47 protein-coding genes (2 of these 47 running past the window's edge) are annotated in these 57671 nt (G+C 64.8%); 19 read left to right on the top strand and 28 right to left on the bottom strand.

What is annotated here, in order from left to right; genetic code table 11:
• The 4 genes from tssM to tssJ form a co-directional block, all read right to left on the bottom strand.
• A protein-coding gene (gene tssM, locus QCE49_RS17755; RefSeq protein ID WP_250457048.1) for a type VI secretion system membrane subunit TssM crosses the window boundary here: on the bottom strand, positions 1–456 show its 5' portion. Its footprint begins 3174 nt before the window's first position; 456 of the gene's 3630 nt are visible here — the first part of the coding sequence; the start codon lies at positions 454–456; the stop codon falls past the left edge of the window.
• 1 nt (position 457) lies between these two features.
• Positions 458–1774: a DotU family type VI secretion system protein gene (locus QCE49_RS17750; protein WP_008346439.1), complete on the bottom strand. Its 1317-nt coding sequence runs from the start codon at positions 1772–1774 to the stop codon at positions 458–460.
• 18 nt (positions 1775–1792) lie between these two features.
• Positions 1793–3133 (bottom strand): type VI secretion system baseplate subunit TssK, encoded by a 1341-nt coding sequence (gene tssK, locus QCE49_RS17745; RefSeq protein ID WP_250437620.1) that lies wholly within the window; start codon positions 3131–3133, stop codon positions 1793–1795.
• A gap of 75 nt (positions 3134–3208) precedes the next feature.
• The gene (gene tssJ / locus QCE49_RS17740; protein WP_008346442.1) at positions 3209–3709 is read right to left on the bottom strand and encodes a type VI secretion system lipoprotein TssJ; all 501 of its coding nucleotides are present in this window, start codon (positions 3707–3709) and stop codon (positions 3209–3211) included.
• A gap of 163 nt (positions 3710–3872) precedes the next feature.
• Between tssJ and QCE49_RS17735 the strand changes: the two genes are divergently transcribed.
• From QCE49_RS17735 to tssC, 6 genes are all read left to right on the top strand, one after another.
• A complete protein-coding gene (locus QCE49_RS17735; RefSeq protein WP_250457047.1) occupies positions 3873–6005 on the top strand; it encodes a CHAT domain-containing protein in 2133 nt (710 codons plus the stop codon).
• A gap of 35 nt (positions 6006–6040) precedes the next feature.
• Positions 6041–7774, top strand: a complete 1734-nt coding sequence (locus QCE49_RS17730; protein WP_250457046.1) for a ShlB/FhaC/HecB family hemolysin secretion/activation protein — start codon at positions 6041–6043, stop codon at positions 7772–7774.
• Between the two features lie 28 nt (positions 7775–7802).
• Complete coding sequence (locus QCE49_RS17725) at positions 7803–13139, top strand: S-layer family protein (RefSeq protein ID WP_250457045.1); 5337 nt, start codon at positions 7803–7805, stop codon at positions 13137–13139.
• A gap of 9 nt (positions 13140–13148) precedes the next feature.
• Entirely contained in the window at positions 13149–14171 is a 1023-nt protein-coding gene (gene tssA, locus QCE49_RS17720) for a type VI secretion system protein TssA (RefSeq protein ID WP_250457044.1), read from the top strand.
• An 85-nt stretch (positions 14172–14256) separates the two neighbouring features.
• Entirely contained in the window at positions 14257–14766 is a 510-nt protein-coding gene (gene tssB, locus QCE49_RS17715) for a type VI secretion system contractile sheath small subunit (protein WP_008346450.1), read from the top strand.
• 28 nt (positions 14767–14794) lie between these two features.
• Positions 14795–16312: a type VI secretion system contractile sheath large subunit gene (gene tssC, locus QCE49_RS17710; RefSeq protein ID WP_008346451.1), complete on the top strand. Its 1518-nt coding sequence runs from the start codon at positions 14795–14797 to the stop codon at positions 16310–16312.
• Between the two features lie 31 nt (positions 16313–16343).
• On the opposite strand, the gene QCE49_RS17705 is transcribed toward tssC, so the two are convergent.
• From QCE49_RS17705 to QCE49_RS17675, 7 genes are all read right to left on the bottom strand, one after another.
• Complete coding sequence (locus tag QCE49_RS17705) at positions 16344–17129, bottom strand: PP2C family serine/threonine-protein phosphatase (RefSeq protein WP_008346453.1); 786 nt, start codon at positions 17127–17129, stop codon at positions 16344–16346.
• Between the two features lie 13 nt (positions 17130–17142).
• Positions 17143–18477, bottom strand: coding sequence for a type VI secretion system-associated FHA domain protein TagH (gene tagH, locus QCE49_RS17700; protein ID WP_250457043.1), 1335 nt, complete (start codon positions 18475–18477; stop codon positions 17143–17145).
• A gap of 3 nt (positions 18478–18480) precedes the next feature.
• On the bottom strand, positions 18481–21108 hold the full coding sequence (tssH, locus tag QCE49_RS17695; RefSeq protein ID WP_250457042.1) for a type VI secretion system ATPase TssH: 2628 nt from the start codon (positions 21106–21108) through the stop codon (positions 18481–18483).
• 95 nt (positions 21109–21203) lie between these two features.
• Positions 21204–22286, bottom strand: a complete 1083-nt coding sequence (gene tssG, locus QCE49_RS17690; RefSeq protein ID WP_250457041.1) for a type VI secretion system baseplate subunit TssG — start codon at positions 22284–22286, stop codon at positions 21204–21206.
• Entirely contained in the window at positions 22262–24148 is a 1887-nt protein-coding gene (tssF, locus tag QCE49_RS17685) for a type VI secretion system baseplate subunit TssF (RefSeq protein WP_250457040.1), read from the bottom strand. Before tssF ends, tssG begins: the two co-directional genes overlap by 25 nt.
• A 17-nt stretch (positions 24149–24165) precedes the next feature.
• Positions 24166–24672, bottom strand: a complete 507-nt coding sequence (gene tssE, locus QCE49_RS17680) for a type VI secretion system baseplate subunit TssE (protein WP_250437628.1) — start codon at positions 24670–24672, stop codon at positions 24166–24168.
• A gap of 16 nt (positions 24673–24688) precedes the next feature.
• Positions 24689–25279: a type VI secretion system tube protein Hcp gene (locus tag QCE49_RS17675; RefSeq protein WP_008346463.1), complete on the bottom strand. Its 591-nt coding sequence runs from the start codon at positions 25277–25279 to the stop codon at positions 24689–24691.
• Between the two features lie 144 nt (positions 25280–25423).
• On the opposite strand from QCE49_RS17675, the gene QCE49_RS17670 reads away from it, so the two are divergent.
• Positions 25424–25906 (top strand): type VI secretion system tube protein Hcp, encoded by a 483-nt coding sequence (locus tag QCE49_RS17670; RefSeq protein ID WP_008346465.1) that lies wholly within the window; start codon positions 25424–25426, stop codon positions 25904–25906.
• 4 nt (positions 25907–25910) lie between these two features.
• On the opposite strand, the gene QCE49_RS17665 is transcribed toward QCE49_RS17670, so the two are convergent.
• The 11 genes from QCE49_RS17665 to QCE49_RS17615 form a co-directional block, all read right to left on the bottom strand.
• Positions 25911–26519 carry a chemotaxis protein CheB gene (locus tag QCE49_RS17665; RefSeq protein ID WP_008346467.1) on the bottom strand — a complete coding sequence of 203 codons (609 nt, stop codon included), beginning with the start codon at positions 26517–26519 and terminating at the stop codon, positions 25911–25913.
• Positions 26520–26609: 90 nt separating this feature from the next.
• The gene (gene gcvA / locus QCE49_RS17660) at positions 26610–27524 is read right to left on the bottom strand and encodes a transcriptional regulator GcvA (RefSeq protein ID WP_175980192.1); all 915 of its coding nucleotides are present in this window, start codon (positions 27522–27524) and stop codon (positions 26610–26612) included.
• 40 nt (positions 27525–27564) lie between these two features.
• Positions 27565–27963: an SDR family oxidoreductase gene (locus QCE49_RS17655; protein ID WP_250457039.1), complete on the bottom strand. Its 399-nt coding sequence runs from the start codon at positions 27961–27963 to the stop codon at positions 27565–27567.
• A 289-nt stretch (positions 27964–28252) separates the two neighbouring features.
• The gene (locus tag QCE49_RS17650) at positions 28253–29422 is read right to left on the bottom strand and encodes a dihydrodipicolinate synthase family protein (RefSeq protein WP_250457038.1); all 1170 of its coding nucleotides are present in this window, start codon (positions 29420–29422) and stop codon (positions 28253–28255) included.
• A 6-nt stretch (positions 29423–29428) separates the two neighbouring features.
• Positions 29429–30208: a 3-ketoacyl-ACP reductase gene (locus QCE49_RS17645; protein ID WP_250457037.1), complete on the bottom strand. Its 780-nt coding sequence runs from the start codon at positions 30206–30208 to the stop codon at positions 29429–29431.
• A complete protein-coding gene (locus QCE49_RS17640) occupies positions 30205–31350 on the bottom strand; it encodes an acyl-CoA dehydrogenase family protein (RefSeq protein WP_250441399.1) in 1146 nt (381 codons plus the stop codon). Before QCE49_RS17640 ends, QCE49_RS17645 begins: the two co-directional genes overlap by 4 nt.
• Before the next feature lie 411 nt (positions 31351–31761).
• Positions 31762–32454 carry a TetR/AcrR family transcriptional regulator gene (locus QCE49_RS17635; protein WP_175980357.1) on the bottom strand — a complete coding sequence of 231 codons (693 nt, stop codon included), beginning with the start codon at positions 32452–32454 and terminating at the stop codon, positions 31762–31764.
• Positions 32455–32765: 311 nt separating this feature from the next.
• Entirely contained in the window at positions 32766–34430 is a 1665-nt protein-coding gene (locus QCE49_RS17630; protein WP_250457036.1) for an alpha-amylase family protein, read from the bottom strand.
• 67 nt (positions 34431–34497) lie between these two features.
• Positions 34498–34986 (bottom strand): hypothetical protein, encoded by a 489-nt coding sequence (locus tag QCE49_RS17625; protein WP_008346481.1) that lies wholly within the window; start codon positions 34984–34986, stop codon positions 34498–34500.
• Positions 34987–35070: 84 nt separating this feature from the next.
• Positions 35071–35529, bottom strand: a complete 459-nt coding sequence (locus tag QCE49_RS17620; RefSeq protein ID WP_008346482.1) for a PRC-barrel domain-containing protein — start codon at positions 35527–35529, stop codon at positions 35071–35073.
• A 161-nt stretch (positions 35530–35690) separates the two neighbouring features.
• Positions 35691–36785, bottom strand: coding sequence for a transglutaminase-like domain-containing protein (locus QCE49_RS17615; RefSeq protein WP_250457035.1), 1095 nt, complete (start codon positions 36783–36785; stop codon positions 35691–35693).
• Between the two features lie 592 nt (positions 36786–37377).
• On the opposite strand from QCE49_RS17615, the gene oxlT reads away from it, so the two are divergent.
• The 7 genes from oxlT to QCE49_RS17580 all read left to right on the top strand — a co-directional run bounded on the left by oxlT (position 37378) and on the right by QCE49_RS17580 (position 46875).
• On the top strand, positions 37378–38730 hold the full coding sequence (oxlT, locus tag QCE49_RS17610; protein ID WP_250457034.1) for an oxalate/formate MFS antiporter: 1353 nt from the start codon (positions 37378–37380) through the stop codon (positions 38728–38730).
• A gap of 285 nt (positions 38731–39015) precedes the next feature.
• Positions 39016–40758 (top strand): oxalyl-CoA decarboxylase, encoded by a 1743-nt coding sequence (oxc, locus tag QCE49_RS17605; protein WP_175980183.1) that lies wholly within the window; start codon positions 39016–39018, stop codon positions 40756–40758.
• Positions 40759–40785: 27 nt separating this feature from the next.
• Positions 40786–42039: a formyl-CoA transferase gene (gene frc / locus QCE49_RS17600; protein WP_008346490.1), complete on the top strand. Its 1254-nt coding sequence runs from the start codon at positions 40786–40788 to the stop codon at positions 42037–42039.
• A 98-nt stretch (positions 42040–42137) separates the two neighbouring features.
• Positions 42138–42569: a PAS domain-containing protein gene (locus QCE49_RS17595; RefSeq protein WP_250457033.1), complete on the top strand. Its 432-nt coding sequence runs from the start codon at positions 42138–42140 to the stop codon at positions 42567–42569.
• Between the two features lie 272 nt (positions 42570–42841).
• Positions 42842–44401 (top strand): Re/Si-specific NAD(P)(+) transhydrogenase subunit alpha, encoded by a 1560-nt coding sequence (locus QCE49_RS17590; protein ID WP_250437636.1) that lies wholly within the window; start codon positions 42842–42844, stop codon positions 44399–44401.
• 10 nt (positions 44402–44411) lie between these two features.
• Positions 44412–45809, top strand: a complete 1398-nt coding sequence (pntB, locus tag QCE49_RS17585; RefSeq protein ID WP_008346496.1) for a Re/Si-specific NAD(P)(+) transhydrogenase subunit beta — start codon at positions 44412–44414, stop codon at positions 45807–45809.
• A 16-nt stretch (positions 45810–45825) separates the two neighbouring features.
• Positions 45826–46875 (top strand): 2-dehydropantoate 2-reductase, encoded by a 1050-nt coding sequence (locus QCE49_RS17580; RefSeq protein WP_250457032.1) that lies wholly within the window; start codon positions 45826–45828, stop codon positions 46873–46875.
• 40 nt (positions 46876–46915) lie between these two features.
• On the opposite strand, the gene QCE49_RS17575 is transcribed toward QCE49_RS17580, so the two are convergent.
• Positions 46916–48292, bottom strand: coding sequence for a PLP-dependent aminotransferase family protein (locus tag QCE49_RS17575; RefSeq protein WP_175980356.1), 1377 nt, complete (start codon positions 48290–48292; stop codon positions 46916–46918).
• 176 nt (positions 48293–48468) lie between these two features.
• Between QCE49_RS17575 and QCE49_RS17570 the strand changes: the two genes are divergently transcribed.
• From QCE49_RS17570 to QCE49_RS17555, 4 genes are read left to right on the top strand one after another with little or no spacing between them, the layout of a single operon-like run.
• Positions 48469–49752 (top strand): hydroxymethylglutaryl-CoA reductase, degradative, encoded by a 1284-nt coding sequence (locus QCE49_RS17570; RefSeq protein WP_008346501.1) that lies wholly within the window; start codon positions 48469–48471, stop codon positions 49750–49752.
• Positions 49745–50683, top strand: a complete 939-nt coding sequence (locus QCE49_RS17565; protein WP_309806235.1) for a hydroxymethylglutaryl-CoA lyase — start codon at positions 49745–49747, stop codon at positions 50681–50683. The genes QCE49_RS17570 and QCE49_RS17565 overlap by 8 nt, the downstream gene beginning before the upstream one ends.
• A 22-nt stretch (positions 50684–50705) precedes the next feature.
• Positions 50706–51188, top strand: coding sequence for a hypothetical protein (locus QCE49_RS17560; RefSeq protein ID WP_250437640.1), 483 nt, complete (start codon positions 50706–50708; stop codon positions 51186–51188).
• The gene (locus QCE49_RS17555) at positions 51188–52573 is read left to right on the top strand and encodes a tripartite tricarboxylate transporter permease (protein ID WP_061133369.1); all 1386 of its coding nucleotides are present in this window, start codon (positions 51188–51190) and stop codon (positions 52571–52573) included. The genes QCE49_RS17560 and QCE49_RS17555 overlap by 1 nt, the downstream gene beginning before the upstream one ends.
• Positions 52574–52652: 79 nt before the next feature.
• On the opposite strand, the gene QCE49_RS17550 is transcribed toward QCE49_RS17555, so the two are convergent.
• The 3 genes from QCE49_RS17550 to QCE49_RS17540 form a co-directional block, all read right to left on the bottom strand.
• Positions 52653–53756, bottom strand: coding sequence for a PHB depolymerase family esterase (locus QCE49_RS17550; protein ID WP_008346510.1), 1104 nt, complete (start codon positions 53754–53756; stop codon positions 52653–52655).
• Between the two features lie 33 nt (positions 53757–53789).
• Positions 53790–54206 carry a CopG family transcriptional regulator gene (locus tag QCE49_RS17545; RefSeq protein WP_008346513.1) on the bottom strand — a complete coding sequence of 139 codons (417 nt, stop codon included), beginning with the start codon at positions 54204–54206 and terminating at the stop codon, positions 53790–53792.
• Between the two features lie 103 nt (positions 54207–54309).
• A complete protein-coding gene (locus QCE49_RS17540; RefSeq protein WP_250457030.1) occupies positions 54310–55011 on the bottom strand; it encodes a hypothetical protein in 702 nt (233 codons plus the stop codon).
• Positions 55012–55019: 8 nt separating this feature from the next.
• Between QCE49_RS17540 and QCE49_RS17535 the strand changes: the two genes are divergently transcribed.
• Entirely contained in the window at positions 55020–56306 is a 1287-nt protein-coding gene (locus QCE49_RS17535) for a GAF domain-containing sensor histidine kinase (protein ID WP_309806231.1), read from the top strand.
• A gap of 40 nt (positions 56307–56346) precedes the next feature.
• On the opposite strand, the gene QCE49_RS17530 is transcribed toward QCE49_RS17535, so the two are convergent.
• Both QCE49_RS17530 and QCE49_RS17525 read right to left on the bottom strand, forming a co-directional pair.
• On the bottom strand, positions 56347–57117 hold the full coding sequence (locus tag QCE49_RS17530) for an ABC transporter substrate-binding protein (RefSeq protein WP_175980174.1): 771 nt from the start codon (positions 57115–57117) through the stop codon (positions 56347–56349).
• A gap of 50 nt (positions 57118–57167) precedes the next feature.
• Positions 57168–57671, bottom strand: partial view of an ABC transporter ATP-binding protein gene (locus tag QCE49_RS17525; protein WP_250457029.1) — the 3' portion only. 294 nt of this gene lie beyond the right edge of the window; the window shows 504 of its 798 coding nt (coding positions 295–798); its start codon lies beyond the right edge, outside the window; its stop codon occupies positions 57168–57170.

Genomic DNA, 57671 nt, shown 5'->3' with positions numbered 1-57671 from the left:
CGCGCCGATGAACATGTACCACGGCAATTGATACAGATATTGCCGGCCCGACAGCGTGACCCAGTCGCGCCAGCCGGGTTTTCCGCCGGACGCGGTAATGCGCGCCTCGCGCAGCACGGCGAGCGCTTCGTCGAAACGCTTGCCGAGCGTCGCGACTTCCGCTTCGCCGGCGCTCGGTGCGGCAGCCTCGCGGCGCGGACTTTCGCTCTGCGCGGCGAGTCCCGCCGACAGCGCCGCCTGCGTGCGCCGCGCGCGCCACGCGGCCCAGAGCCGCCGCAGCACGAAGAGCAGCACGACGCAGCCGATCGCGATGTAACGCGACATCGCCGATTCGAGCGGATAGCTGTGCGCGAACGACAGGAGCGGCCCGGCGATCCAGATCGCAGCCGCAACGAGCAGCAGCCCGACGGTCAGCAGCAGCACCGGATGAAACAGGATCGAGAGGATTTTTTTCATGTCAGGACCCGGGCTTCGCGAACAGCGTCACTTCGACGCGCCGGTTGCGCGCGCGGCCGGCGGGCGAATCGTTCGGCGCGACGGGATCGGCGTCGCCCTTGCCTTCCGCTTTGAGACGCGAAGGCGCGATTGTCGCCGCGAGCAGGTCGCGCACGTTCGCCGCGCGTTCCTGCGACAGCTCCCAGTTCGAAGGAAAGCGCGCCGAGCGGATCGGCCGGTCGTCGGTGTGGCCCGTCACGAGCACGTTGCCGGGCACCGCCTTCAGCGCCGCCGCGATCCGTTCGATGAGCGGCCGCGTCTGCCCCGACACTTCGGCGCTGCCGGGTTTGAAGACGTTGTCGCCGTGCAGCGTGACGACTGAACGGTCGACGCGGTCATCGACGGCGACGAGGCCATCGCGGATTTCCTGCGCGAGGAATTCCGCGAGACGGGGTTTCGCCGCCTGCGTCACGACGAGAGGACGCTGCGCACCCGCGCGGATCGAGGCGAGCGTGCCGAACGCGGGATCGGAGAGGCGTCCGAGCTGGAAGCTCATCGCGAGCCACGCCAGCGCGAGCACGAGCAGCGCGAACGCGCCGACGACCCAAACCGGCAGCACGTCGGTCGTGCGCCGCCGCGCCGTCGGCACGCCTTGCCAGTGCGGCGACAGCGCGCGCTCCGGTTCGCCGCGCTCCTTGCGGATCAGTTGATACAGCCGCGCGCGGATCGCGTCGAGCGTCTGCCGGCCTTGCGCCGCCACGCGGTAACGTCCCTCGAAGCCGAGCGCGAGCACCATGCTCGCCAGTTCCAGCAGATGCAGATGTTGCGCGGGCTTCTGCGCGAGCCGCGCGAGCAGTTGAAAGACCTTCTCGCCGCCCCACGCCTCGTTGTGAAACGTCACGAGCAGGCTTTGCCGCGCCCAGACGCCCGCGCCCCACGGCGTGCCCGACGCGGCTTCGTCGAGCATCGTGCAGACGATGTAGCGCGCCGCCGTCACCTGTTCCGCCGGGATGCCATTGGTGCGCGCCTCGTCCTCGAAGCGGCGCACGCCCGCGGCGAGCGCGTCGCGCAGCGCGGCGGGATCGGCGCACGCGCTCATCGTGCGGATGCGCGCGGCGAGCTGCAACAGCGGCGCGCACGCGGCGACCAGCGGATTCACCGCGCCGCCCGTCGCGAAGGCGGCGTCGAACGCGCGCTGCCCGGAGGCCGCCGCGCCGCTCGCCGAGAACGGTCCCTGCGTGCTTCCGCCGCCCGCGCGGCGCCGCCGCGCGCCGGGGTTGGGCTTGATCATCGTCTGATCGGATTCGAATCCGGCGAAGGGATCGTCGTCGTTCGTCATGTTCGTCGATGACCTCGCTCAATGACGGATCGCCCAGAATTCGAGTTCGAGCGCCGGAAACTCGCCAGCGATGTACATCGCCAGGTTGCCGGTCTGCTCCAGCTCCTTCCACAGCTCGCCGCCGCGATCCAGCTCGAAATAGGAAAAGCCCGCGTGAAACGGAATCTGCCGCGGCGCGACCGGCATCGCGCGCAGGCCGATGCCCGGCAGCGCGAGATTGACGAGATCGCGCAGCTTTTCAGCGGGCGCGATCTTCACCTGCGTCGGAAAGCGCGTGCGCAGCGCTTCGCCCGGCATCTGCGCGTTCGCGGCGAGCACGAAGCCGGCGCTCTTCACGAGCTCCAGATCGTTGATGAGCGCGACGCGCACGCCGGGCTTGCGGCTTTGCAGCTCGATCGCGACGGCGTCGGGTTCGCGCACGATGCCGATCAGTTGCCGCACGTCGCGCATGAGCGGCTCGAACGACGTCGCGACATCGTCATGGCAATACGGCGGATACGCGAGCACGCGGCGGCGCTCGTCGAACGCGGCGAGATCGCCGGCGAGCGCGAGCGTCGTCTGATACAGGCGTTCGGGATGCAGTAGCGGCACTTGCAACAGATGCGCGTACTGCGGCTCGAAGCGATTGAGCGTTTGCAGCAGCAGAAAATCGGCGATCTCCGCGACGCCGCCGCGCCCCGGATTCGCGAGGCGGCTCGCCAGGCGGTCCGCATGTTGATGCACGAGGCCGGCGAGTTCCTGCGCATAGCCGAAGAGACGCGGGTCGGCGTGCGCGTGGAGCATCGGCGGGATGTAGCCGGGATCGAGCACGACGCGGTTGTCGGCGCGCCGTTCCAGCACGCGCGCAAGCCCGATGGTCGCGAAGGCGTCGGTCGCGTCGCGCGCGAGCATGAGCCGCACGTTCGGCGCGCCGACGCGAATCTGCGCGACGCGGTCCGTGCTCGTCGTTATATCGGCGACGGAAGTATCCGTCGTGCGAAAGCGCAATCCGTCGATGCGGCCATCGGCAGCGCCATCGGCGTCGAATTCCTTTGCGCCCGCGCGCGCGAGCGGCAGCGCAAGCAACACGAGCTCGTCGCGCGTGCCGGCGGGAATGTCGAGCGGCGGCGGCGCGGGGAAGTCGTCGGGAAAGGAGAACGCGGTGCCGTCGGGCAGCACGCCGAACGCCGACGCAAGCGCGATCTTGCCGAGCCCGAGCGCGATTTCGTCGAGCATCACGGCGGCCCAGCCCCACGACCACGCCTCGGTCGCGCGCGCGTGCGAGCGCACGAGATGCTCGATGAAGCGGTCGTGCTGCTGGAAGTGCTGGGGTTCGAGGAACAGGCCCTCGGACCAGATCATGCGTTGGTGCCAGGTCATGGTGCCTCGTATGGGCTTGGGCTCGATGCTCAAAGAACGATTCAGCGCGGCGGATTTGCAAACCGGCGCGCGCTGTCACTTCTTCTTGCCCGATGGCGGCGGCGCGGGCTGCGCGGCGATCGATACGTCGGCGGCGTCGATACGCACGTTCATCAGCGTCGTCTGGTTCGGCGGCACCGGCGCGCTCGCCCGCCAGCGCGATCGCTCGATGTCGCGATACGCCGCCACGACCGCGACGAACTTCGTGCCGGGCTGCACCGTCTGCTCGACGCTGCGGCTGTCGCCGGGCCGCAGCACGTATTCGTTCTTCGCGTTGAGATCGCCGCCGAGCGTCGCCTGCTCTTTGCCGTAGAGCGTGAAGAAGTCGGCGCTGTCGAAGGCGGCCGTCGTCTTCAGCTCGTACACGCGCACGACGACCGGCGACGGGCGGCCCGCGTGATCGGGATTCGCGCCATCCAGCGCGCTCACGCTGATACGCACGACCGTCGGCGCGGGCGGCGGCGGCGGCGACTTGCAGGCGCTCGCCGCGAGCGCGCAAAAGAGCAGTGCGCAAAGACGCGGACGCGGGTTCTCCATCATTGGGATCGTGTGACTTCGCAAGTGGCTTCGGACACCACAACAGACGAACGAAAACGCCGCGCTTTTCAAATCGCTCGCGGTGTTTCGTCTAGTGAGGGCACCGCGCTGGCGCTTCGCCGGTAGCGCCAGTGCGAAGCGGCGGTCATCGAGGAGGGCGTTCGTGAAACCGATCGGGCGGACATGCGCGGGGCTCGCGCTCTTTGCAATGCTTAACGTCTGCGCGCAGACGGCGCAGAAGGCGCATGCGGCCACGGCGGATCAGGCGCTCACGCCGGCCGCGCGTCAGGCCGAAGCCCGCGTGCGCGACGCGGAAACCATCGCGACGCTGTCGCAGGAAGGGCGGCTCCTGCTCGCGCGGGATCAGGTGAAGCTCGACGGCTACGCGTATTGCAGCATGTCGGTGGCGGCGGCCGAGCGCGGCGATTTCCGCGAGAGCATCGAGGCGGCGTCGCGGGCGCTCGTCGTCGCGCGGGAGACGGACAACGCCCATCTCGCCGCGCTGTCGCGGCGCGATCTCGCCATCGCGTACAGCTATGCGGGCGATCTCGACGATGCCGAACGCTACGCGAAGGAAGCCATCGCGGCGGGCGGGAAGAATCCGGAGCAGGTGCTCGCGCCCGCGCACAAGATCCTCGGCGATATCGCGGCGCGGCGCGGCGATCCGTCGGCGGCGCTCGGGGAATATCGCGCGGCGCTCGCGACGGCGTCGGCGCGCTATCGGCCGATGGTGCTCCTCTCGATCACCAACGCGCAGATCGCGACCGGCGACGCGGCGGGCGCGCGCGCCACGTTCGAAGAAACGTCCGGCGTGAAGGACACGTTGCTTGCGCCGTTGCGCAGGCGCATCGAAGGCAATCTGCTGCTCGCGGAGCACAAGCCGCAGGCGGCGCTCGAAGCGTTTTCCGCAAGCGCCACAAAAGGCGGCTCGGACGCGAGCTACGACAACCTGTGGGCGCACGAGGGCATGGGCCGCGCGTATCTCGCGCTCGGCGACCGCGGCAAGGCGCGCGAAGCCTGGCTCGCCGCGCTCGACGATTCGGAAACGATCCGCGCGCGCTTTCGCAGCGACGAGTTCAAGACCGGCCTGTTCTCCGATACGCAGACGGTCTTCGAGGAAACGATCGCGCTCGTCGTCGAGGACGGCGACTACAAGCAGGCGTGGGCGCTTTCCGAGAGAAGCCGCAGTCGCGCGCTGCTCGATGTCGTGCGCAACCGGCTCGCGACGAACGTCGATGAAACGCAACTGAACGGCCGCGCGCTCTCGCTCGACGACGTGACGAGCGCGCTGAATCCCGGCGAGGCGATCGTCGAATATCACGGCCTGCCCGACAAGCTGATCGCGTGGGTCGTGCGCCGCGACGGCATTCAGGGCTTCACGCTGCCGGTTCCGCGAAAGGACATGACGCTCGCCGTCGGCGATTTCCGCACGTCGATCATCCGCGGACGTCCGCAGGCGCTGACCTACGGCGCGAAGCTCGATGCGCTCCTGATCCAGCCGCTCGGCTTGCGGCCGAACGAACGGATCGTCATCGTGCCGAACGGCTCGCTGCATTACATGCCGTTTCAGGCGCTGAGGAACGCGCAAGGGTTTCTGATCCAGCGGCATGCGCTTGCGCTCGCGCCATCGGCGAGCATCGCGGTGCAGCTCGTGCGGCGGCAGCAGCGCATCGCGAGCAATCTCGTCGCGTTCGGCAATCCGCGCATCTCGCCGGAATTCGATCTGCCCGGCGCGGAAGCCGAAGTCCGCGCGATCGGACCGCTCTTCGCGCAGCGCGAGACCTTTCTGCAAGGCGACGTCACGCGCAAGACCTTCAGCGACAACGCGCCCGAGGGCCGCATCGTGCATGTGGCGACGCATGCGCAGGCCGACACCATCGATCCGCTGCATTCGCGCGTGCTGCTCGCGCCCGCGAAACAGCCCGCCGACGGCCCCGACCCGATGCTCGCGCAGGACATCTACAACCTGAAGTTCGATTCGGTCGCGCTCGTCACGTTGTCGGCGTGCGAGACGGCGCTCGGGCGCATCGAGCGCGGCGACGAAATCATGGGCTTCACACGGGCGTTCTTCTATGCGGGCGCGTCGGCATTACTCGTGTCGATGTGGCCCGTTTCGGACGAATCGACCGCGCTCACCATGCGCACGTTCTACGGCGCGCTCACGAAGGGCGAGGAAGCCATCGACGCGATGCGCGACGCGCAGCTCGCCGTGCTCGCCGACGGCAAGTTCGCTCATCCGTTCTACTGGGCGCCTTTCGATCTGATGGGCAACTGGCGGCTCTCGGTCGCGCGCTGAAAGACGTTTTCCGATCACCGGTGAGGATTGCAGAAGTGAACCACGCCACGAAATCCCCATGCTTTTCCTCACGTTCGAAAGCGCGTGCGGCGGGCGTCGGCATCGTCTGTGCAAGCGCGTTCTCCGCGTGGGCGCAGCAGGTGCCGATGCCGGGCACGGCGCAAGTGCCGAGCGCGGGCACGCTGCTCAACGAGCAGCCGCGTCCGTCGACGTCCGCGCCGCCGCCGGGCGGTTCGAGCGCGCTGCCCGCGCCGCCGGCCGCCGCGCCGGAAGTGCCGGACGGCAAGAAGTTCACGCTGAAGAGCATTCGTTTCGCGGGCAACGAAACGCTGCCCTCGGACACGCTGCTCGCGCTCGTTTCCGACAGGATCGGCCAGGAAGTGTCGATCAACGATCTGAACGCCATGAGCACGAAGGTCGCGCAGGCGTATCGCGAGCGCGGCTATCCGCTCGCGCAGGTCGTGATTCCGCCGCAGGACGTGACGAACGGCGACGTCACGTTCACCGTGCTCGAAGGCAAGATCGGCCGCGTGCGGCTGACGATGGCGCCCGGCGCGCCCGTCAAGGAATCGATGGTGCGCGCGCGGCTCGCCGCGATCGAGCCCGGCAAGCCGCTGCGGCAAACCGAACTCGAACGCACGATGCTCCTGCTGTCGGACCTGCCCGGCATTCGCGTGAGCTCGGCGCTGGAAACGGGCAGCGCGCCCGGCACCGTCGATCTGAACGTGACGGTCGAGCCGACGCGCCGCTGGAACTTCGCGGTTTCCGTCGACGACTACGGCGCGGCGCCCGCCGGGCGCTGGCGGCTCGGCGCGGTGGGACGGCTCGCGTCGCCGTTCGGCATCGGCGACAACCTCGACATCAACCTGCTCGCGGCCGAGCGCGCCGATACCGTCTACGGACGCATCGGCTACGACGCGCCCGTCGATGCGAGCGGCACGCGCGCCGGCATCGCGTATTCGCATCTGTATTACTACCTCGGCGAGCAGTTCTCCTCGCTGAACGCGCATGGCGATGCGGATGTCGTCACCGCGTCGGTGTCGCATCCGCTGATCCGCTCGCGCAGCCAGAACCTGCTGTTGCGCGGCGCGCTCGAATACCGCTCGCTCACCGACAAGATCGACAGCGTCAGCTTCGACAATCCGCAGAAGCTGTATGTGGCGAGCGTCGGGCTGTCGTACGAGAGCCGCGACAGCTTTCTCGGCGGCGGCTTCAACAGCGCGGACGTGCAACTGGCGTTCGCGCATCTGAACATCGATTCGGCGCTCGCCGAGGCCATCGATCAGGGACCGTTCGGGCGCAACACGCAAGGCAACAGCGTGCGCCTCACGATGCAGGCCAATCGCCTGAACGCGATCACGCGCAATACGAGCTTTTTCATCGGCGTGTCGGGGCAATGGGCGAACCAGAACCTCGACAGCTCGTCGCGCATCACGCTCGGCGGGCCGCGTGCGGTGCGCGCGTATTCGCCGTCGGAATCCGTCGTCGATGAAGGGCTGATCGCCACGGCCCAGCTTCGCTATGCGGTGATTCCGTCGCTCACGCTGTCGACGTTTTTCGATATCGGCGTGGGCCGCTACAACGCGCGCTCGATTCCCGGACAGGGCGCGAACACCGTGACGCGCAGCGGCGTGGGTCTCGGCGCGTTCTGGAGCGGGCCGTACGGCATCACCGTGGATGCGAGCGTGGCCTGGCGCACGACCCGCGCCGACACCACCGGCGACGACAAGGTGCCGCGCGTCTACGTGCAGGTATCCAAATCGTTCTAGCGCGGAAACAGGAAACGAGGAGTTCGACATGAGCGACATCACCTGCCTACGGACCCGCAGGCATCGCCGGGAATGGGAGCGCGCGATCAGGCGTTTCGCCAGACGCGCCGCCCGTCACATGGGCGCCGATCTGAGGGTGTCCGCGCTGTTGCCGCTCCTCGTGGTCGTCGCGGCGCCGGGCGCGTTCGCGTTGCCGGTCGGCGAGCAGGTTCAGGCGGGCAGCGTGACGGTCAACCGGCCAAACGCGACGTCGATGACGATCACGCAAGGCTCGCAGAAGGGCATCGTGAACTGGAACGGGTTTTCGATCGCGGGCAACGAGCGCGTCGATATTTCGCAGCCGTCGGCGCAGGCGGTGCTGCTCAATCGCGTCGTCGGCAATGAAGTCAGCCGCATCGCGGGGCAGCTCAACGCGAACGGGCAAGTGTTTCTCGTGAATCCGGCGGGCGTCGTGTTCGCGCGCGGGGCATCGGTGAATGTGGGATCGCTCGTCGCATCGACGCTCGGCATTTCGAACGACGCGTTTCTCGCGGGCAAATATCACTTCGCGCAGGGCGGCGCGGCGGCCGGCAAGGTGTCGAACCAAGGATCAATCACGGCCGCGACCGGCGGCGCGGTCGCGTTGCTCGGCGCGCAGGTCGACAACAGCGGACTCGTCAGCGCGACGCTCGGCAAGATCGCGATCGGCGCGGGCAGCGACATCACGCTCGATTTCGCGGGCGACGGCCTCACGATGCTGAAGGTGAACGACAAGGTCGCGAACGCGCTCATCGGCAATTCGGGGACGCTGCAGGCGGACGGCGGACAGATCGTGATGTCGGCGCGCGCCGCCGACGACGCCGCGGCGAGCGTGCTCAACCAGACGGGCACGGTGCGCGCGAGGAGCGTCGAGTCGCGCAACGGGCGCATCGTGCTCAATGGCGGATCGGCGGGCGAGACGGATATCGGCGGCAGCGTCGATGTCAGCGCGCCCGATTCGGGCAAGGGCGGACAGATCGACGTGACCGGCTACCACGTCGCGGTGAGCGACGGTGCGCGTGTCGACGCGAGCGGCGCGGGCGGCGGCGGCCGCGTGCGTGTGGGCGGCGGTGCGGCGGGCAAGGCGCCGGACATCGTCAACGCCGATGCGCTCTGGATGAGCCCGAACGCGCACGTCATGGCCGATGCGCTCGTCGCGGGCGACGGCGGCAACATCGTCATGTTCGGGACGGAAGCGGCGCGCGTGTACGGCGAGCTTTCCGCGAAGGGCGGGCCGGGCGGCGGCAACGGCGGGCTCGTCGAGACGTCGGGCAAGTATCTGGCGACGGACGGTGCGCGGATTCACGTCGAGGCGCTGCGCGGGCACGGCGGGCAATGGCTGCTCGATCCGTCGAGCATCGAAATCGTCAATACGGCGCCGTCGAGCGTGAGCACGGGCACCACCGACAGCACGTCATGCTGCTCGCTTCAGGCGCTCAGCACGAGCCTGGGTCCGGCTCTTTCCACGACGACGAATCCGGTGACGTTCACGCCGGGCGCGGGCGACAGCTACGTGCTCGCGTCGGACATCACGTCGCAACTGGACCGGGGCGCGTCGGTGACGATCTCGACCAGCAAGGACGGCGGAGGCGAATACAACGGCGACATCACGATGCTGAAAGGGACGAGCATCACAAAGACCGCCGCCGACAACGAAGGCACGCTCACGCTGAACGCCAACGGCTCCATCACCGTGCTCGGAACCATCGGCGGCGCGGCGGGCGACCAGCGGCCGGCGGGCAAGCTGAACGTCGTGCTCGACGCGAACACGGGCGCCTCGGGGCAAAGCAACATTCTGCTTTCCGGCGCGTCGATCAGCACGAATGGCGGTTATCTGGCCATCGGCGTGCCGCAAAGCGTTGCCGGGACGCCCGCGGCCGCGAAGCGCTTCGACGGCGCGGCGGTCGGCATCATCGACTCCAGGATCGACACGACCGTGCCGCAAGGCCCGACCGGTCTCGCGAGCGGCTCGGTGACGATCAACGGGCAAGGCACGCTCAAGGTTCCGGACACGATTTTCGGGATCAGCGACACGGACGTGGGCCTAACGAAGAACCAGGCCTATGCGCCCGTCACCATCAGCAGTTCGAGCATCGCCACTTCGGTCAGCGACATTTCTGTGTCGGGGCAGGCCGGCGGCGACTTCGGGGCGCCGGCGGGCGTCGCCATCGGCGGGACATCGAGCCTGCGCACGTCGTCGGGCAACATCAGCATCACAGGCAGCGCGCCGACCACCAAGGAGCGCGTGCAGACGTTCACCGACATATACGGCGTCGCGCTTCGTCCGGCATCGCTCAGTCCGTCGACGGCGCTATTGAGTACCACGACGGGCAACATTTCCATCACCGGTACGGGACCGGCGATGGATAGCGCGGTCAGCTCGGTGAGCGGCGGCGGCGTCCTGATCGCGCCGACGGCACGCCTCGACCAGAGCACCACGGTCATACGGACCGGGTCGGGAAACGTGAACATCATCGGCAACGGGATGTCGATCGGCACCGCGTTCGGCGGCGTGAGCGGCGCGGGCGTGATGTTCCGGCCGGAATTCCTCGGCTCGGGCGTCGGTCCGCTCGTGCATACCGGCTCGGGCAACGTCTCGATTTCGGCCTCCGCGACCACGATCGCGAACCTGACCGGGGGAACGCTGTCCGGCTCGGGCGTGAGCATCGCGGCGGACGGGGGCCAAGGCTTTCCCTTCAGCCCGTCCGTCGTTTCGGACGCCGGCAATATCTTCGTTACGGGCAACGGGGCGAGCGTCACGGGAACCGTGAGCGGCGGAACGGTCGGCGGCTCGGGCATCGCCATCGGCGGATCGTCGGTTGCGCTGAGCACAGGCGGCGCGGGCAGCATCACGCTCAACGGCAACGGGCCGAAGGTGCAGGCGCTCAACACCGGATCGGTGTCGGGTTCCGGCGTGAGCATGGTGGCGGCGTCCGTCTCCACGAGCATCAACTCGATCAGCACGGCGAACGCACCGCTCGTGCAGACGCAGACGGGCCGCATTTCGATCGACGGCAAGGGGCCCGCCGTGCAGACCGTGGCCTCGCTTTCGACTTCGACCTCGGTGTCGACCGGCATCGGCAGCGTGACCGGCGACGGCGTGAGCCTGCTGCGGGCTTCGCTCAGCACGAGCGCTGGCGGGATCGTTCCGGTGATTTTGTCCGCGAGCGGCGACGTCGATGTTCACGGCACCGGGGCGGTCGTGCAGCGTTCGCCCGGGCGTGTCGGGGGCAACGGCGTGCGGATCATCGGCACGTCGCTCGGCACCGGCGGCGCGATGAGCATTACGGGAACGGGCGCGACGGCCGGCGGCGGCAGCGCCGCCGTCGCGGGCGCGGGTGTGTACGCGCAGAACGCGCGGATCTCATCGACCGGCGCGGACGTGTCGATCACCGGCACGTCGGCGAACGGCAAGCGGCGCTACGTTCCGGCGATCGAGGGCAACGAAGAACCGGTTCATTTCGACGGCGTGCATCTCGAAGCATCGGATGTCGCGGCAAGCGGCGGCAGACTGTCGATTCGCGGCACCGCGCCCGATGGCATCGCCGCCTACGGCGTGTTCGTGGCGGGCATGAGCCCGGCGCTCGGCTTGCACGCCGACGGCGCGGTCACGATCTACGGTCTGGGCAGCGGCGCGGACGGCGTGGCGCTGGCAGGCACGTCGTCGAATCGCGGCGTCGTCGGCTCGGCGAACGGTTCGATCGATATTCGCGGCGGCACCAACGGCCAGCTCGACGCGAACGGCGCGCATGGCAAAGGCGTATCGCTCGCCGATGTGACGCTTCAGGCCAACGCGCCCGCGCAGACGGTGTCGGTCACGGCATCGACACCCGCCGACGCCGCCACCGCGCTGTATATGAACCGGGCGACGCTCTCGGCGGGCGACCACGGCACGATCGTCGTGCGGGCGTCGAACTCGGGCAAATACGGCTTCGTGTTCGACGATTCCGGCAGCACGTTCTCGTCGCGCTTCGGCACGGTCGTGTTCGTGCCCGGCAAGGTCGGCGCGGACTTCGGCATCGTCGGCGACAACGCGCAGGCGATCAACGTGCTCGGCGCAAGCAGCGGCCTCGGCATCGGACCGTCGATGCTCGGCGCGATCGCGTCGAACATCGCGACGGTCGTCATCGGCTCGTCGACACAGACCGGGAAGATCACGGTCAGCCTGCCGCAAGGCTTCGCGCACGACCTCACGCTGCAGAACACGGGCGCGGGCAGCCAGGGCATCGATCTGCCTTCGGGCGCCGCGATGCCGGACAGGACGCTCGCGCTCGATTCGTCCGGTCGCGTCACCGATCCGGGCGGCATAAAAGCGCAGACGCTTTTGCTCGCGGGCGGCGGCGACTTCGATCTCGCCGACGCGGGCAACGACGTCAAAGTGCTCGCGCTGTCGGGCGCGCATGACGTGCGGTTTGCGACGGCGGGCGGCTTCACGATCGGCACGGCGAGCGCCAATGGTTTCGACGGCGCGACGGGCAACCTCGCCAGAATCGGCGGATCGCAGCCGAACGTCACCGGCGACCTCACCGCGATTTCCGATGGCGGCGCGATCGCGATCGGAACACCCGGCACGCCCGGCGCGCCGACGCACCTGAGCGCGGGCGGCAGCATCGACCTCGTGATGGAGCGCGGCGTCTTCGACAACGCGTCGGGCGGCACGATCGGCGCGGGCAACGCGTGGCGCATCTGGGCGGCGACGCGCAACGGCGAGAACCGCAACGGCGTCGATCCGGGCGGCGCGCTGCCGAACTTCTACGGCTGCGTCTACGGCGGATTCTGTAGCTGGAACGGGCAGCCGTCGCAGAGCGTCGTGCCGGCGGACGGCAACCACTTCGTCTACGCCGACCGGCCGACGGTCACCGTCACCATCGGCAGTCAAACGCGCGAGCAAGGCGGAGCGAACGGCGCGTTCGGTTTCGACGTCAGCGGTCTGCTCGCCGGCGATCGGCGCAGCACGTCCGTCGTCGCGGGACGGCTCGGCTCGTCCGCGACGACGATATCGGCGGCGGGCGTGTATGGCATCGACGGCACGTTTTCGTCGCCGGTTGGCTACAACGTCGTCGTGGAGCCGGGCACGCTGACCGTCACGCCGATGCAGCTTCAGGGCGCCGTTTTCAACACCAGCGGACTTCAGCCGCTTTTTACGGCGCAGGAACAGACCTTCGTCTACGAGAGCAATCTGGGCGCGGTCAACATCTGCGTCGGCACGAACGAGCCGATCCTCGCGCTGCAACAGCCCGAAGGCGACGCCGACGCGCTCGCGGCGGAATGGAAGCGCGTGCGCTCGCGGCCGAATCTGAACAACTGTCTGGTCGTGAACGGACAGCACGGCTGCGGCGAGTTTTGAGGAACCGCGATGATCGACATCGAACCGCTCCTCGCGCCGACAGAAACGACGCCGCCCGCAGGCATCGATCTGGAATACGACGCGGCGTTTCTCGAATTCGAAGCGCTCGCGCGCGGCATGCCGCAGCGTCAGTTCGACGTGCTCGTCGAGCCGCCGCCGTGGAACGACGTGCTGGAGCAGGGCGACGCGCTGCTCGCGCGCTCGAAGGATGTGCGCGTGGCGATTGCGTGGACGCGCGCGGCGGCGCATGTCCACGGACTCGCGGGCTTTCATGCGGGTTTGCGCCTGCTGACGGGCCTCGTCGAGCGCTATTGGGACGGCCTCTTCCCGCCGCTCGATCACGATGACGACAACGATGCCGTATTGCGCATCAACGCGCTTGCGCCGCTCGCCGATGCCTACACGCCGTTCGCGGAAGCCGAGACCTTGCTGCACGATCTGCGCGAATGCGAAGTGTGTCGCGTGCATGGCGAGCGGCTCGCCGTGCGCGACATTCTGGTGGCGCAGGGCAGGCTCGCGCCGGAGGAAGGCGCGAACGCCGCGACGCCGGCGCGCGTGGAAGGCATGCTCGCCGATGCCGTGGCGCAGGACGCCGAGCTTCTCGCGAATGGGCTCGATCTGCCGCGCGCCGTGCAGACGCTGTGCGCTTGCCTGACGGAGAAGCTCGGCGCGGAACGCGCGCCTTCGATGACCGCGCTGACGATCGCGACGCGTCACGTCGCCGCGCAGTTTCGCGCGTTCGCTTCGACGGACGCGCCCGAAGCATCCGCCGACATCACGACGATGAAAGAAGCGCCGACGCTTCGTCGCGCGATTGCCCGCCCCGGCGAGATCGCGACGCGCGACGATGCGCTCGCCGCGCTCGACGCGGTGTGCGCGTTTCTCGAACGCACCGAGCCGACCAATCCCGCGCCGCTGTTGATCCGCCGCGCGCGCGGATTGATGGGCAAGGATTTTCTCGCGGTGATGCAGGATCTCGCGCCCGACAGCCTCGCGCAGATTCATCTGATCGCGGGGACGAGGCCGCAGTGAGCGCGGGTTCTCGAATCGAGTCTTCAATCCGGCCACAACTCGTTCGTTTTAATTGCGTGGCTCATGCCCACTCGAAGGAGACGTCATGGCAACCAGCAGTCAGAAATTCATCGGGCGCAATCGTGCGCCGCGCGTGCAGATCGAATACGACGTCGAAACTTATGGGAGCGAGAAGAAGATTCAGCTTCCGTTCGTGATGGGCGTGATGGCCGATCTCTCCGGCAAGCCCGCCGAAGCGCTGCCGCCCGTCGATCAGCGCAAGTTCCAGGAGATCGACATCGACAACTTCGACAGCCGCATGAAGGCGATGCATCCGCGCGTCGCGTTTCAGGTGCCGAACAAGCTGACGGGCGAGGGCAACATCAGCGTCGATATCACGTTCGAGAACATGGACGATTTTTCGCCCGCGGCCGTCGCGCGCAAGGTCGATGCGCTCGCGAAGTTGCTCGAAGCGCGCACGCAGCTCGCGAATCTCGTCATCTTCATGGACGGCAAGAACGGCGCGGAAGAACTGATCGCGCGCGTGCTCGACGATCCCGCGCTGCTCAAGACGCTCGCCACGGCTGCGCCATCCGCGGCTGCTGCAGCCGAATGAGACCCGAGAGCCTTGAAAGGAAACGACCATGTCCGACATTCCGCAATCCGCCGAACCGCAAGCCGAAGCGCCTTCCGCGTTGCAGGGCGCGCTGCTCGAAGGCGACGATCTCGCCGCGCTGCTCAACCGTGAGTTCCGTCCGAAGAGCGACGAAGCCAAGAGCGCCGTGCAGACGGCCGTGCAGACGCTCGCGCAGCAGGCGCTTTCGCAGACGAAGCTCGTTTCCGGCGATGCGATCCGCTCGATTCAGGCGATGATCGCCGAGATCGACGCGAAGCTCACCGAGCAGGTCAACGAAGTCATGCATCACGCGGACTTCCAGAAGCTCGAGGGTTCGTGGCGCGGGCTGCACTATCTCATCAACAACACCGAAACCGACGAGATGCTCAAGATTCGCGTGATGAACATCTCGAAGAAGGATCTAGGCAAGACGCTCAAGCGCTTCAAGGGCGTCGCGTGGGATCAGAGTCCGCTTTTCAAGCAGATTTACGAGCACGAGTACGGGCAGTTGGGCGGCGAGCCGTTCGGCGCGCTGATCGGCGATTACTACTTCAACCAGACGCCGCCCGATGTCGAGATGCTCGGCGAAGTGTCGAAGATCGCGGCATCGGCGCATGCGCCGTTCATCGCCGCCGCCGATCCGAGTCTCTTGCAGATGGACTCGTGGCAGGAGCTGGCCAATCCGCGCGATCTCACCAAGATATTCGGGACACCGGAATATGCGAGCTGGAGATCGCTGCGCGCATCCGAGGATTCGCGTTACATCGGCCTCGCGATGCCGCGTTTTCTGGCGCGCGTGCCGTACGGCGCGAAGACCGAACCGGTCGATGAATTCGACTTCGAGGAAGACACCGGTTCCGCGGATCACACGAAATACACGTGGGCGAATTCCGCTTATGCGATGGCGGTGAACATCAACCGGTCGTTCAAGTTGTATAGCTGGTGCTCGCGGATTCGCGGCGTGGAATCGGGCGGCGCGGTCGAAGGTTTGCCGGTGCACAGTTTTCCGACCGACGACGGCGGCGTCGATATGAAATGCCCGACCGAGATCGCCATTTCAGACCGGCGTGAGGCGGAACTGGCGAAGAACGGCTTCATGCCGCTGATTCATCGCAAGAACTCGGATTTCGCGGCGTTCATCGGCGCGCAGTCGCTGCAAAAGCCGTTCGAGTATGAAGATCCGGACGCGACCGCGAATGCCGCGCTTGCCGCGCGGTTGCCGTATCTCTTTGCTTGCAACCGCTTTGCGCATTATCTGAAGTGCATCGTGCGCGACAAGATCGGCACGTTCAAGGAACGCTCGGATATGGAGATCTGGCTCAACAAGTGGATCACGCAGTACGTCGATGGCGATCCGGCGAATTCGTCCGAGCACACGAAGGCGCAAAAGCCGCTCGCGGCCGCGGAGGTCAAAGTGCAGGAAGTGCCGGGCGCGCCGGGGTATTACACGTCGCAGTTCTTCTTGCGGCCGCATTATCAGTTGGAAGGGCTGACCGTGTCGCTCAGGCTGGTTTCGAGGTTGCCTTCGGCGAAGCAGGCGGCTTGATGCGTGGTTGGTTGGATGATGCCCGCGATGGTTACGTCGCGGGCATTTGCATCACCGTCACCTGCGAAGCATCCCCCACCCAAACCGCGCTGGCACTAAAGTTATCGTGCCCCGGCCGCGCGGCCTCACGCAGATGCGCCACCATCAGATCCAGCCACGCTTGAGGCGTCCGAGCGCGCCCGATCGCATCGATCATCACCGACTCGTCGAGATACTCCCAAAACCCATCGGTGCAAAGCAGAAAGGCGTCGCCCTCCGCGATGAGAAACGGCTCATCCGACGCCGCGATCGACAGATCATCCGCCGTTCCGAGCGCCGAAAACAGCACGTTACGGCGCGGATGCGTTCGCACGTCGCGGCTCTCCAGCAGATTCGCATCGATCATGCTCTGCACGAGACTGTGATCCTGCGTTTGCACAACCGTCGCGCCGCGCCGGAAGCAGTAAAGCCGCGTGTCGCCGCAATGCGCCCACGCCGCGATGCCCGTGCTTTCGTCGATGCCGAGCAGCACCGCCGTCGAACGCATCTGCGAAAGATCGCGGTCGTGCTCCTGCGCATCGATGATCGCGTCGTTCGCGCGCAGCAGCACGCGCAACAGGTTCGGCCCGGTCAGCGCGACGCCCGCCGATGCCACGCGCGTCAATTCCGCGAGCACGGTATCGACCGCGATGCGCGATGCCGCATCGCCGCCGCCGTGACCGCCCGCGCCGTCCGCGACCACGCTCGCAAAGAGCGCCGCATGCCGCCACGTCGCCAGCGCGTCCTCGTTGCGCGACCGGCCGCCCACATCGCTCACGCTCGCGGTTTGCAATTGCATGTCGTGTCTCTCGTTACCGGCGTTGTTTAAGCTCGTCGATCTGCGCCTCGTAGGCGGCGACGAACGCTCGGCCGAACAGCGTATGGAAATCTTCGGTGGCTTCGCGCGAAAGCTGGCCGTACATCTCGATGAAAAGATCCCAGCAGCGCGCGCGGCGATTCAATCCCGGCAGCACGCCGTCGAGCAGCGAGCGCCCGGACAGCCGCGCCTCGATGCGCTGCGGCTCGAAGCGCTCGAACACGCCGTCGAGCGCCGCGCGCATCCCCGCGACCATGCCGACCTGATGCGCCCGCAGATCGGCGTACGCATCGTCGAGGGCGGCGGCGGGCGGCATGAAGCCGCGCATCTGCGGATTGAGCAGATGCATGAGCGCGGCCTCCACGTTCGGCGAAAACTTGAGCGGATTGTTGTCCGACGCTTCGATCATCGTCGCGCCCGTTCGCATCTCGCGCTTGAGCGCGGCGCGCGCGGCGAGCAGTTCGAGCGTGCCGCGCGCCGCTTCGCGCAGCAGCTCGCCGAGAAGCTGCATCAGCGCGGGCGTCAGCGCATCGATACGCACGCCGTGCGTGTTCAGCCCGCGCAGGAAGGCATCGACGAGCGCGCGATCGTCGGCGAGCTCCGCTTTCGATGCAACCGCTGACGGCGTCGGCGCCGATCGCGGACGCGGCGGCGTGAACGCGCTGTGCAGTTCCGATCCGGCGTCCGGCCGCGTCGCGGGCGTCCCGGCGGGGCGCGCCGCGGCCGTCAGGCTGGCGAACGGATCGGCATCGTGCGCGGTGTTGGGCTGCGCAAGCGGTTCGACGAGCGGATCGGTGATCGACGCTCCGTCGGACGACGCGCCCGGCGCGAGGTCGAACAACTCGTCGATCGAGCGTTTGCCCGCCGGATCGTCGAAGCCGAAGTCGAAGTGTTCGGCAGCTTTCGGCTTCGGCGTGTGGAGGTTGGCGTCGAAATCGCCAGGCGCCGACGAACCCGCGTCGAACAATCCCGCGAACGGATCGTCCGATGGCGCGTTGGCCGTGACCGTATCGTCATCGACGCCGATATCCGCGCGCAGCTGATAGCCGCCGATCTGCACTTCGTCGCCGTGCGCGAGCGCGACTTCCTGGCCCGGATCGAGCGGCGCGCCGTTGACGAGCGCCGGATTGCTGCCGCGGTCGATCAGCAGAAAGCGCCCGTCGCGCCACTCGATCTGCACATGCAGACGCGAGACCGTGCGCTCGGCGTCATCGAGCACGAGCCGGTTCGTGACCGCACGCCCGACCGTGCCGCCGTCGGCATCGAAGGTCGCCGAGAGCGGCACGCGCGGCGGCTGTCCGTTGTGAAGCGTCACCGTGAGCGTGAGCATGGTTCACTCGAACGCGTAGACGAAGTCGCCCGCGCTCGCCGAGAGCCGGATGTGCGCCAGCGCGCCGCCTTCGGTGAGACGCGTCAGATATTCCGTCGAGATGCGCGGCAGGACGGTGTTCGTGAGCAGCGCGTCGATCACGCGGCCGCCCGATTCGGCTTCGGTGCAGCGCGAAACGATGAGCCGCACGGCGTCGTCGTCGTACTCGAACGGAATGCCGTGATTGTCCGCGACGCGCCGCCGGATGCGTTCGAGCTGAAGCCGCACGATGTCGGCCATCATCGCGTCGGAAAGCGGGTAGTAGGGCACCGTGACGAGCCGGCCGAGCAGCGCGGCGGGAAACACGTCGAGCAGCGGGCCGCGCAACGCGCGCGCGAGTTCCTCCGGCGCGACCGCGCGCGCGGGATCGCGGCACATCGACATGATGACTTCCGAGCCGACGTTCGACGTCAGCAGGATGATCGTGTTCTTGAAGTCGATGTAACGCCCTTCGCCGTCTTCCATCCAGCCCTTGTCGAAAACCTGGAAGAAGATTTCGTGGACGTCGGGATGCGCCTTCTCCACTTCGTCGAGCAGCACGACGCTGTACGGACGGCGGCGCACCGCTTCGGTCAGGATGCCGCCCTCGCCGTAACCCACATAGCCGGGCGGCGCGCCCTTCAGCGTCGAAACCGTATGCGCTTCCTGAAACTCGCTCATGTTGATGACGATGACGTTCTGCTCGCCGCCGTAGAGCGTTTCGGCGAGCGCGAGCGCCGTTTCCGTCTTGCCGACGCCCGACGTGCCCGCGAGCAGGAACACGCCGATCGGCTTGTCGGGATTGTCGAGCCGCGCGCGCGAAGTCTGGATGCGCTTCGCGATCATCTCGAGCGCGTGGCGCTGGCCGATCACGCGGCGATCGAGCGCATCGGCGAGATTGAGCACGGCGGCCAGCTCGTTCTTCAGCATTTTGCCGACCGGAATGCCGGTCCAATCGGCGACGACGCCCGCGATCACGCCCGCGTCGACGCTCGGCAAAATCAGCGGCGCATCGGCCTGCAATTCGGCGAGACGCGATTTGAGCGACGCGAGGCGCGCGAGCTGGTCATCGCGTGAAGCGGCGTCGGCGGCTTCGCGCAACGTCGCGCGCAACGCAAGCAGTTCGTCGACGACGCGCTTTTCCTCCTTCCAGCGCGCTTCGAGCCCGCCGAGCGCATCGCGTTCGCGTGCGAGCATCGCGGCGACATCGGCTGCGCGCGTGCCGACATCGACGCCCGCATTCGCCTCCCGCGCGACGATCTGCGCCTCGACTTCGAGCGCCTCGATACGGCGTTGGCAGTCGTCGACGAGCGGCGGCGTCGCGTGCTGGCTGACGGCGACGCGCGCACACGCCGTGTCGATGAGCGACACGGCCTTGTCGGGCAACTGCCGCGCCGGAATATAGCGATGCGACAGCCGCACGGCCGCCTCGATCGCCTCGTCGAGCAACTGCACGCGATGATGCCCTTCGAGCACCGCCGCGACGCCGCGCAGCATCCGCACGGCCTTGTCCTCGTCCGGCTCCTGAACCTGCACGATCTGAAAGCGCCGCGTGAGCGCGGGATCTTTCTCGATGTGCCGCTTGTATTCGGCCCACGTCGTGGCCCCGATCGTGCGCAGATCGCCGCGCGCGAGCGCCGGTTTCAGCAGATTGGCGGCATCGCCGGTGCCGGCCGCGCCGCCCGCGCCGACGAGCGTATGCACTTCGTCGATGAAGAGAATCACCGGCTTCGGACTCGCCTGCACATCCTCGACGACCTGACGCAGACGCTGCTCGAACTCGCCCTTCATGCTCGCGCCCGCCTGCAAAAGCCCGAGATCGAGCGACAGCAGCGCGACCTCGCGCAAGGGCGGCGGCACGTCACCGCGCGCGAGCCGCTGCGCGAAGCCTTCGACAACGGCGGTCTTGCCGACGCCCGCTTCGCCCGTCAGCAGCGGATTGTTCTGCCGCCGCCGCATGAGAATATCGACGAGCTGGCGAATCTCGTCGTCGCGGCCCGTAACGGGGTCGAGCTGGCCGCGGCGCGCCTTGTCGGTGAGATCGGTCGCGTATTTGCGCAGCGCTTCCTGCTGGCCCATGGCGGCGGGCGCGGCTTGCGCATCGGCCGCGTCCGGCTGCGGCTCGGCTTCGCTTTCCTCGACCGAATCCGCGACGATGCGCGCGAAATTGTCCGACAGGTCTTCCGGCTTGATGCGCTCGAATTGCCGCGATATGCCGACGAGCACGCTGCGCAGCCGCTGCGTCTTCAGCATGCCGACGAGCACATGCCCGGTCCGCACTTTGTTCGCGCCGAACAGCAGCGTGCCGTAGACCCAGCCGCGCTCGATCGCATCGCCGATGTGCTCGGAGATGTCGGAGATCGACGTCGCGCCGCGCGGCAGGCGATCGAGCGACGCGGTCAGCTCGCGCGCAAGGGCGGCGGCGTCCACGCCGTAATGCGCGACGATGCGCTGCCAGTCGGAGTTCGGCGTCTCCAGAATCTGCATGATCCAGTGCGCCAGCTCGACATACGGATTGCCGCGCATCTTGCAGTAGACCGTCGCGCTTTCGACGGTCTTGTAGCCGAGCCTGTCGAGCTTGCCGAACAGCGCGACACGACTGATTTCCGCCATCGCCGGACTCCTTTTTTTACGATGCGCGCGGATCGAAGGCGCGCCTCCATCCGATAAGACGGCGCAGCGGCGGCTTTTTTTCAACGTGTCCGCGTTCAGGCGAGATGCGCGTCGGCGTCGAGCGCGAGATCGGCGCAATCGGCACGGCGCGCGGCGAGACCGAGCCACGCCGAATAGCCGAGCCGTCCGTAGCGGCCGAGCTGCGCGGTCGGCACGTCGTCGGCGGCGAGGACGAGTTGCGCGTCCCATGCAAGCTCGCCGTTCAGATGCCGGCGCACCACGGCGACGAGCGTCGGCAGCGCGGCGCCGCCCGGCAGCAGCGACTCGAACTGCGCGAGCGACAGCGGCCCGATCGCGAGGCGAAACGCGTGCTGCCGATCCCACACCGCGCGTCCCAGCACCGCGCCGCGTCCGAGTTGGGCGAAGCCCGCTGGATCGCCGGGACCGTGCATCGCCCGATGCCGCAACGCAGTGCGCTCGTCGCGTTGCAGCGTCATCCAGTGCCCGCGATACGGCTCCACGCGCACCGGCACGCGCAAGAGCGCGCTCGCGATCGCTTCGAGCACGTCGGCGGGACGCGTCTGCATGTTGGCGAGGCCCGCGAAATGCAGCTTCGCGTGATCGGAGACGGCGTCGCGATTGCGGCTGGCTTCATCCGCGAGTCCGATCAGCGCGCCCGCATAGAAGGCGAAGCGGTCGTGGCCGGGACGATCCAGCCACGCTACCGGCCGTCCCTGCGCCCACGCGCGATAGAACAGCAGCAGGAATCGATGCAGCAGCGTATCGAGCAGGTGCGCGAAAGCCGTGTCGCCGCGATGCAGCGCGCGCTCGCGGGCGAAGTCCGTCAGATGCAGCGGCAGCGGGCCGTTCGGTCCGAGATAACCGAAGAAGCGCTGTTCGAGGCGCGGCGCGCGGGCGTTCTCATCGCGTGTGAGCGCGGCGAGCGGCGCGGGCGCGAACGAAAGCGATACGTCCTGCGCGAGACGCAGCGGCTCGTCGGCGGGACGCGCGCCGCAGCCGAGACGCGGCAAGTGCGGCGTCAGTGCCTCGACGTGCCGCATCAGGCGATAGAAATCGTGCCGATGCGGCTCGGCGGCGACTGCATCGAAGAGATCGACGAGTGCGCGCGCAGGCTCGGGCAGCGCCGCCGCGCTCAGAAGATCGCTCTCGTCCCGCATCGCGGTGCCAGGCGCAGGATTTCGCCGCGCGCGCTCGTGCGCAAAGCGGTCTGCACGAACGCGTTGATCGACACGTAGCGCGCGAAAAAGCGGTCCAGCACGCAGCCGAAGAGCCACGCGCTGCCGCCCTGAAAGGCGAGATCGTCGACGAGCACGTCGATCATGAGGCCGCGACCGAACGCGATCGGACCGGGCATCGGCAGACGGCGCACGACGCCGCGCGCATCCACGGCGGCGACGCCCGCGACCTGGCTTCGCCCCGCCTGATCGGCGTCCGCGACATGCAGCATCAACAGCGCGCGCAACGCGGCGGCGGCTTCGCGCGGCCCGTTCGACACCGACAGGTAATGCAGCGACAATTGATCGATGAGCCGCCAGCTCCGCGCCGCGTCGAGATTCGCGGGCGCGGGCCGCGACGGGCCGCTCACACAGCGCACGCGGCTCACGGGCGCGGCGATGTCGAGCGAGAAATCGTCGCCGGTGGCGCTGCGCGGCATCATCAAAGGCAGATCGCGATTGGTGCAGAGCGTCGCGAACGACAGTTGCCGCAGCGAGCCGCGATACGGCGCGGCGTTGGGGTCGACGATCGATACATACGTCTCGCTGCCCACGTATTCCGTGCGCGCGCCGCTCTTGCGCCGTCCGGCGGGCACGATGCGCGGCTCGCGCTCGGTCATGAAGTACGCGGCGTCGCCGGGGCGGTCCGCGAGAAAGTCCGCGTAGAACGGATGGAATGTCTGCTCCGCATCGTCGTTCGCGCCGTAGCCCGAGACGGCAGTGACGGAATGCACTTCGAAGTCGAGCGGATGCGTGCGGTCCGGCACGACATGAAAGCGCGCGGCGGCTTCGGTCACGAGCGCGCGATCCGCGTGCTTCGCGAAGAGATTGATCGCGGGCACGCAATCGAGCAAAACGTTGTCCTTGGTGACGATGCGTTCGAGCGACGCATCGCCGTTCGCGAGCAGAAACGTCAGTTCGATTTCGCGCGATGCGAACGACGGCAGCACATCGGCGAACCCGGCGAGGCGCGCGAATCGAAACCGCTCGGGCAGCGCGAAATACTCATGCAGCAGCCGATAACCCTGAAACGCGTTCGGCGTGACGGGCAGGAGCGCTTCGCGATCGCCGAAACCGGCGGGCGCGACGGCATCGGCGGGCAACGCGGCAAGCGCGCGGCTCGGGCGCTCGGGCGTCGATACGACGACGGCGAGCGTCCCCGACATCACGAGTTCGTACAGGCGATACGCGGTTTCGTCGCCGCCCGCGAAATGCAGGTTCAGCGCATCGAGACGCAATGCGTCGAAGGACAGGCCTTCGGGCGTCGCGAGGCGGATGCGCAGCGCGCCCTTCACGCGCGGCGCGAGCGTCTGCGTCGCGGGAATCGCGGCGAGCGGCAGGTCCTGCATCTGCGCGACATAGCGCGCGTCGGTCAGCTCGATCGGCCAGAGCGTGAGATCGGCGCCGGTGCGGAATTCGCACGGCGTCATGTGCGCGCTCGCGGCATGCCGGGCGATGAGCGCGGTGCCGCGCGGCACGGTGAAGCCATCGGCGAGATTCGGATTCGCGAGATCGGGCGCGAGACGGGCGATCAGCATCGAAGGCGTCGGGCAGGCGGCCTGCGGCAGCACGACATGCGCGAGTTGCTGCGTGAAGCGCGAAAACTCCTCTTCGATCTTCAGTTGCACGCGCGCCGCGAGAAACGCCGTGCCTTCGAGCAGACGCTCGACATAGGGATCGGCCACGTCGATGCCGCTCATGCCGAGGCGCGCGGCGATCTTCGGAAACTGCTGCGCGAACTCCGCGCCCATCTCCCGCAGATGCGCGAGCTCGGTGTTGTAGTGACGCAGAAGTCGCGGGTCCATGTGCGTGGTCGTCGTGGTCAGCGCGGGAGTTCCATCACCGTGATGCCGCCTTCTTCCAGATCGATCTGCGTGCGCAGCGCGAATTCCAGCGGCACGGGCTGCGCCCACAGCAGGCCGCGAATCACGAGCGCGATCTGGTTGTGCATGTCGAGCACGGAACGGTCGAGCACCGGCTCGATTTCGAGCGTCGAGGGATCGATGCGCGGCTCGAAGCGCTCGATCGCCTGGCGAATCGCCTGTTCGAGCAATACCGTGTCGATGGTCGATGCGAATCGCCCCGACAAACACGGCAAGCCGTAATTGAGCACCGACGCGAACGCGTGCGGAAAGTCGTCCTCGACGATCGCATCGCCCAGATTCGTCGTGTTGAAGAGCCACGACACGTCGCGCAGCACGGCCGCGCGCAGCCCGCGATGCGACATGAAGCGCTCGCCGGGCGGATCGGCGCGCGTGGCGGGATCGTCGTCGATCAGGCGGTCGAGCAGCGTGGGCTGCAGACGGTCGGCGGCGCTGGGCTCGTTCATCGCGCGGTCCTTGCGCTCAACTCACGCGCCGCGTCGATACATCGAGCGCGAAGGTCACTTCCGCGCCGCGGCTGCCGGTCGCGGTCTGCGGCGCACAGGTCATCGTCAGTTGTTGCGCCGACAGTTCGAAGACCTCGCAGGGCCGCGCAAGGCGCACGCTCGTGTAGATCTGATAGTTGCGGATGTACGCCTGCTCCAGCTTCATCGACAGATATTCGATCTGCACGCCGTGGTCCGTGCCCGCCGCCTTGAAGCACTTCACATGCGCAACCGCGAGCAGTTCGGCCTGCGCGCACAGCTTCGCGAGGACGGGCGAGGCCGAGTCCACCGACTTGATGACGCAAAGCGCCGTGACGCGCATGTCGTTGGCATTGAGCGCGGCGGCGTGCGGCGCGGCGTCGTAGCCTTGCGCCCAGCGCCAGCCGTGGATCTGCATCGGCGTGTCCCAGTCGCCGCGCTTGGCCGCTTCGCCCTTGACCGGCGTGTTGCTGCGCTTGGGGACGACGTGCAGGAACATGTCGTCCGATTCCGTGAGCGCGAGCAGATCGAACTGGCGCAGGGCGTCGAGCGTGAGGTGGCTGTCGGGGCGCGTATCGCTGGGTTGCATCGTGCTCATCCGGTGGACGACGGTCTGAACACAAGACGGCGCACATCGCGCGATTTTGAAGTTCAAAAATGCGCGGTGCGTTTCGTTTTACCAGTGGATTGCACGCGCGGCGCGCAACGAAAGCCGATCACGACGGAGGATCACATGGCTACGACCGACTGTTATCTCAAGATCGATGGAATCGACGGCGAGTCGAAGCACAAGGGGGCGGAAGGGCAGATCGAAGTGCTGAGTTTCAACTGGGGCGTGACGAACGCGAGCAACCCGATGACGGGCAGCGGCAGCGGCATCGGCAAGGCGTGCCCCGGCGTGTTCCAGTTCGTGCATCAGTACGACAAGTCCGCGCCCACGCTCAAGAAGAACTGCGCGAGCGGCAAGCACATGGCGAACGCGAAACTCACCGTCAGCAAGGCGGGCGAAGGGCAGAAGGAATTTCTCACCGTCACGATGAAACAGGTCACGGTGACGAAGGTCTCGCTGATCTGCGTGCCGAATGGCCATCCGGAGCAGACGGTCGATCTGAGCTACGCGGACATCGAGTTCGAATACAAGCCGCAGGACGACAAGGGCGCGCTCGGCGGCGCCGTGAAGTTCGGCTGGGACGTGCGCAGCACCGAAGTGCGTTGATCCGTCAGGCGCTTCCCGCGCGGTCGGCCCGCGAGCGTGCTCGCTGACGCGCCAGCGGTCCGAGCAGATGGCTGATTTCGGCGACCGACAGAACCTGATCGGGGCTATCGAAATTCAGGGCGTTCATCGGCATTTGCGGCGCTTCGGCCTGCGCGGGATGTTGCACGATGCTCATTCCGCCCGCCGCCTTGATCGCCTGCAAGCCCCGCGTTCCGTCGCCGCCGCCGCCCGTCAGTACGACGCCCACGACGCGTCCGTGAAAGCACGCCGCCGCCGATTCGAAGAGCGGATCGGCCGCCGGGCGCACGTGATGGACCTTGGGACCGTCGTCGAGCGCGAGATGGCCGTCAGCCGATACCACGAGATGACGGCCCGGCGGCGCGAGATAAATGCGTCCGGGCTCGATGCTTTGTCCGTGACGCCCGTATTCCACGGTGAGCGACGTATGCCGCTGGATGCACTCGCCCAAAAGACGCGGCCCTGTCATTCCCGAATGGAGCACGATCAGAAGCGAGCCTTCATAGTCGGGATCGAGCGCACTCACGAGCCGGCATAGCGCCTTGAACCCGCCCTGCGAAGCTGCAACGACTGCAATGTCGCGTCGCACCGTCATGCTTGTCCTTGATTGTCTCTGAAGTTTTCTCCGTGGACCTAGCAAAGAAGATGCCGCGCGCCCGGATGAGCGGCGACGGGCGCGCCTGTTTCAACGAACGCCGGCTTCTTCCAGCAGCCATTCCTTGAACGCGATCACGGGCGCATGGGCCGCGCTTTCCGGCCGATGCACGAGGTAGTACGCCAACTCGCAACTCTGGACGATATCGAACGGCTTGACGAGGCGGCCTTCGGCCAGATCGCGTTCGACGAGCGTCGTGCGTCCGAGCGCCACGCCGTAACCGGAAATCGCGGTTTGCAGGCCCATCGCGGAATCGTTGAGCTGCAGTCCGCGGTCGGTATCGATGCGGTCGCGGCAGCCGGCATGCAGCAGCCACGAACGCCACGTCGGGAAGAGACCGGCGCCGGTCATCGACGTATCGTGGATGAGCGGATGATGTTGCAAATCGGACGGCGCTCCGAGCGCGTGCTCGCCTTCCATCAGCGCCGGGCTGCATACCGGAAAAAATTCGTCGCGCAGCAGGAACGTAGAGACGAGGCCCGCCCATGCTCCCGCGCCGTAGCGTATGCCGACGTCGATCCGTTCGGCGGTGAAGTCGGTGAGGCGGCCGCTCGTGTCGATCCGCAGGTCGTAGTAAGGATGTCTTCGCTGAAAGCGTTCGACGCGCCAGAGCAGCCAGCGATCCGCGAAAGCCGGCGGCACGGTCAGCGTAAAGACGATGCGCGACTTGCTGGCCTTCAGCCGTTCGACGGCACTCGACAGCAGATCGAAGCCGCCTTGCAGATCCGGCAGCGCAGCGCGGGCAGCGTCGGTCAATGTGAGACGCGACGGTCCCGATGCCGATCGATGGAACAACTCGATATCCAGATAGCTTTCGAGTCCGCGAATCAGTTGGCCGACCGCGGCCGGCGTGACGTTCAACTCGTCCGCCGCCGCAGCGTAGCTCAGATGCCGCGCGACCGCCTCGAAGGCTCGCAGTGCGTTCAGATTGCTGGGCGCTCGCATGTTTCGTCATTCAGCCGTGGGATCTCGTGAATGTACAGAATCATGGTGACGCGCCGCCCTTCGGCAGATGCGGCGCCGCCTTCTGGATCGTGAAGAACACGCCGTTGAAGTTGAGCGAGAATTGCGCTTCGATCTGTTCGGGCGTCACGGCTTCGAGCGGCGCGGCCTGGCCGGCTCCGGCGTTGGCGAACACGATGTCGATACGGCCGTGGCTCTCCACGATATCGACGATCGCGCGATCGATCTGCGCCGGATCGCGCGAATCGACTTTGAGCGCGATCGCCGAATCGCCGAGAATCCGCGCTGCTTCGTCGAGCCGGCTCTGCGTCGTGCCGGTGACGATGACCGTCGCCCCTTCCTTCTGAAACAGCTTGGCCGCTTCCAGTCCGATTCCCGACGTGCCGCCCGTGATGAGCGCGACTTTGTTCTTCAGTTTCATGGCTTGCTCCTTCGATCGATGTTTGAGGTCAGGGGCGTTCGCTTGATTGCGCTGCCCGGTGACTCAACTATCGGCGAGAGGCCCGACACCGGCAAACGAGAAGATCTGCCAACGCGGAGAAGAAAAACTTTTCGGGTGTTGGAGAGGCGCAAGCGATCCTGATGCGCGCGGATCGCGTGGGCGCAGCGGGCCGATGGGCCAGCCGAGTTCGATTCTCAGGCCGCGGCGTCCGAGCGCGCTCACGTATGCCAGCGCCCGTGAATGCGTCAACGAAAGCAGATTCGCGCGCTCATGCCTCGATGCCGAGCGGCGCGAGCACCTTGCGCATGCGCTCGATCGCGAGCGCCGGATCGCGCAGCAGACGCGCCTGATCCGCGAGCCGGAACACATCCGCGAGATAGGCGGGCGGGCGCATGCCGTGATGTCCGCCCGGCATGAAGAAGTGATCCTGAAAGCCGTTCAGATACGCGAGAAAGACCACGCCCGTCTTGTAGTACTGCGTCGGTGCGCGAAAAATGTGGCGCGACAGCGGGACGGTCGGCGACAGCAACGCATGAAAGGTGTCGAGATCGTCGTTTACGAGTGCGGCGAGCGCCTGCGACGCCGCTGGCGCGATCGCATCGAAAATGCCGAGCAGCGCGTGCGAAAAGCCGTGCTCGTCGCCGGCGATGAGACTCGGATAGTTGAAGTCATCGCCCGTGTACATCTTCACCGATGACGGCAGGCTTCGGCGAAACGCGATTTCCTTCGCGTCGTCGAGCAGCGAGATCTTGATGCCGTCCACCTTCCCGACGTTCTCGCCGATCACGTCGAGGCACACGCGCGCCGCGCCTCGATGATCGTCCGCGCCCCAGTAGCCTTCGAGCTCGGGATCGAACATCTCGCCGAGCCAGTGAAGGATCACCGGCTGATCGCACATCGCGAGCACCTCCCGATAGACGCGCCGGTAATCGTCCGGCGTTCGCGCGACTTTTGCGAGCGCGCGGCTCGCCATCAGAATGACGCGGCCGCCCACGCGTTGCACGGCTTCGAGTTGCTGCCCGTAGGCGCGGATGACTGCATCGCACGTCGAGATATCGCGCGGCGCGACATGATCCGTGCCGCAACCGGACGCGATGCGCGCGCCGGGAATGTCGCGCGTGCCCGCGATCGTGCGCGTGATCAGTTCGAGCGCGCTCTGCCACGGCAAGCCCATGCCGCGTTGCGCGGTATCCATCGCTTCGGCGATACCCAAGCCTTGCTGCAACAGATAGCGCCGATAGTCGAGCGTGCGCGCCCAGTCGATGGCGGGCGTGCCGTTCAGTTCGCCCGCGCGCAACGGATCCGCGACGACGTGCGCCGCCGAATACGCGATGCGGTTGAAGGGCGCGGCGGGCGTGCGTACGTCGAGCGGCACGCCTTGCAGACGATATGTCTCGAGTGTGCCGGATGCGGTCGGGAGCCTGATGGTCGAGTTCATGTCGGATCAGTATTTGGTGACGAGCAGGCCGCCGTCGACACGGATGGCCTGGCCAACGCTGTAGGGCAATCCGCCGGTGGCGAGCGTGCGCACGGCGACGGCCACTTCTTGCGGCGTGCCCCAGCGATTGATGGCGGTGAGACCTTGCTCCATTTGCTGGTCGTAGCGTTCCTTCGACGGCGCGGTCATCTCGGTCGCGATGAGTCCCGGCTGCACTTCATACACGCCGATGCCGTGCGGCGCGAGCCGCAGCGCGAACAACGTGTTCGCCATCGAAAGCCCGGCCTTCGATACGCAGTATTCGCCGCGCAACGGCGACGCCGCGACTGCATTCGACGACGTGATCGTGATGACGCTCGGATGCGCCGCGACGCTCGCGCGCGTTCGAGCCAGCATGTGCTTCGCGAACGTCTGCATGAGAAAGAACGTGCCGCGCGTATTGACCGTCATGCAGCGGTCGAAACTTTCCGGCGTGACGTCGAGCAGATCGCCGCGCGACATGACCGAGACGCCCGCGTTGTTCACGAGGCAGTCGATCGTGCTTTCGAGCCGCGCTTCGATATCGAGCAGCATCGGGCGATGGCTGTCGATATCGGCGAGATCGTTGATGACGGCGATGGCGCGCGCGCCGCTTGCCTCGACATCGCGCACGGCCTGATCGAGTTCATCGGATGCGGCGATATCGGTGAGGGCGATATCGAAGCCCGCGCATGCGAGCTCGATGGCGATCGCGCGTCCGATGCCGCGCCGGCTGCCCGTCACGACCGCAATGGGCCGCGCGCTCACAGCGATGCTCCGTTCGCGACGAGATCGCGCGCGATGATCGTGCGCTGAATCTGATTGGTGCCTTCGTAGATCTGCGTGATCTTCGCGTCGCGATACAGCCGCTCCACTTCATAGCCGCGAATGTAGCCGCTGCCGCCGAATATCTGCACGGCGTTCGCGCTGTGCTTGACGGCGGTGTCGCCCGCGAAGCATTTCGCCATCGAACAGGCGATGCTGGCGCGGTCGCCCGTATCGAGACGCTCGGCCGCGTCGTGCACGAGCAGGCGCGCGGCCTGAATGTCTTTCGCCATGTCGGCGAGCATCCACTGCACGCCCTGAAATTCGGCGATATGGCTGCCGAACTGCTTGCGCGTCTGCGCATAGTCGAGCGCGGCTTCGAGCCCCGCCTGCGCGATGCCGACCGCCAGCGCCGCGATGCCGACACGGCCCTTGTCGAGCACGCTCATCATGATGTGAAAGCCGCGTCCTTCTTCGCCGAGCAATGCATCGTGACGCAGCTTCACGCGATCGAAATGCAGCTCGCCCACTTGCGACGCGCGCTGGCCCATCTTGTGTTCCTTCGGTCCCTTCGACACGCCTTCGAGATCGCAATCGACGATGAAGATGCTCATGCCGCGCTTGCCCGCGGCGGGATTCGTGCGCGCGAGCACGAACGCGACATCCGCGACGGGCGCGTTGTGAATCCACAGCTTCGCGCCGTTCAGCTCCCAGCCTTCGGCGGTGCGCGTGGCCGTGGTGCGAATGCCGGAGACGTCGGTGCCCGCATCGGATTCGGTGATGCAGTACGCGGGCCGCAGCGCCGCGCGCAACAACGGCTCCATGTACTGCGCGCGCTGCGCCTCGGTGCCGTGCACGCTCAGCAACGTGCCGACGAGTTCGAGCAGGCCGCATTGATCCGCCACCGACGAATAGCCGCGCGACAGTTCTTCCATGACGAGCGCGTACGCGGCGGCATCGAGACCCGCGCCGCCGAATGCTTCCGGCACCGTGATGCCGAAAAGCCCGAGCTCGCCCATCTGCCGATAAACCTCCGCCGGAAAGCGCTCTTCGCGGTCGAGTTCTTCCGCCAGCGGACGGATGACTTCCTGCGCGAAACGGCGCGTCGTGTCGCGAATCTGTTGATGTGTTTCCGAGAGTTTCATGCCGTCTCCGATCGATATGAAAAGGCCCGCAATTTGCATTCGGCCGACCCGTTCAGATAAACCCGAGCGCCTCGCAGAAGACCTTGAATTACGTGGTTTCGTGTGCCGGCATTCGCGGCAAGTAACCATCTGGTGGGTTATTTAAGACCAACGAAACGCCGCTGTCAACGTGTTTCGCGGCCGATGAAAACGGAGGATGACTTGAGCAAGTGGATGCAGGCCGCCGACGCGGTGCTCGCGCAACTCGAGGCGCGTTTCCTTGGCGACCGGGCACTCGCGCGCTCTGACGATCGTTCGTGCGCTCGGCATCGGCGATGGCAAGGGCAGCGGGCTAGGCCGCCTGGCTCACGAGGGAAGGGTCAGGCGTGTGAGCGGCTTCTCGCGGCCGCATAAGCGGCGCGAACGTATTCGCTATTTGCGGATGGTCCGCAGCACCGTGTCGATGTTGAAGGCGAGGCGCGCATCGAGCGCTTCCTTGTCCATGAAGTCGAAGTCGAAGATCAGCCCGCTCGTAAAACGGTTGGTCAGATAGTAGTAGCTGATGCCGGCCATCGTGATGTGCAGTTGCCGCGGATCGATGCCGCTGCGAAATGCGCCCGATGCGACGCCGCGATCGAGGATGCGCTGCAGCATCGACGTGAAGTTCTGATGGAGTTCCATGAAGCGCGCGGACTTCTTCACGTGACGAGCCTTGTGAAGATTTTCGTTGCTGACGAGGTTCAGGAATTCCGGATGACGAAGGTAGTGGTTCCAGGTATGTGTGACGAGGGCGGCGATCGCATCCTCGGGTGACAGATGATCGAGATCGAGTTTTTGCTCGGCGGAACGGATGTCGGCGTAGACATCCTCCAGCACTTCGAGGAACAGGTTCTCCTTACTGCCGAAGTAGTGATAGATCATCCGCTTGTTGGACTTCGCGCGGGCCGCAATGGCTTCGACGCGAGCGCCATCGAGACCGAGTTTCGCGAACTCCTTCTTCGCCGCTTCGAGAATGCGGGCGCGTGTGACTTCGGGATCGCGCTGTCTGGGTTGGCGAGTGGCGGTAGCCTTCGTGGCTTTGGCGGATTTCGCGGCCGCTTTTTCTGGCGTGGTCGCAATGGTCATGGGGTTCTCATGCACAGAAGTCCGGGAGCCGGCCAATGCCGGCGGTCTGGCGACGACTATAAACCAAAACGTTCGTCTTAAGAGAGTAACCGGGTAGTGCATGGAATGAGGCAGACAGGGTGACGACGAGTGAATCGAAAGCAGCCCTGAAGCTCCCGCGCGAGGCGATACCCACCGCGATGTATATCGACGGCAGGCATCACGCGAACGCGGAGTGCGAATTCATCGCGCGCAAGCGTTCAGGCCATGGCGTGCCGGTGGCGGCGACGGCGCGCCCGCGGCCGCACGTCGATGGGCCATGCTCTCCAACGTCAAACTTCGCTGCGCTTCAGAAGATAATCGAGACCGCCTGCGCGAAACCATCGATAGCCATACGGCTCCAGCACGACCGTATGCTGTCCCTTCGCATCGCCCTGACTATGATCGTCGGATAACAGATTGACCAGCACGTCGTTCTCTCCAGCGCCGAGGCCGACCCGAAACTTCACGGTGCACGCCGCGGCGCTGAAGTTATGCAGGCAGACCACCGAGTTGTTTCGCCAGTCGTAACGCAGCGCAAGCACGTCGTCGCGCGATGCCTTCAGAATCGCGAAGTCGCCCCAGCTTATCTCGGGCACTTCCTTGCGCATCCGGATCATTCTCTCCATCCAGTTCAGCAGCGAGTCCGGATCGCGGCGCTGGCTCGCGACGTTCACACGTTCGTAGCCGTAGGGTCCGCCAGAAATCACCGGGCAAACGGGACGCGCGTGCTTCGTGAAACCGGCATGCGGCTCCGTCGACCATTGCATCGGCGTTCGCACGCTTTCGCGCTCGGGCAGGCGCAGGTCGTCGCCCATGCCGATCTCATCGCCGTAGCGCACGACGGGCGTGCCCGGCAGCGTCAGCATCAGACTGTACGCAAGCTCGAGCCGATGACGATCTCCGTCAAGCATCGGTGCAAGACGACGGCGAATGCCGCGCTTGTACAGTTGCATGTCCGGCTCCGGGGCGAACGCCGCGAACACGGCTTCGCGCTGCGCGGGCGATAGACGGCCAAGATCGAGTTCATCGTGGTTTCGCAGGAATACGCCCCACTGCGCGGTTGCGGCGCGCGATTTCGTCGCGTCGAGCGCGTTCTTCAGAGGCGTGGCGTCGGCGCACGCGAGCGCATGAAACGTGTTCTGATTGACCTGGAAGTTGAACATCATCTGCAATCGCTCGCCCGCGTCGCCGAAGTATTTCATGTCGGTGTCGGGCAGCACGTTCGCCTCCGCGAGAATGATCGCGTCGCCCTGACGCCATTGCAGGAACTCGCGAAACATACGCAGCATGTCGTACTGTTCAACGGGCCGCCTCACCTGTGCGCCCTTGGCGGCGATGACGAACGGGACCGCATCCATGCGAAAGCCCGAAACGCCGAGCTGAATCCAGAAGCCCATGATCTTCAGCAACTCCGCCTGCACGAACGGATTGGATGTATCGAGGTCGGGCTGAAACTCGTAGAAGCGGTGGAAGTACCACATGGCCGCTTCCTTGTCGTAAGTCCACGTCGTCTTTTGCACGCCGGGGAAGACCACGCCGTCCTTCGCGTTGGCCGGCCGTTTCTTCGACCAGACGTACCAGTCGCGATATTTCGAATCGGGATCGCGCCGCGCCTCACGGAACCACGGATGCTGATCCGACGTGTGATTCACGACGAGATCGATCATCACGCGCAACCCGCGTTGACGGCACGCGTGCGTGAACTCCGCGAAGTCGCCGAGCGAGCCGTATCGCGGATCGACGTTGTAGTAATCGCTGATGTCATAGCCGTTGTCGCGGCCAGGCGACGGCTGGAACGGCATCAGCCAGATGGTGGTGATGCCGAGCCCCTGAAGATAGTCGAGCCGCCGCAGCAAGCCCTGAAAGTCGCCGACGCCATCGCCGTTCGCGTCCATGAACGTGCCGACGGACAGGCAATAGATGATCGCGTTCTTGTACCAGAGGTCGTTGACCATACCGATCGCGTGAAGTCGATGAAGGGCGAACCGGGACGGTGCGCCCCTGCATTGCTTATTGCATATGCTATTGCTTCTTCGCGGCATCGACCTTCGCTTCGGCCGCTTTCTTGTTCGCGTCGTTCTGGGCTTCGACCTTGTTTTCATCGGCCTTGGCCTGCGCTACGTTCGCATCGTGGGCGGCGTCCTGCTTCTTCCTGTCGGCCTTCGCCTGGGCATCGTGCATCTTCTTGTTGGCCTTGCTCTGCGCGTTGGCCGCGTCGTTTCGCGCGCCCGATGCCTCCGCAGCCGTGGTCGCCTTCGCGCCCTTGGCGGCCTTCTTGTCGGCATCGGCCTGAGCGGAAGCCTTGTCTTCGTCCGCCGATGCCTGCGCCTTGGCCGCATCGCTCCGAGCTTCGGCCTTCTTCTTGTTCGCCGTCGCCTGCTCCTCCATCTTTTCGCTGTTTGCCTTCATTTGAGCCTTTTGCGCGTCCGAGGCATCTGCGGCGACTGCCGCGTGCTGAAACGCCGTCGTGGCGAGGAGTGTGGACGCGATAACAGCGATGAGCTTTTTCATGATCGATATCTCCTGTACATCTGTTTTTGAATGACTGCTCCCGACGCGGCGGGCTAACGGCATCGCCGATCAATGAAGTTCGCTTCAGAGTTCCGGGGGCACGTTGCGATACGTTGCGTCGTCCCGCTCGAAGCGTTGCCAATAGGGCGGCCGGCTGTAGTACCGGTGAATCGAGTCGGCCCACGAGCGATCTGCCATCGATGGCCACGCATCCTTGTCGAAGCCGGGCGCGCTCTTCACTTGTTCCGTGGTCGCTGAAATCCGAAAGCACTTGTTGTTGGTATCCAGCGTCAAGGCGCTCCATGGAATCGCGAGCAGCTTGTCGCCGATCCCAAGGAAGCCGCCGCTCGAAAGGACCGCATACGCGATGCGTCCGGATGTGACGTCGAGCATGATCTCCTTGATCTTGCCGACATCGTCTCCATCGGAACTCAGTACGTTGTTTCCATCCAGCGTGCTCGCGGCCATGACGTCGGGGCCCGGACCATCCGCGGTCTCGGCGCCTTTCCCGACAATGTTCATCTGGCTTGTATCGACTGACATGATTTGTCTCCCAATGAGCCGACGTTCGACATCGGCATGTCGTTATCGACGCAAAGAACGTTCCGCATATTGGGAGACTGCTTTCGTACGACCGTCGGATGTTTTGCGACTGGATGCTTCTCAGTTCGCCGCGGGACGGACCGTTGCAGTCAGTGCTCCAGTCAGCGTGCCGTCACGCGAATGAGCCTTGCTGCCGGACCTTGATTGATGGGCGCGTCTGCGCGATCAGCGGCGATGCGCCACTTCGGGAACGTGCCGGAGCTGTCGACTTGCCACGCATCACCCGCTTCATCGACGTAGATCGCGCTCGCGCGTCCCTTGGCAGCCGATGTCCTGCGCGCACGCGGCGCATCGCGGTCGAATGACCGGCTGCCCAGCTCGTTGAAGACCGTCGCAAGCGGGCGGTCTGCCTGACCCGACTCGCTGAGCGGAGCGGCGAGCGGTCCTGCGGGCGCGCGCAGCACTGCTTCGGCAGGCTTGCGACCAGCGAGGATCGCGGAGAGCAGCGCCGACGGACCAGTCCGGGCCGATGCTTCGGAAACCTTATCGTCTGCACGCTTCGCGGATGCCGCGCCCGGTGAATCGAGCGTGAGCGGCTCGCTCGCGTTGTCGATCTGCACGACGAGGATGACGTGCCAGTCGTCCGGCGTGTTCCTGTAGCGCGGCGCGAGCGACACGAGACGCATGCGCGCGATGTCGAAGCCCGCGTCGCGCAGCAGCAGATATTTGGCGACGGCGAAATCCTTGCACACGCCGCTTTCGATGAAGAAACGCGCCGGCGCGTAGTAGCTGCCATCGGTTCCGTCGCGGTAGCGGATCTCGTTGACGAGCGCGTCGGCGAGCAGCGCGGCCGAGCGATCGCCGGTCTTTGCGCGCGCGGCCTTGACCTGCGCAACGAGCCGAGTCCATCCGGCGGGTTCGCGCATCTGATGGATGCGCAGCGCTTCGCGCAGGCGCTGCACGCGGCCGATCGCATCCGATGATGGCTCGAGCTTGCTGTCGGCAAGGGGCAAGAGAAAGATCAGGTCGCCGACCTGCGCGAGTTCCGGGCGCATCTTGCGGTTGGCTTCCCACCATGTGCCGGTGCGCAGGCGCTCGATGCCGGCTTTGAGCGCGTGAGGCGTGGCCGTATCGTCAGGAACCGCGACGTGCGCGCCGAATGCGGCTACGTTCGCTGCGCCCGCGACGACGGGCAAAAGCAGCGCGGCTGCCAGCGAGCACTGGAGAAAGCAGACAAGCAGTCGGGCGAGTGGCATGGGCGGACTCCTGACAACCGTACCGCGCGCCAATGCGCCCGGTGACTGGAAGCCGCTCATGCTGTTCGTATCGATGGCAACGCGGGCTTTGAACTGACATTGCATGCGACGTGCCAATTTTCAGTGGCACGCCAGATCGTTGATTAGACGAGACATTGCGATCGTGAACGGGAATGCCGCAAGTCCGCGGTGATGGCCGCCGACCAACTGTCGCGCGATATCTGTTGCCGTCGCGCGGACATTCCGGCGCGCGCGCATAGACGTGGCGGCCAATCTGGCCCCGTCATCCATTCACGATAATTAATCCAAACCGAAATTTTTAATAACTTTCCCTTATATTTTTTCTCGCGCACGATGCTCACACTGTCCACTCTCGATACCACTTGGAGGAAAGCGCGGACGTAGCGGGAAACGACGGCACACCTCGATCGCGTGCCCGTCGAGCGAAATCGTTGCCTCAATACACGCGCCACTCGCGCGCGTCAATCGGCTTTCCCCCTGCACGCCCGTCTCGCAAACAAACCTGACGCATCGGCTTTTCAGCACGACATCAAGCGCCGAACGAGCGCAATGACACATAACGGAGACAGACATGGTGAGCGCAGATTCGACGGTGGCCGGGCAGTCGCACGGGCGTCGTCAGAACAGGTGGGTGCAGTTGGTCATCGGCATCGTCTGCATGGGGCTGGTCGCCAATTTCCAGTATGCGTGGACGTTGTTCGTCATGCCGATGGACGCAAAGCACCATTGGGGGCAAGCGGCGATTCAAACCGCCTTCACGATCTTCATCGTGACCGAAACGTGGCTCGTGCCTGTCGAAGGCTGGCTCGTCGATAAATTCGGACCGCGCCCGGTGGTGATGGGCGGCGCGATCTTCGCTGCGATTGGCTGGATCATCGACGCCCATGCCACCACGCTCATGCATCTGTACATCGCCGCAGTCGTTGCGGGCATCGGTGCCGGCTGCGTGTACGGTACATGCGTCGGCACGGCGCTCAAGTGGTTCCCGGACAAACGCGGTCTCGCGGCCGGCCTGACCGCGGCGGGCTTCGGCGCGGGCGCGGCCGTCACGGTGATTCCGATCTCGAACATGATCCAGAGCTCAGGCTACGAGCACGCGTTCATGTTCTTCGGCATTCTGCAAGGCGCCGTCATATTCGTGCTTGCACTGTTGCTCGTGCGGCCGAATCCGCCGAAAGGCATCGTGCCGGCCAAGCGCATCGTGGCGACCAAGATCGACTACACGACCGGACAGATGGTGCGAGCGCCCATCTTCTGGGTGCTCTATGCGATGTTCGTCGCGGTGGCGGCGGGCGGTGTGATCGCCACTGCGCAATTCGGGCCGATCGCCAAGGAATACGGCTTCGCAAGTTTGCCAGTGAGTCTGTTCGGCGCGACCTTGCCGCTGCTCGCGATGACCTTGTCCATCGACAATCTGTGCAACGGCTTCACGCGCCCGCTATGCGGTTTCATCTCGGACAAGATCGGTCGCGAAAACACCATGTTCATCATCTTCCTGGGCGAAGGCGTCGCGCTGCTGGGGTTGATGCAGTTCGGGCAGAACCCCTACATGTTCATGCTGTTCGCGGCGCTGACCTTCCTGTGTTGGGGCGAGATATTCTCGATCTTCCCGGCGACCTGCGCGGACACCTTCGGCAGCAAGTACGCCGCCGCCAATGCAGGAACGCTATACACGGCCAAGGGCACGGCTTCGATGATGGTGCCGCTCGCGTCGGTGCTCGCGTCGCTCGGTTCATGGAACGCCGTGTTCATCGCTACCGCGATCACGTCGATCGCGGCGGGCGTGTGCGCGAAGTTCGTACTCGCGCCAATGCGTCGCCGATGGATAGAGAACACGGTCACGCAGGCTTCGCCGCAGTCCTATATCGACTTGCCCTTCCAGACCGACTGGACGGACGCGCCGAGCAAGTCGTCGACGCGATGAATCCCGCCTGCTGATACCGAAGCGACGCGTTTCAAGCGCACGCTGTCGCGCGTCCTCCGCAAGAGCTGCGCATTCGATTTGAAAAAAGAAAGGCCGCGTGACAGATGTCCGCGGCCTTTCTTTCTTTAGCGGCGCCGCGCCTGATCTGATGATCGTCAGCGCCTTGACACCGAAACATCTCATCTAAGGGTTCATCCCGATCCCGAACAGCAAACTAAGCTTTGACAAATTCTGTATCTAATATCTAGTATATCACCAACATAACCGGCCCTCTGGGGGAGACAAATGGCAGACGTACTCGAGGCAAGAACACAGGAAGCCGCCGAAGTTCAGGCGCCGCAATTGACCGACGGTTTCCATCTCGTCATCGACGCGTTGAAGCTGAACGACATCGATACGATCTTCGGCCTCGTCGGGATTCCCATCACCGACCTCGCGCGACTCGCTCAGGCCGAAGGCATGCGTTTCATCGGCTTTCGCCATGAGCAGCATGCGGGCAACGCAGCCGCGATCGCGGGCTACATGACGCAGAAGCCGGGCATCTGCCTGACGGTGTCGGCACCGGGCTTCCTGAACGGACTCACGGCGCTCGCCAACGCGACCACCAATTGCTTCCCGATGATCCTGATCAGCGGTTCGAGCGAGCGTGAAATCGTCGATCTGCAGCAGGGCGATTACGAAGAGATGGATCAGCTGAACGCGGCGAAGCCGTATGCGAAGGCCGCCTATCGCGTGCTGCATGCGGAGGACATCGGCATCGGCATCGCGCGTGCGATCCGCGCGGCCGTGTCGGGCCGTCCGGGCGGCGTGTATCTCGATCTGCCCGCCAAGCTGCTGTCGCAGACGATGGACGCGCTCAAGGGCCAGCAATCGCTCATCAAGGTGGTCGATGCCGCGCCGCGTCAGTTGCCGTCGCCGGATTCGGTGAAGCGCGCGCTCGACGTCATCAAGGGTGCGAAGCGTCCGCTGATCCTGCTGGGCAAGGGCGCAGCGTATGCGCAGGCCGACGCGCAGATTCGCGAACTGGTGGAGAAGAGCGGCATCCCGTATCTGCCGATGTCGATGGCCAAGGGCCTGCTGCCGGACACGCATGCGCAATCGGCGTCGGCTGCGCGGTCGTTCGTGCTGCAGGAAGCGGACTGCGTCGTGCTGATCGGCGCGCGTCTGAACTGGCTGCTCGCGCATGGCAAGGGCAAGACGTGGGGCTCGGCGCCGAAGAAGTTCGTGCAGATCGATATCTCGCCGACCGAAATCGACAGCAATGTCGCGATCGCCGCACCGCTGATCGGCGACATCGGCTCGTGCGTGGCGGCGCTCGTCGAGGGCATCGGCGCGGATTTCCCGAAGCCGTCCGTCGAATGGACGGGCGCGATCAACGAGCGCAAGAACAAGAACCTGGAGAAGATGGCCGCGACGCTCGCGAAGAATCCGTCGCCGATGAACTTCCACAGCGCGCTGCGCGCCATTCGCGACGTGTTGAAGACGCGCCCGGACATCAATGTCGTCAACGAAGGCGCGAATACGCTCGACTATGCGCGCAGCATCATCGACATGTACGAGCCGCGCAAGCGCTTCGATTCCGGAACGTGGGGAATCATGGGCATCGGCATGGGCTTCTCGATCGGCGCCGCGGTGACGAGCGGCAAGCAGGTCGTCGCGATCGAAGGCGATAGCGCGTTCGGCTTCAGCGGCATGGAACTCGAAACCATCTGCCGATACGACTTGCCCGTCTGCACCATCGTGTTCAACAACAACGGCGTGTATCGCGGCACCGATGTGAATCCGACCGGCGGCAAGGACGTCGCGCCGACCGTGTTCGTGAAGAACGCACGCTACGACAAGATGATCGAGGCATTCGGCGGCATCGGCTACAACGCGACGACGCCCGAAGAGCTCACGCATGCGCTCGAAGAAGCGATCAAGTCGGGCAAGCCGACGCTCATCAACGCAGTGATCGACGAAACGGCCGGCACGGAGAGCGGTCGCCTGACGAATCTGAACCCGCAAAGCGCGGCATCGAAAAAGTAACCAAGACTAGCCACCCAGGAGAAATTCGTGAGCAAGAAACCACTCGAAGGCATCAAGATCATCGACTTCACGCACGTTCAGGCGGGTCCCGCATGCACGCAGATGCTGGCCTGGTTCGGCGCCGATGTCATCAAGGTCGAGCGTCCCGGTTCCGGCGACGTCACGCGTAACCAGCTGCGCGACATTCCGGATGCGGATGCGCTGTACTTCACCATGCTCAACAGCAACAAGCGCTCGTTGACGCTCGATACGAAGCAGCCCGAAGGCAAGGAAGTGCTCACGAAGCTCATCAAGGAATCGGACGTGCTGGTCGAGAATTTCGGGCCGGGCGCGCTGGACCGGATGGGCTTCTCCTGGGAGAACATCAGCAAGCTGAATCCGAAGATGATCGTGGCGTCCGTCAAGGGCTTCAGCGACGGCCATCACTACGACGATCTGAAGGTCTACGAAAACGTCGCGCAATGCGCGGGCGGCGCGGCATCGACGACGGGCTTCTGGGACGGCCCGCCGACCATCAGCGCGGCGGCGCTCGGCGACAGCAACACCGGCATGCACCTCGCGATCGGCATTCTCACGGCGATCATCGGCCGCCAGCAAACGGGCAAGGGACAGAAAGTCGCCGTGTCGATGCAGGACAGCGTGCTCAATCTGTGCCGCGTGAAGCTGCGCGATCAGCAGCGTCTCGATCGCGTCGGCTATCTCGAGGAATATCCGCAGTATCCGCACGGCACGTTCAGCGACGTCGTGCCGCGCGGCGGCAATGCGGGCGGCGGCGGTCAGCCGGGCTGGGTGCTCAAGTGCAAGGGCTGGGAAACCGATCCGAACGCCTACATCTACTTCACGATTCAGGGGCACGCATGGGCGCCGATCTGCCGCGCAATCGGCAAGGAGCAATGGATCGAGGACCCGGATTACATGACGGCCGAAGCGCGCCAGCCGCATATTTTCGATATCTTCGGCAAGATCGAAGAATGGCTCGCCGACAAGACCAAGTTCGAAGCGGTCGATATCTTGCGCAAGTTCGATATTCCGTGCGCGCCGGTGCTGACGATGAAGGAACTCGCGAACGATCCGTCGTTGCGTGCGAGCGGTTCCATCGTCGAGGTCGATCACAAGGTGCGCGGCAAATATCTCACGGTCGGCAGCCCGATCAAGTTCTCGGACCTGAAGCCGGAGATCACGGGCTCGCCGCTGCTGGGCGAACATACCGAAGAAGTGCTGCTCGAACTCGGCTATAGCAAGGAGCAGGTAGCGCAAATGAAGGAAGCGCGAGCTGTCTGACGCGCTTGAAAAGGGAACCGCTGCCGTCCACGAAAGCCCAAGACGGCAGCGGCCCTTCAGAAATCAGTCTCGATCGATACCCAAGCATGGACGACACAATGACCCCCACGATCGACTACGAACAACTCGTCAATGCGATCGGCGATGCCGTGATCGTTTCGGATGCGAGCGGCGCGATTACGCTATGGAATCCGGCGGCGCAACGCATGTTCGGCTTCACCCAGAGCGAAGCTTTGGGGCAGTCGCTCGATCTGATCATTCCGGAGCGCCTGCGCGGTCGTCATTGGGACGGCTATCACAAGACGATGGCGACCGGCGAGACGCGCTATGGGCACGATCTGCTCAAGGTTCCCGCCGTCGATAAGGACGGACGCGCGATGTCGATAGCGTTCACCGTCGCGCTGCTGCATTCGCCGCAAGGCGAGCTGACCGGTATCGTCGCGATCATCCGCGATGAAACGGCGCGGTTTCAGGAAGAGCGTGCGCTCCGCAAGCGTATCGCCGAACTGGAGGGGAAAGTCGACGCCTGATGATTCAGCGATTCAAAGTATAAAAAGCACCATAGAGATAACGGCTCGCGTCCGCGCAACAAAAGGCGCATGAACGCAGCTCAAGGACGAAGCGGCCACCCATCCCACCGGCCGCTTCGCTCGATGCCCGTATACGCGGCTGACCGACCAGACACTGACCATTATTCGTATCTCGCGCCAGCTTTCTCGCTGATGCGAGGTTTGGCATGCTCGCCAGCCGAATGCAGGCGCGCGCCACTGAAGAATTGAAACCGTCGATTGGGAATTTAGTCATGCCAATGATGATTGCTGTGCCACGGGAACGCTTTCCCGGGGAGCGTCGTGTCGCGTTGACGCCGGAAGTAGTCGGGCATCTGCTGAAGCTCGGATTTGAAGTGAGCGTCGAGGCCGGCGCGGGCGAGCTTGCCGCATTTTCCGACGATGCCTATCGCGCTGCGGGTGCGCGAATCGTGGAGAATGCGCCGTCGCTCTATGCGGACGCGGATATCGTCGTGAAAGTGCGTGCGCCTTCCATTGCGCCCGTGGGCGATGAAGTCGAGTTGCTGCGCGAAGGATCGACGCTCATCAGTTTCATCTGGCCGGCGCAGAACGAAGCGTTGTTGACGCGCCTCTCTGCGCGCAACGTCACCGTGCTCGCGATGGACTGCGTGCCGCGCATCTCGCGCGCTCAAAAGCTCGATGCTTTGAGTTCGATGGCCAACATGGCGGGCTATCGCGCGGTCATCGAAGCGGCGCACCAGTTCGGCCGCGGCTTCATGGGACAGATCACGGCGGCGGGCAAGATCGCGCCCGCGAAAGTGATGGTGATCGGCGCGGGCGTCGCGGGACTGGCGGCGATCGGCGCGGCGCGCAGTCTCGGCGCGATCGTCCGTGCTTTCGATACGCGGCCCGAAGTGCGGCAGCAGGTGGAAAGCATGGGCGCCGAGTTTCTCGAACTGGACTACGTCGAGGACGGCAGCGGCAGCGGCGGCTACGCGAAAGAGATGAGCGCCGAATTCATCGCGGCTGAAATGGCGCTGTTCGCCGCGCAGGCAAAAGACGTCGACGTCATCGTGACGACCGCGCTGATTCCGGGCAAGCCCGCGCCGAAACTGATCACCGCCGACATGGTGCGCAGCATGCGCCAAGGCAGCGTGATCGTCGACATGGCGGCGGAGCAGGGCGGCAACTGCGAGCTGACGCGGCCGGGCGAGGCGGCATCGATCGAAGGCGTCACGATCGTCGGCTATACGGATCTGCCATCGCGCATGGCAACGCAATCGAGCCAGTTGTACGGCACCAATCTGCGGCATCTTCTGACCGATCTGACGCCGCAGAAGAACGGCGAAATCACGCTCGATACCGATGACGAAGTGATGCGCGGCGTCACCGTCGTGCTGCGCGGCGAGGTGAAATGGCCGCCGCCCAAGAAGCCGGAGCCCGCGATTGCGCCGCCCGCTGCCGCAAAGCCCGCTGCAACGATTGCCGTGACCATCGAACAGAAGCGTCGCGCGGGATGGATCGGCGTGGCCGGGCTCGTCATCGCGGCTGCGTTGCTTGCCGCGCTCGGCGCCGTTGCGCCGCCTGCGTTCGTCGCGCACTTCACGGTGTTCGTGCTGGCGATCTTCGTCGGCTTTCAGGTCGTGTGGAACGTGACGCCCGCCTTGCACACGCCGCTGATGAGCGTGACCAACGCGGTCAGCGGAATCATCGTGACGGGGGCGCTGCTGCAGGTCGGCACGCCGGATCATCTGGTCGCGATTCTCGCGGGCCTCGCGATCCTCGTCGCGACAATCAATATCGCTGGCGGCTTTCTCGTCACTCAACGCATGTTGAACATGTTCCAGCGCTAAGGAGATCGACATGCAAACTGGAATCGGAAGCATCGCCTATCTGGCGGCGAGTGTGCTGTTCATCCTGAGCCTGCGCGGGCTCAGTCATCCATCGACGGCGCGGCGCGGCAATCTCTACGGCGTCGCCGGCATGGCCATCGCGATCGTCACCACGCTCTGGCTCAACGGCGGGGAAGCGCTGCCGGCCGTCGCCGCGCTGATGGCGATCGGCATCGCGGGCGGCGCGATCCTCGCGCGGCGCGTCGAGATGACGCAAATGCCGCAACTCGTCGCGGCATTGCATAGCTTCGTGGGTCTCGCGGCCGTGCTGGTCGCCATTGCGAGCTACCTGTCGCCGGCAGCCGGCGCGGAATCGGACAGCGCGGCGCAGTCGGTCCACAACGTGGAGATCTATCTCGGCGTGTTCATCGGCGCGGTAACGTTCACGGGGTCCATCGCCGCGTTTCTGAAGTTGCAGGGCGTGGTAGGCGGCAAGCCGTTGCTGCTGCCGATGCGGCACACGCTGAATCTCGTCGGCGTGTTCGCGTGCATCGCGCTCGGCTACGTGTTCCTGACAGCGCCCGACGCCGATGTGGGCATCAGCTCGCTCTTGACGATGACCGTCATCGCCGCGCTGATCGGCGTGCATCTGGTGATGGCGATCGGCGGCGCGGACATGCCGGTGGTCGTGTCGATGCTGAACAGCTATTCGGGCTGGGCCGCCGCCGCGACGGGTTTCATGTTGAGCAACGATCTGCTGATCGTGACCGGCGCGCTGGTCGGGTCGAGCGGAGCGATTCTGAGCTACATCATGTGCCGCGCGATGAACCGCAAGTTCCTCTCCGTGATTCTCGGCGGATTCGGCACGGCGACCTCGACCGCTTCGAAGACGATCGAGGGTGAAGTCGCGCCGGTCACGGTCGACGAAGTCGGCTCGCTGCTGCGCGATGCGTCGGAAGTCGTCATCGTGCCCGGTTACGGCATGGCGGTCGCGCAGGCTCAGGCGACGATCAGCGAGATCACGAAGAAGCTGCGCAGCAAGGGCGTGAACGTGCGATTCGGCATTCATCCGGTGGCGGGCCGCTTGCCGGGGCACATGAACGTGCTGCTCGCGGAGGCGAAGGTGCCCTACGACATCGTCCTGGAGATGGACGAGATCAACGACGACTTTTCCAACACGGATGTCGTGCTGGTGATCGGCGCAAACGACATCGTGAATCCTGGCGCGCTGGAGGATCCCGGCAGTCCCATCGCCGGGATGCCCGTGCTCGAAGTGTGGAAGGCGCGCACCGTGGTCGTGTCCAAACGAAGCATGGCGGCAGGCTACGCCGGCGTCGACAATCCGCTCTTCTATAAGGAAAACACGCGGATGCTCTTCGGCGATGCGAAGGGCAGTGTCGATGCGTTGCTCAGTCATCTTGGCGCTTGAGATAGGGGTTTAAACGATGAAGATCTGTGTGTATGGCGCCGGAGCGATCGGTGCATATATGGGCGCGCAACTGGCGTCGGCGGGCGCGGACGTGAGCTTCGTTGCGCGTGGTCCGCATCTCGCGGCGATGCAGGAAAACGGTGTACGGCTGCAAATCGATGGCGGGGAACGTGTCGTCAAGGTCAGATGCGCGTCGGATCCGCGCGAGCTGGGTCCGCAAGACTACGTGATCATCGCGTTGAAAGCGCATTCGGTGCCGGGCGTCGTCGGCCAGATCCAGACTTTGCTCGGACCAGAGACGGCTATCGTCACGGCCGTCAACGGCATTCCGTACTGGTACTTCTACAAGCATGGCGGCGAGCTGGAAGGCTCCACGCTCGACAGCATCGATCCCGGCGCGAAGCAATGGAACGCGCTCGGACCGGAGCGTGCGATCGGTTGTGTCGTGTATCCGGCGGCGGAAGTCGTCGCGCCGGGCGTGATCCGCCATGTGTACGGCAAGAAGTTCCCCATCGGCGAACCGAATGGAGAGCGCAGCGAGCGCGTTCAGAAGCTGCATGAAATCATGAGCGCGGCGGATCTGGATGCGCCCATTCGCGAGCGTATTCGCGATGAAATCTGGCTGAAGCTCTGGGGCAACCTCTGCTTCAATCCGATCAGCGCATTGACTCATGCAACGCTCGATGTCATTACGAGCAATCCGGCCACGCGCGCCGTGTCGAAAGCGATGATGCTGGAGGCGAAAGCGATCGCGGATCGCTTCGACGTGCATTTCCGTGTCGATGTCGAAAGACGTATCGACGGTGCGGGTGCGGTCGGCGCGCACAAGACGTCGATGCTCCAGGATCTCGAGGCCAACCGGCCGATGGAAATCGATCCGCTCCTTACCGTCGTCCAGGAAATGGGGCGTCTCGTCGGGCAGGCGACACCGACGATCGATACGGTGCTCGCGCTCATCAAGCTGCGAGGACAGATGGCGGAGCCTTCGCTTCAATCGGCGGGACAATCGACGCCCGTGGCCGAGAAGCCTTCGCGGACGGGCTTAACAGCAGTAGCCAGCGCGTAATTGCAGCGTAGCGACACGTCGGGCAGGCCTGCCCGGCGTTTCAAGGCGCGAGTGCGTTCGAGAATCGCGGGTCGCCGAGATACGCGACATTGAAGCGAAACCACGGCGAAACGATGTTCGCGTGCGCGGAAAAAATCGTCCCCGGCGCGAGGATCACGTGCTTGCCGAGCATCTCCTTCGCGAACGCTATCGAATCGTCGTGCGCGGGCAAACGCGCCCATAGATAAAGACTCTGATCGCTGACCTTGAAGATGGTCGCGCCAAGACGCGTCAACGCTTCGACGCCCGTCGCCGTCGCGCGTTTGAGGCGGTCCTGCAAGCGGTTCGTGTGACGCAGGAAGTGTCCGTCGCCGACGATCGCATCGAGCGTGCGCTCGCAGTATTCGCTGCTGCTCACGTGCGTGAGCATCTTCACGTCGGCGAGATCGCTGGCGAGATCGGCATCGCAGGCGAGAAAGCCCACGCGCAGCGCCGCCGACACCGACTTCGAAAAGCTGCCGATATAAATCGTGCGCCGCAATTGATCCAGCGCGCTGATGCGCGTCGCCGAGCGCGGCTTGAGATCGGCGAGGGCGTCGTTCTCGACGACGATCAGATCGTGCGCTTCCGCCAGTTGCAGAACGCGGTGCGCCTTCGCCGCGCTGATGTCCGTCGCGGTGGGATTGTGTCCGACCGATTGCGTGAAGAAGAGCCGCGGCCGATGCGTCTTGAGCCGCTCCTCCAGCGCCGCGATATCCGGCCCGTCGACCGCGCGCGGCACGCCGACGATATTCGCGCCCGACAGCTTCAGCTTGCCGAACAGCGCGTAATAGCCGGGATCGTCGACGAGCACGGTGTCGCCCGGGCGCACGAAGTAACGCACGACCATGTCCATCGCCTGATTCGCGCCGTGCGTGAGGACGATCTGTTGCGGCGCGGCTTCGATCTCATAGCCGGCGAGCTTTTGCTGCAGATGCTGACGCAAGGGCAGATAGCCGAAGCGGCTGCCGTAACGAAACAGCGACGCGACACCGGTTCGCACGACGCGCTGGTGGAAGTGATCGAGCCGCGTCTCTTCGAGCCATGCGACGGGCGGAAATCCCTCACCGAGATTGAGAAAGTCCGGCTTGCTCTGCAACTGTTCGCGCATGAGCCAGACCGAATCCATCGCGCGATCGAGCGTCGGCGCATCTTCGTCATGCTGCTGCGGCTTCGCCACGCTCGCGACGTAAAAGCCCGCGCCGCGTCGCGGCTCGATGAGACCGTTCGCCGTCAGCATGTCGAACGCGCTGATGACGGTGTTTTTTGCGCAGCCGTTCGCCTCAGCGTATTCCCTGATCGACGGGAGTTTGTCGCCCGCGCGCAGCACACCTTCGGTGATCTGTCTGGCGAGATTGTCCGCGAGTGTCGCAGACAGGCTCGGCTTCTCATGCCGCATCGTATCGACCTGTTCTGAAAATGATCCTGCTGTCATGGGTACAGCAAGGTCACTGTTTGTCGGAATTGTACCTTTGAAATGGGTACAGTCAGCCTATTATTCGCTCACCCGGTGCGTTGCTGCAAGCATCGAAAGCGAACACTCACGACACACATCCAGACAGAAGAGGAAGACACATGATCGATTCGAAGTTGCCGAACTTCCGCGCGATGTCGCCCGCGCAACGCCTCTCGCACATCGCGCAGGCAGCGGACCTCGACGACGCCGAGCACGCGCTCCTCGCGAAACCCGGCGCGCTGCCGCTCGAAACCGCGAACGGCATGATCGAAAACGTCGTCGGCACGTTCGAATTGCCGATGGCGGTGGCGGGCTACTTCCAGATCAACGGCCGCGACGTGCTGGTGCCGATGGCGGTCGAAGAGCCGTCGATCGTCGCCGCGGCGTCGTTCATGGCGAAGCTCTCGCGCGAGGCGGGCGGCTTTCGCACCTCCAGCACCGGGCCGTTGATGCGCGCGCAAGTGCAGATCGTCGGCGTGTCGGACCCGTATGGCGCGCGGCTTGCGATTCTCAAGCATCGCGACGAGCTGATCGAAATGGCGAACGCGCGCGACAAGGTGCTGATCGGTCTCGGCGGCGGCTGCCGCGACATCGAAGTGCACGTGTTTCCGGACACGCCGCGCGGCGCGATGATCGTCGCGCATCTGATCGTCGACGTGCGCGACGCAATGGGCGCGAACACCGTCAACACGATGGCCGAAACCGTCGCGGGCCGCATGGAGGAAATCACGGGCGGCAAGGTGCGTCTGCGCATCCTGTCGAATCTCGCGGATCTGCGCCTCGCGCGCGCGCAGGTTCGCTACAGTGCGGCCACGCTGCAAACGAAGGAATACGCGGGCGAGGACGTGATCGCCGGCGTCGTCGATGCGTATCTGTTCGCAGCGATCGATCCGTATCGCGCCGCCACGCACAACAAGGGCATCATGAACGGGATCGATCCGGTGATCGTCGCGACGGGCAACGACTGGCGCGCGGTCGAGGCGGGCGCGCACGCGTACGCGAGCCGCGGCGGGCGCTATACGTCGCTGACGACGTGGGAAGTGGCGAACGACGGCGACCTCGTCGGCACGATCGAAATGCCGATGCCCGTCGGACTCGTCGGCGGCGCGACGAAGACGCATCCGCTCGCGCGTCTCGCGTTGAAGATCATGAACGTGGGCTCGGCGCAGGAACTCGGCGAGATCGCCGTCGCGGTCGGTCTCGCGCAGAACATGGGCGCGTTGCGTGCGCTCTCGACGGAGGGCATCCAGCGCGGCCACATGGCGCTGCACGCGCGCAACATCGCGCTGGCAGCGGGCGCGAGTGGCACGGATATCGACTGGGTCGTGAAGAAGATGGTCGCCGCGCGCAACGTGAGCGTCGATTACGGCATGAGTCTTCTGCAAGGGCCGCGCGATGAATGAGCTGCCAAAGCGCGTACGCATCGTCGAAGTCGGTCCGCGCGACGGCTTGCAGAACGAGCCGTCGCCCGTATCGGCCGATGTGAAGGCCGAACTCATCGAGCGCCTGATCGATGCGGGCGTGCGCTATGTCGAAGCGGCCTCGTTCGTATCGCCGAAATGGGTGCCGCAAATGGCCGATGGCGCGCACGTGCTCGAACGCGTGCGCGACAAGGCGCGCGCCACGCACACGACGCTCGCCGCGCTCGTGCCGAACATGAAGGGCCTCGACGCCGCGCTCGCATCGCATGTCGATGAAATCGCGGTCTTCGCGGCGGCATCCGAATCGTTCTCGCAGAAGAACATCAACTGTTCGATCGACGAAAGCATCGCGCGCTTCGAACCGGTGATCGCGGCGGCGCGCGAGGCGAACGTACGCATTCGCGGCTATGTATCCTGCGTGCTCGGATGCCCGTTCGAAGGCGAGATTGCGCCGCAAGCCGTCGCGCGCGTCGCAAGGAAGCTCTTCGACATGGGCTGCTCCGAGATCAGTCTCGGCGATACCATCGGCGCGGGCACGCCGCGAAAAACCCAGGCGATGCTCGACGCGTGCATCGAACACATTCCCGTCGATGCGCTCGCCGGTCACTTCCACGATACGTGGGGCATGGCCGCCGCGAACGTGCACGCGGCGCTGCAACGCGGCGTCGCGGTGTTCGATGGCTCGGTATCGGGCATCGGCGGATGTCCGTATTCGCCGGGCGCGACGGGCAACGCCGCAACGGAGGACATCGTCTATTTGTGCGAGGGCATGGGCATCGAGACGGGCATCGATCTGAACGGACTTGTGCAAGCGGGCGCGTTCATTTCGACGGCATTGAAGCGCGAAACGTCATCGCGCGTGGCGCGCGCACTCGAGGCCAAGCGTCAGCGACAAGAAAAGCAGTGCATCTGATCACTCCATTCAAGGAGGAGACATGGAACAGCAACTCGCCGCGCACGAGCGCGGCCGGGCGCTCTCGCAAAGCGCCGAAACGACGGAGTATCAGCTCGTCGAAATATGGGGCGATACCGTCGATACGCGGCATCTCGCGTGGTCGGTCGTGCTCGGCATCGCGATCAGCTACGGCGCGTTCGCCATCGCGAATCGCGTGCTCGCCGCTTATGTGCCCGATGCCGCGATGGCCCGCGCTTACGCGATGCTCGTCGGCCTCGCCGGATGCCTGATCGCGGGCGCGGTCTGCGCGAAGCTCTTCAAGCCGAAGCGCGAAGTGGTCGAGGAAGCGCACGGCGCGGCGGGCCGCGAGGAAGTGCTGAAGCAGCTCGCGAACGAAGCGGGCGGACTCGGGCGCGTCGCGGACCTGCCGCCTTCGGTCGTCGCGGAAATGAAGGAGCTCGGTTTGTACGAGCTTTTCGCCGAATATGAACAACGCGATGAACAACGCGAAGGAGCGCGCTGATGGAACCGTTCGTCACTCAACTGCTCGTCGCGCTCGGCATGGGACTCATCGGCGCGATCGTGTTCTCCGGCATCGGCCTCATTTCGGGCACCGATGAAACCACGACGCTCGCGCCGCTCACCTTGCTCGTCGTGCTGCTCGGCGTGCCGCCCGTCGGCGTGTTTTCGTTCTTCATGGCGGGCGCGGTGTCGAAGCACATGACGCACGCGATTCCGACCGCCTTGCTCGGCATTCCCGGCGACACGCTCGCCACGCCCCTGCTGCAACAGGCGACGATGCTGCGCAACCTCGGCGTGCCGCATATCGCCCTGCGCAAGATGATCTCGGGCGCGATCGTCGCGGCGTTCGTCGCCGTGCCGCTCGCGGTGCTGTTCGCGGTGCTGCTCGCGCCGTTCGGGCCGGTCATCACGAAGGCCGCGCCGTGGGTGTTTCTCGCGGCATCGGTCGCCATTGCGTTCTTTTCGTCGGGACGATGGGCCTCGGTGTTTCTGCTCGTGCCGTTCGTGCTGGTGATCGTCGGTCTTCAGGCGCTCACGGGCAAATACGGCGTGAAGCTCTCGGTGAGCTACTTCCTCGGCATCGCGATCGGGCCGCTCATCGCCGATCTGTTCTCGATACTCTCGCCCGCCGATCGCGCCCGCATGCGCCGCGAACGCGTCCGCACGTTCTCGCTCGCGCCCGACGTGAAGGGCTGGAGCGGCTACTTCCCCAATCCGATGAAAGTGCTGGACGGCCAGCAACGCGGCTGGGTCGCGGCCACCGCGGCGATATCGAGCGCGACATTCGTGTTCAGCCCGGTCGCGATGACGGTCGTGCTCGGCGAACTCGTCGGCTCGCGTGTGAAGCATGCGTATCATCGCCTGACGACGGTGATCTCCGCGCGCAACGGCGTGACCGAAGCGACTTACATCGCCGAAGCGCTGATTCCGCTGATCGCGTTCGGTCTGCCGCTGAGTCCTGTCGCGGCGGGACCGGCCGCGCCGCTATTCAACGCACCGCCGCGCTTTTTCGTCGATACGGCGACGGGCCACATCAACAATCTGCATACGTTGATGACGACGTGGCAGTTCCTCGGCTTCGGCTTGCTCGCGGTCGTGCTCGCGGCGCTCGTCGCGTATCCGCTGTCGATGAACTACGCGCATCGCGCGGCGTCGTTCGTCGCGAGGAAGCTGAGTCACGAGGCGATCATCGCGACGTTCGTCGGTCTGATCGTCGTAATCAGCGTGTGGGAAGGGCAACTGCTCGGTCTGCTCGTGATTCTGAGCGTGGGCTTGCTCGGCGGATTGCTGTCGCGCAACTTCGGCTTCAATACCGGCGTGCAGTTCATGGGCTATTACACGGCGGTGTTGAGCGTGCCGGCTTTGACGAAGGCCTTTGGCGCGTGACGCGATGCGCGCTGCGTTTCGTTATCCGACCGGCGGCAACCGGTCGGACGCCGCCGATCGAGGGCGCAAAGGCGACCGCTCACTGCCGGCGCGGATGTTCGAGAAAGAATCGCAGCATTTCGGCACTGGCGTCGGGGCCGGACGGATCGGTATAGCTTCCGCTTGACGAGCCACCGGACCACGCATGCGGCGCGCCGTGGATGATCCAGAGTTCTGCATCCACCCCGGCTTGCGACGTCATGTGCCGGACCGTATGTTTGCGCGCGCGGCCGTCACCGCTCGACGCGCGGGCGGGTGCCGCTTCGCTCGCAGAAAACTCGCGTACCAGTTCGTTGGCGTTCGAAGGATGCACGGTGGCATCGGCATCGCCGTGAAAGACGATCAGCGGGCATTGCGACGCCTGCGCGTGATGAATGTCCGCCCGGCCGGCTTTGCGCGCCTTGGATCGGGCCTTGCCACCGCGCATGGCCGCCAGCGCCGATGGCAAGTCGTGCGCGCATCCCACGGGCAGGCCCGAGTGAATGCCTGCTGCCGCGTAAAGGTCGGGATAGGTTTGCGCCACGATCGCCGCCATTGCGCCGCCGGCCGAAAGCCCTGCAACGAAGACGCGTTTCGGATCGACGTCGTGATCGGCCATCACCTCTCGCGTGATGCCCGCGATCAGCGACGGCTCGCCGTGGTCGCGCTGCTGGTCGCCGTGCCTGAACCAGTTCCAGCATTTCGACGTATTCGCGTTCTGCGGCTGGATCGGATAAGCGACGATAAAGCCGTGCGTTTCGGCGAGCGCGTTCATCCGCGTGCCGGATGCGAAGTCGTCGGCGTCCTGGGTGCAGCCGTGCAGCATGACGATCAGCGGTAAAGGATCGCGACGTGAATGAGCGGGAACGTAGACCTTGTAATCGCGTTGACCGGCGGCGCCGACATAACGACGCGTGCTGAAGTGCCCGCGATCCTGCACGTCCGCATCAGTCCGCGTCTTGCCGGCGTGGCGCCGGGGTTGCAAGAGATCGGCGAATCGCGCGGTCGTCGTGTCGTCCTGCGGGTTAGGGTGCGCGGTTGCCGTGTCCGTCCGTTCGCCGCGCATGGCGCGTTTGACGATTTCCGCGGCCGCGGCGGGATCGTTGCTGCGAAAGAGCGCGAATGCCTCTTTCATCGAGTCCAAAAAACCTTCGTTGAGTTTCATGTTCATTCCGTTAGCGGGAAGGCGTCAGGCGCATCAGCGGATTCGATCCGCCAATGCGGCCTTGACTGCCGGTGACGCATGGAGCGCGCCTCGAACCAGAATCGAGTCGATCGCTGCCAGCGCGAGTTCGGGGGAGACGTCCATGGCAATGCTCGCCAAACCGAGCACCTGAATCCGCAGACGCTGATTGGCCGCGCATGCCGCCTCGAGATCCTGTTTCGAAAAATGCTGAAGGCCGAGCACGAGTTCGCGGCGCGTCACGGTGTCCTTCAGAGCCGGCGCATGAATCGACAACTGATTGCGGATGGCCGTGCGGATCAGATCCGTCCGGTTCGAGTAAAAGCCTTCCTCGACGAGCAGATCGATCTGGCCCAAGTCGACCGGACCGAGATTGATCGTGATTTTTTCGGTTTCGCTGCCTCGCGAGCGATCCGGCACTTCTTTTGCCATAGTGTGAAAAACCTCCCATAACCATCCATGTGGATGGTTATAGGAGGATTTCAAGAGAGCGTCAACGATGGTTTTTGCGATTTAGCGCAGACGCGATCGCGACTCAGACGCGCACCCAGCAACCCGATTCCGGGCACACGGCGGTTCGTGAGCCGTTCAGCCAGACTTGCGCTTCCTCGAGTTGCAGCGCGTTCGAGCGGTCGCTATCGAAGACGACGTTCAGCGCGTTTCCGATATCGGCGTCTTCGATGGGAAGTTCCCACGTCAGGAAAATCTGGGTGAAGTCGTGGTCCGGGGGGAAGTCGGCGGCGCAGAAGCGGTCGCTGTCGCGCTGAATGACGCCGTGAGGCTGGACCGTATCGAAGATCACGGCCGTTCCCTTCGTCAGCGCAATGCGTTGTCCGATAGCGGGGAAGTGCAAGTCCAGACCTTTGTCTTCGCTCAGGAAGAGATTGCAAAAAGCGGCGCCGCCATACTGCTCGCCGTCATGGTGATACCTGGCGCCACGACAGGCCATCAACGCCATGTCGCTATCGTCGAGCACCGCGGGAAGCCCCAGCGCGCCGGTCCAGTCGGACATGGCCTGCACGCAGCGTTTGTAGTCCGGCCAGCGAAATTGCGTCCGCGCGAGATGTATCGGCTCGACATCACCGGGTTGCAGCGCGAGACGCGTCGTGGTTTCTCTCTGCCAATCCGCGAGCATCGACGCGGGAGGCGCAGGCAGATCGAGCGTGCCGGATAGAACGATGTCACTGACGCGACGACTGCGGATCGCGTCGCCGCTCCAGAAGAAAGAAGTCAGCATGTCTCGCATTGGGCAGGACTTTCGGAGCTAAAAAGAAATGTTCGCGGCGCATAATACGGCCTTGTCACATCTCAGCAGCATTCGACATGATAACTTTGACCGGGGAAGACGGCCCTGACGCACTGAAGGACGACATCGAGGCTATCGGCCGCGTGAGTGCCGTGGGCTCGATGCTCAAGGCGATTTGCGAAAGAACATCGATGGGCTACGCCGCGGTCGCGCGCGTGACAGACAATACATGGACAGCGTGCGCCGTTCACGACGACATTGGCTTCGGTCTGGAAGTCGGCGGTCAACTCGATCTGAAGACGACGCTATGCTTCGAATCGCGAGAAGCGCGCGAATCGATCGTCATCGATGACTTCGGGAACGATCCGCGTTACTGCGGTCATCACACGGCCAGAATCTATAACCTTCAAAGTTATATCTCCGTGCCGATCGTTCTATCCAACGGCCGGTACTTCGGCAATCTATGCGCGATCGATCCGCGTCCGCGCTATCTGTCCGATGTCCGCACGGTCTGCATGTTCGAGGCGTACGCCAAGCTCATCGCGCTTGAGCTCGAACTGGAGGAGAACCGCTCTGCGTCGGCAACTGCGCTATCGCACGCGCGCGAGACCGCGGAATTGCGTGAGCAGTTCATCGCCGTTCTCGGACATGACCTGCGCAATCCGCTAACAGCGGTGCATTCGATTGCCGAATATCTTTCGATCAGAGGTGGAACCACCGAGATCACTCAACTCGGATTGCGATTGAAGGCGGTCGCCGGCCGAATGGCGGGTTTGATCGACGATGTAATGGACTTCGCGCGCGGACGCCTGGGCGCCGGACTGGGCGCCCACATCGCGCCGGTGCCCGATCTCGGCAAGCTTTTGCGCGATATCGTTTCCGAGGCAAAGGCGGGTCATCCCGGCTTGATGATAGAAGACAGCATCGCCATTGAAGGAACCGTCCACTGCGATTCGGTTCGTATGCAGCAGCTATTGTCCAATCTGTTAGGCAATGCAATCACGCATGGCGCGGCAAACTTGCCTATTACGGTAAATGGGAAAGTCGAGGCCGGGAAATTGATCATCGCCGTGAAGAACGGTGGCGATGCCATTGCGCCCGAGGACATCAGGAAAGTGTTCGAGCCATATTGGCGGCCCGCCGATCAACCGCGAGGCGGGGGTCTCGGTCTCGGTCTTTTCATCTGCAAGCAAATCGTGCAGGCTCACCATGGCGATCTGCAGGTATCGTCATCGCTCGCCGATGGCACATGTTTCACTGCAATCATCCCCGTTCGGCAAGTGTGACGTCGGGATCCGCTGATGCCGGCGTCGAGACGATAACCTCTCAACTGCCGTAAGGATCGAACTGGAAATACCTGGCTGCGAGTTGTTTATAGGTGCCGTCGGCGAGCATGTCGGCGATCGCCTTGTTCATCTTTTCCTTCAGTTCGATATCCGACTTGCGGATTCCAATGCCCGCGCCGTTGCTCGCATAGACATTGCCGCCGGTGAACTTGAAACCGGCGCCTTGCGGCGTTCTCAGGAATCCGTACTCGCCGACGGCTGCATCGGTGAAGCAGCTATCGAGACGGCCAGCGGCGAGATCCGCGAATACCTGATCGAAATTCGGATAAGAAACGACGCGCGCGCCGGCGGGCGCCCAATGTTCCTTCGCATAGGATTCGGGAACGGTGCCCTGCTGGACACCGATCGATTTTCCTTTCAGCGATTCCGCGGTGGGTTCGAGGTTCGTGTCTTTACGCACGATCAGTTTGTTCGGCGTCTTATATAACCTCGATGTGAAATCGATCACCTGTTTGCGTTTGTCGGTAATCGACATGGACGCGAGAATGGCATCGAATTTCTTGGCCTGAAGCGCGGGAATCATGCCATCGAAGTCGTTCTGAACCCATTCGCATTTTGCGTGCATGCGCTTGCAGATTTCGGTCCCGAGATCGATGTCGAATCCGACGAGCTTGCCGCTGGAGTCGCGCGATGAAAACGGCGGATGCGACGGATCCACGCCGTATCGAAGCGTCGACGCGTCCTGAGCGCTTGCATACGATGAGGTGAAGGCGGCCGCGCAAAACAGCAGGGTCGACACGAATCGTTTCATTACAAAAGTCTCCGGCTGATGATCTTGTTGTCGATAAAGAGAAAGAAAAGCTATGCCGCGGACAGAAACCTTCGGAGCCGGCTGCTTGCGGAATTGGCGAACAGGTCCGCCGGTTTTCCTTGCTCTTCGATTCGTCCTTCATGCAGAAAAATGATCTCGCTGGAAACATTGCGGGCGAAGTTCATCTCATGCGTCACCACGATCATCGTCCGTCCTTCCGCCGCGAGTTTCTGCATGACCTTCAACACCTCGGACACGAGTTCGGGATCGAGAGCGGAAGTCGGCTCGTCGAAAAGCAGAACGTCGGGATCCATCGTCAGTGCGCGGGCGATTGCGACGCGCTGTTGCTGGCCACCCGAGAGATGCGCGGGGTAACGGCCGGCGATATCGACGCCCAAACCGACCTTGTCGAGATTGGCCCGGCCATATTCTTCGGCTTCGCGCCGACCGAGTCCGAGTACGTGAATCGGCGCATGAATCACGTTTTCGAGCACCGTCATATGCGGCCATAAGTTGAAGTGCTGAAACACCATCGCGAGCTTGGACCGTATGCG

It is taken from the genome of Caballeronia sp. LZ008, from assembly GCF_031451435.1.
In the GTDB taxonomy this organism is placed as follows: Bacteria; Pseudomonadota; Gammaproteobacteria; order Burkholderiales; family Burkholderiaceae; genus Caballeronia; species Caballeronia zhejiangensis.
The sequence above is the reverse complement of the archived record's forward strand: the minus strand, read 5'-3'. Positions and strand labels throughout refer to the sequence as shown.

What these genes read in the sequence shown, in the direction of transcription:
- QCE49_RS17670 (WP_008346465.1), top strand. Translation starts at nt 25,424, where the DNA reads ATGGCTACGACCGACTGTTATCTCAAGATCGATGGAATCGACGGCGAG.
- QCE49_RS17555 (WP_061133369.1), top strand. Translation starts at nt 51,188, where the DNA reads ATGGAACCGTTCGTCACTCAACTGCTCGTCGCGCTCGGCATGGGACTC.
- gcvA (WP_175980192.1), bottom strand. Translation starts at nt 27,524, where the DNA reads ATGCGAGCGCCCAGCAATCTGAACGCACTGCGAGCCTTCGAGGCGGTC.
- QCE49_RS17575 (WP_175980356.1), bottom strand. Translation starts at nt 48,292, where the DNA reads ATGCGGCATGAGAAGCCGAGCCTGTCTGCGACACTCGCGGACAATCTC.
- QCE49_RS17560 (WP_250437640.1), top strand. Translation starts at nt 50,706, where the DNA reads ATGGAACAGCAACTCGCCGCGCACGAGCGCGGCCGGGCGCTCTCGCAA.
- QCE49_RS17650 (WP_250457038.1), bottom strand. Translation starts at nt 29,422, where the DNA reads ATGAACTCGACCATCAGGCTCCCGACCGCATCCGGCACACTCGAGACA.
- QCE49_RS17635 (WP_175980357.1), bottom strand. Translation starts at nt 32,454, where the DNA reads ATGACCATTGCGACCACGCCAGAAAAAGCGGCCGCGAAATCCGCCAAA.
- QCE49_RS17655 (WP_250457039.1), bottom strand. Translation starts at nt 27,963, where the DNA reads ATGAAACTGAAGAACAAAGTCGCGCTCATCACGGGCGGCACGTCGGGA.
- tssK (WP_250437620.1), bottom strand. Translation starts at nt 3,133, where the DNA reads ATGACCTGGCACCAACGCATGATCTGGTCCGAGGGCCTGTTCCTCGAA.
- QCE49_RS17545 (WP_008346513.1), bottom strand. Translation starts at nt 54,206, where the DNA reads ATGGCAAAAGAAGTGCCGGATCGCTCGCGAGGCAGCGAAACCGAAAAA.
- QCE49_RS17580 (WP_250457032.1), top strand. Translation starts at nt 45,826, where the DNA reads ATGAAGATCTGTGTGTATGGCGCCGGAGCGATCGGTGCATATATGGGC.
- QCE49_RS17640 (WP_250441399.1), bottom strand. Translation starts at nt 31,350, where the DNA reads ATGAAACTCTCGGAAACACATCAACAGATTCGCGACACGACGCGCCGT.
- tssH (WP_250457042.1), bottom strand. Translation starts at nt 21,108, where the DNA reads ATGGCGGAAATCAGTCGTGTCGCGCTGTTCGGCAAGCTCGACAGGCTC.
- QCE49_RS17625 (WP_008346481.1), bottom strand. Translation starts at nt 34,986, where the DNA reads ATGAAAAAGCTCATCGCTGTTATCGCGTCCACACTCCTCGCCACGACG.
- QCE49_RS17590 (WP_250437636.1), top strand. Translation starts at nt 42,842, where the DNA reads ATGCCAATGATGATTGCTGTGCCACGGGAACGCTTTCCCGGGGAGCGT.
- tssC (WP_008346451.1), top strand. Translation starts at nt 14,795, where the DNA reads ATGTCCGACATTCCGCAATCCGCCGAACCGCAAGCCGAAGCGCCTTCC.
- tagH (WP_250457043.1), bottom strand. Translation starts at nt 18,477, where the DNA reads ATGCTCACGCTCACGGTGACGCTTCACAACGGACAGCCGCCGCGCGTG.
- QCE49_RS17570 (WP_008346501.1), top strand. Translation starts at nt 48,469, where the DNA reads ATGATCGATTCGAAGTTGCCGAACTTCCGCGCGATGTCGCCCGCGCAA.
- QCE49_RS17595 (WP_250457033.1), top strand. Translation starts at nt 42,138, where the DNA reads ATGACCCCCACGATCGACTACGAACAACTCGTCAATGCGATCGGCGAT.
- QCE49_RS17725 (WP_250457045.1), top strand. Translation starts at nt 7,803, where the DNA reads ATGAGCGACATCACCTGCCTACGGACCCGCAGGCATCGCCGGGAATGG.
- QCE49_RS17620 (WP_008346482.1), bottom strand. Translation starts at nt 35,529, where the DNA reads ATGTCAGTCGATACAAGCCAGATGAACATTGTCGGGAAAGGCGCCGAG.
- QCE49_RS17750 (WP_008346439.1), bottom strand. Translation starts at nt 1,774, where the DNA reads ATGACGAACGACGACGATCCCTTCGCCGGATTCGAATCCGATCAGACG.
- QCE49_RS17705 (WP_008346453.1), bottom strand. Translation starts at nt 17,129, where the DNA reads ATGCAATTGCAAACCGCGAGCGTGAGCGATGTGGGCGGCCGGTCGCGC.
- tssE (WP_250437628.1), bottom strand. Translation starts at nt 24,672, where the DNA reads ATGAACGAGCCCAGCGCCGCCGACCGTCTGCAGCCCACGCTGCTCGAC.
- QCE49_RS17550 (WP_008346510.1), bottom strand. Translation starts at nt 53,756, where the DNA reads ATGAAACTCAACGAAGGTTTTTTGGACTCGATGAAAGAGGCATTCGCG.
- pntB (WP_008346496.1), top strand. Translation starts at nt 44,412, where the DNA reads ATGCAAACTGGAATCGGAAGCATCGCCTATCTGGCGGCGAGTGTGCTG.
- QCE49_RS17630 (WP_250457036.1), bottom strand. Translation starts at nt 34,430, where the DNA reads ATGGTCAACGACCTCTGGTACAAGAACGCGATCATCTATTGCCTGTCC.
- tssJ (WP_008346442.1), bottom strand. Translation starts at nt 3,709, where the DNA reads ATGGAGAACCCGCGTCCGCGTCTTTGCGCACTGCTCTTTTGCGCGCTC.
- tssF (WP_250457040.1), bottom strand. Translation starts at nt 24,148, where the DNA reads ATGGACCCGCGACTTCTGCGTCACTACAACACCGAGCTCGCGCATCTG.
- tssG (WP_250457041.1), bottom strand. Translation starts at nt 22,286, where the DNA reads ATGCGGGACGAGAGCGATCTTCTGAGCGCGGCGGCGCTGCCCGAGCCT.
- tssA (WP_250457044.1), top strand. Translation starts at nt 13,149, where the DNA reads ATGATCGACATCGAACCGCTCCTCGCGCCGACAGAAACGACGCCGCCC.
- QCE49_RS17565 (WP_309806235.1), top strand. Translation starts at nt 49,745, where the DNA reads ATGAATGAGCTGCCAAAGCGCGTACGCATCGTCGAAGTCGGTCCGCGC.
- QCE49_RS17675 (WP_008346463.1), bottom strand. Translation starts at nt 25,279, where the DNA reads ATGCAACCCAGCGATACGCGCCCCGACAGCCACCTCACGCTCGACGCC.
- tssB (WP_008346450.1), top strand. Translation starts at nt 14,257, where the DNA reads ATGGCAACCAGCAGTCAGAAATTCATCGGGCGCAATCGTGCGCCGCGC.
- oxlT (WP_250457034.1), top strand. Translation starts at nt 37,378, where the DNA reads ATGGTGAGCGCAGATTCGACGGTGGCCGGGCAGTCGCACGGGCGTCGT.
- QCE49_RS17615 (WP_250457035.1), bottom strand. Translation starts at nt 36,785, where the DNA reads ATGCCACTCGCCCGACTGCTTGTCTGCTTTCTCCAGTGCTCGCTGGCA.
- oxc (WP_175980183.1), top strand. Translation starts at nt 39,016, where the DNA reads ATGGCAGACGTACTCGAGGCAAGAACACAGGAAGCCGCCGAAGTTCAG.
- QCE49_RS17540 (WP_250457030.1), bottom strand. Translation starts at nt 55,011, where the DNA reads ATGCTGACTTCTTTCTTCTGGAGCGGCGACGCGATCCGCAGTCGTCGC.
- QCE49_RS17530 (WP_175980174.1), bottom strand. Translation starts at nt 57,117, where the DNA reads ATGAAACGATTCGTGTCGACCCTGCTGTTTTGCGCGGCCGCCTTCACC.
- QCE49_RS17665 (WP_008346467.1), bottom strand. Translation starts at nt 26,519, where the DNA reads ATGACGGTGCGACGCGACATTGCAGTCGTTGCAGCTTCGCAGGGCGGG.